Annotated in this window: 46 protein-coding genes and 1 pseudogene (1 of these 47 running past the window's edge); 15 read left to right on the top strand and 32 right to left on the bottom strand. The window is 68.5% G+C overall.

Features of this window, described 5'->3' with window-relative positions; genetic code table 11:
- On the bottom strand, positions 1-697 hold the 5' portion of the coding sequence (locus ACQP2P_RS15745) for a cellulose synthase operon protein YhjQ/BcsQ (RefSeq protein ID WP_433616757.1). The gene continues 383 nt to the left of window position 1, outside the view; only the first 697 of its 1,080 coding nucleotides appear in the window; the start codon lies at positions 695-697; its stop codon lies beyond the left edge, outside the window.
- A gap of 852 nt (positions 698-1,549) precedes the next feature.
- On the opposite strand from ACQP2P_RS15745, the gene ACQP2P_RS15740 reads away from it, so the two are divergent.
- Entirely contained in the window at positions 1,550-2,137 is a 588-nt protein-coding gene (locus ACQP2P_RS15740) for a hypothetical protein (protein ID WP_433616755.1), read from the top strand.
- Positions 2,138-2,370: 233 nt separating this feature from the next.
- On the opposite strand, the gene ACQP2P_RS15735 is transcribed toward ACQP2P_RS15740, so the two are convergent.
- Both ACQP2P_RS15735 and ACQP2P_RS15730 read right to left on the bottom strand, forming a co-directional pair.
- Positions 2,371-3,288: a L,D-transpeptidase gene (locus ACQP2P_RS15735; protein ID WP_433616753.1), complete on the bottom strand. Its 918-nt coding sequence runs from the start codon at positions 3,286-3,288 to the stop codon at positions 2,371-2,373.
- Positions 3,285-5,102, bottom strand: a complete 1,818-nt coding sequence (locus ACQP2P_RS15730; RefSeq protein ID WP_433616751.1) for a S53 family peptidase — start codon at positions 5,100-5,102, stop codon at positions 3,285-3,287. The genes ACQP2P_RS15735 and ACQP2P_RS15730 overlap by 4 nt, the downstream gene beginning before the upstream one ends.
- 504 nt (positions 5,103-5,606) lie before the next feature.
- Here ACQP2P_RS15730 and ACQP2P_RS15725 point away from each other — a divergent pair.
- Positions 5,607-6,326, top strand: a complete 720-nt coding sequence (locus tag ACQP2P_RS15725) for a hypothetical protein (RefSeq protein WP_433616750.1) — start codon at positions 5,607-5,609, stop codon at positions 6,324-6,326.
- A 69-nt stretch (positions 6,327-6,395) separates the two neighbouring features.
- On the opposite strand, the gene ACQP2P_RS15720 is transcribed toward ACQP2P_RS15725, so the two are convergent.
- Positions 6,396-6,686 carry a helix-turn-helix transcriptional regulator gene (locus ACQP2P_RS15720; RefSeq protein ID WP_433616749.1) on the bottom strand — a complete coding sequence of 97 codons (291 nt, stop codon included), beginning with the start codon at positions 6,684-6,686 and terminating at the stop codon, positions 6,396-6,398.
- A gap of 1,151 nt (positions 6,687-7,837) precedes the next feature.
- Positions 7,838-9,118, bottom strand: coding sequence for a DNA primase family protein (locus ACQP2P_RS15715; protein WP_433619145.1), 1,281 nt, complete (start codon positions 9,116-9,118; stop codon positions 7,838-7,840).
- A 420-nt stretch (positions 9,119-9,538) separates the two neighbouring features.
- Between ACQP2P_RS15715 and ACQP2P_RS15710 the strand changes: the two genes are divergently transcribed.
- Positions 9,539-9,775 (top strand): helix-turn-helix transcriptional regulator, encoded by a 237-nt coding sequence (locus ACQP2P_RS15710; RefSeq protein ID WP_433616748.1) that lies wholly within the window; start codon positions 9,539-9,541, stop codon positions 9,773-9,775.
- 252 nt (positions 9,776-10,027) lie between these two features.
- On the opposite strand, the gene ACQP2P_RS15705 is transcribed toward ACQP2P_RS15710, so the two are convergent.
- Positions 10,028-11,263 (bottom strand): tyrosine-type recombinase/integrase, encoded by a 1,236-nt coding sequence (locus ACQP2P_RS15705; RefSeq protein ID WP_433616746.1) that lies wholly within the window; start codon positions 11,261-11,263, stop codon positions 10,028-10,030.
- Positions 11,264-11,598: 335 nt separating this feature from the next.
- Between ACQP2P_RS15705 and ACQP2P_RS15700 the strand changes: the two genes are divergently transcribed.
- A complete protein-coding gene (locus ACQP2P_RS15700; RefSeq protein ID WP_433616744.1) occupies positions 11,599-11,829 on the top strand; it encodes a helix-turn-helix domain-containing protein in 231 nt (76 codons plus the stop codon).
- Here ACQP2P_RS15700 and ACQP2P_RS15695 read toward each other — a convergent pair.
- Positions 11,789-12,331 (bottom strand): hypothetical protein, encoded by a 543-nt coding sequence (locus tag ACQP2P_RS15695; RefSeq protein ID WP_433616743.1) that lies wholly within the window; start codon positions 12,329-12,331, stop codon positions 11,789-11,791. The genes ACQP2P_RS15700 and ACQP2P_RS15695 overlap by 41 nt on opposite strands.
- 1,104 nt (positions 12,332-13,435) lie before the next feature.
- Between ACQP2P_RS15695 and ACQP2P_RS15690 the strand changes: the two genes are divergently transcribed.
- The 4 genes from ACQP2P_RS15690 to ACQP2P_RS15675 all read left to right on the top strand — a co-directional run bounded on the left by ACQP2P_RS15690 (position 13,436) and on the right by ACQP2P_RS15675 (position 15,221).
- Entirely contained in the window at positions 13,436-13,717 is a 282-nt protein-coding gene (locus ACQP2P_RS15690; RefSeq protein WP_433616742.1) for a hypothetical protein, read from the top strand.
- A gap of 106 nt (positions 13,718-13,823) precedes the next feature.
- Entirely contained in the window at positions 13,824-14,201 is a 378-nt protein-coding gene (locus ACQP2P_RS15685) for a hypothetical protein (protein WP_433616740.1), read from the top strand.
- Entirely contained in the window at positions 14,182-14,385 is a 204-nt protein-coding gene (locus tag ACQP2P_RS15680; protein ID WP_433616738.1) for a transposase domain-containing protein, read from the top strand. The genes ACQP2P_RS15685 and ACQP2P_RS15680 overlap by 20 nt, the downstream gene beginning before the upstream one ends.
- Positions 14,385-15,221, top strand: coding sequence for an IS4 family transposase (locus ACQP2P_RS15675; RefSeq protein WP_433616736.1), 837 nt, complete (start codon positions 14,385-14,387; stop codon positions 15,219-15,221). The genes ACQP2P_RS15680 and ACQP2P_RS15675 overlap by 1 nt, the downstream gene beginning before the upstream one ends.
- 237 nt (positions 15,222-15,458) lie before the next feature.
- Here the strand turns inward: ACQP2P_RS15675 and ACQP2P_RS15670 are convergent, their stop codons facing one another.
- The 9 genes from ACQP2P_RS15670 to ACQP2P_RS15630 all read right to left on the bottom strand — a co-directional run bounded on the left by ACQP2P_RS15670 (position 15,459) and on the right by ACQP2P_RS15630 (position 27,358).
- Positions 15,459-16,664, bottom strand: a complete 1,206-nt coding sequence (locus ACQP2P_RS15670) for an MFS transporter (protein ID WP_433616735.1) — start codon at positions 16,662-16,664, stop codon at positions 15,459-15,461.
- The gene (locus ACQP2P_RS15665; RefSeq protein ID WP_433616734.1) at positions 16,657-17,622 is read right to left on the bottom strand and encodes a hypothetical protein; all 966 of its coding nucleotides are present in this window, start codon (positions 17,620-17,622) and stop codon (positions 16,657-16,659) included. Before ACQP2P_RS15665 ends, ACQP2P_RS15670 begins: the two co-directional genes overlap by 8 nt.
- Positions 17,615-18,754 (bottom strand): insulinase family protein, encoded by a 1,140-nt coding sequence (locus tag ACQP2P_RS15660; protein WP_433616733.1) that lies wholly within the window; start codon positions 18,752-18,754, stop codon positions 17,615-17,617. The genes ACQP2P_RS15665 and ACQP2P_RS15660 overlap by 8 nt, the downstream gene beginning before the upstream one ends.
- Positions 18,751-19,494: a SagB/ThcOx family dehydrogenase gene (locus ACQP2P_RS15655; protein ID WP_433616732.1), complete on the bottom strand. Its 744-nt coding sequence runs from the start codon at positions 19,492-19,494 to the stop codon at positions 18,751-18,753. The genes ACQP2P_RS15660 and ACQP2P_RS15655 overlap by 4 nt, the downstream gene beginning before the upstream one ends.
- Before the next feature lie 16 nt (positions 19,495-19,510).
- Positions 19,511-20,809 carry a YcaO-like family protein gene (locus ACQP2P_RS15650; protein ID WP_433616730.1) on the bottom strand — a complete coding sequence of 433 codons (1,299 nt, stop codon included), beginning with the start codon at positions 20,807-20,809 and terminating at the stop codon, positions 19,511-19,513.
- A complete protein-coding gene (locus ACQP2P_RS15645; RefSeq protein WP_433616728.1) occupies positions 20,806-21,663 on the bottom strand; it encodes a TOMM precursor leader peptide-binding protein in 858 nt (285 codons plus the stop codon). Before ACQP2P_RS15645 ends, ACQP2P_RS15650 begins: the two co-directional genes overlap by 4 nt.
- Positions 21,638-22,978, bottom strand: coding sequence for an MmgE/PrpD family protein (locus tag ACQP2P_RS15640; protein WP_433616727.1), 1,341 nt, complete (start codon positions 22,976-22,978; stop codon positions 21,638-21,640). The genes ACQP2P_RS15645 and ACQP2P_RS15640 overlap by 26 nt, the downstream gene beginning before the upstream one ends.
- Positions 22,979-23,066: 88 nt before the next feature.
- Positions 23,067-23,300, bottom strand: coding sequence for a hypothetical protein (locus ACQP2P_RS15635; protein WP_433616725.1), 234 nt, complete (start codon positions 23,298-23,300; stop codon positions 23,067-23,069).
- 212 nt (positions 23,301-23,512) lie between these two features.
- The gene (locus ACQP2P_RS15630; protein ID WP_433616723.1) at positions 23,513-27,358 is read right to left on the bottom strand and encodes an amino acid adenylation domain-containing protein; all 3,846 of its coding nucleotides are present in this window, start codon (positions 27,356-27,358) and stop codon (positions 23,513-23,515) included.
- A gap of 413 nt (positions 27,359-27,771) precedes the next feature.
- On the opposite strand from ACQP2P_RS15630, the gene ACQP2P_RS15625 reads away from it, so the two are divergent.
- The 4 genes from ACQP2P_RS15625 to ACQP2P_RS15610 all read left to right on the top strand — a co-directional run bounded on the left by ACQP2P_RS15625 (position 27,772) and on the right by ACQP2P_RS15610 (position 31,443).
- A complete protein-coding gene (locus ACQP2P_RS15625) occupies positions 27,772-28,926 on the top strand; it encodes a potassium transporter TrkA (RefSeq protein WP_433616722.1) in 1,155 nt (384 codons plus the stop codon).
- Positions 28,868-30,241 carry a DUF6002 family protein gene (locus ACQP2P_RS15620; RefSeq protein ID WP_433616721.1) on the top strand — a complete coding sequence of 458 codons (1,374 nt, stop codon included), beginning with the start codon at positions 28,868-28,870 and terminating at the stop codon, positions 30,239-30,241. The genes ACQP2P_RS15625 and ACQP2P_RS15620 overlap by 59 nt, the downstream gene beginning before the upstream one ends.
- A gap of 132 nt (positions 30,242-30,373) precedes the next feature.
- Positions 30,374-30,877, top strand: coding sequence for a thiamine pyrophosphate-binding protein (locus ACQP2P_RS15615; RefSeq protein WP_433616720.1), 504 nt, complete (start codon positions 30,374-30,376; stop codon positions 30,875-30,877).
- Positions 30,874-31,443: a thiamine pyrophosphate-dependent enzyme gene (locus ACQP2P_RS15610; protein ID WP_433616719.1), complete on the top strand. Its 570-nt coding sequence runs from the start codon at positions 30,874-30,876 to the stop codon at positions 31,441-31,443. Before ACQP2P_RS15615 ends, ACQP2P_RS15610 begins: the two co-directional genes overlap by 4 nt.
- Positions 31,444-31,629: 186 nt before the next feature.
- Here the strand turns inward: ACQP2P_RS15610 and ACQP2P_RS15605 are convergent, their stop codons facing one another.
- Entirely contained in the window at positions 31,630-32,856 is a 1,227-nt protein-coding gene (locus ACQP2P_RS15605; RefSeq protein WP_433616718.1) for an IS256 family transposase, read from the bottom strand.
- 121 nt (positions 32,857-32,977) lie between these two features.
- On the opposite strand from ACQP2P_RS15605, the gene ACQP2P_RS15600 reads away from it, so the two are divergent.
- Entirely contained in the window at positions 32,978-34,102 is a 1,125-nt protein-coding gene (locus ACQP2P_RS15600) for an IS630 family transposase (RefSeq protein WP_433616716.1), read from the top strand.
- A gap of 30 nt (positions 34,103-34,132) precedes the next feature.
- Here ACQP2P_RS15600 and ACQP2P_RS15595 read toward each other — a convergent pair whose 3' ends face one another.
- From ACQP2P_RS15595 to ACQP2P_RS15550, 10 genes are all read right to left on the bottom strand, one after another.
- Positions 34,133-35,224, bottom strand: a complete 1,092-nt coding sequence (locus tag ACQP2P_RS15595) for an IS630 family transposase (RefSeq protein ID WP_433608031.1) — start codon at positions 35,222-35,224, stop codon at positions 34,133-34,135.
- A gap of 47 nt (positions 35,225-35,271) precedes the next feature.
- Complete coding sequence (locus ACQP2P_RS15590) at positions 35,272-35,904, bottom strand: transposase (protein WP_433616714.1); 633 nt, start codon at positions 35,902-35,904, stop codon at positions 35,272-35,274.
- Positions 35,867-36,223, bottom strand: a complete 357-nt coding sequence (locus ACQP2P_RS15585; protein WP_433616712.1) for an IS5 family transposase — start codon at positions 36,221-36,223, stop codon at positions 35,867-35,869. The genes ACQP2P_RS15590 and ACQP2P_RS15585 overlap by 38 nt, the downstream gene beginning before the upstream one ends.
- Positions 36,224-36,504: 281 nt before the next feature.
- Positions 36,505-38,850 carry a TIR domain-containing protein gene (locus ACQP2P_RS15580; RefSeq protein ID WP_433616710.1) on the bottom strand — a complete coding sequence of 782 codons (2,346 nt, stop codon included), beginning with the start codon at positions 38,848-38,850 and terminating at the stop codon, positions 36,505-36,507.
- The gene (locus ACQP2P_RS15575; RefSeq protein WP_433616709.1) at positions 38,843-39,928 is read right to left on the bottom strand and encodes a hypothetical protein; all 1,086 of its coding nucleotides are present in this window, start codon (positions 39,926-39,928) and stop codon (positions 38,843-38,845) included. Before ACQP2P_RS15575 ends, ACQP2P_RS15580 begins: the two co-directional genes overlap by 8 nt.
- Positions 39,929-40,469: 541 nt before the next feature.
- On the bottom strand, positions 40,470-43,394 hold the full coding sequence (locus ACQP2P_RS15570; RefSeq protein ID WP_433616707.1) for a TIR domain-containing protein: 2,925 nt from the start codon (positions 43,392-43,394) through the stop codon (positions 40,470-40,472).
- Positions 43,395-43,558: 164 nt separating this feature from the next.
- Positions 43,559-44,629, bottom strand: a complete 1,071-nt coding sequence (locus ACQP2P_RS15565) for a hypothetical protein (protein WP_433616706.1) — start codon at positions 44,627-44,629, stop codon at positions 43,559-43,561.
- 60 nt (positions 44,630-44,689) lie between these two features.
- Complete coding sequence (locus tag ACQP2P_RS15560; protein WP_433616705.1) at positions 44,690-45,259, bottom strand: DNA-binding response regulator; 570 nt, start codon at positions 45,257-45,259, stop codon at positions 44,690-44,692.
- 1,123 nt (positions 45,260-46,382) lie between these two features.
- A complete protein-coding gene (locus ACQP2P_RS15555) occupies positions 46,383-47,075 on the bottom strand; it encodes a hypothetical protein (protein ID WP_433616703.1) in 693 nt (230 codons plus the stop codon).
- The gene (locus tag ACQP2P_RS15550; protein ID WP_433616702.1) at positions 47,072-48,607 is read right to left on the bottom strand and encodes an SCO6880 family protein; all 1,536 of its coding nucleotides are present in this window, start codon (positions 48,605-48,607) and stop codon (positions 47,072-47,074) included. The genes ACQP2P_RS15555 and ACQP2P_RS15550 overlap by 4 nt, the downstream gene beginning before the upstream one ends.
- Positions 48,608-49,204: 597 nt before the next feature.
- Between ACQP2P_RS15550 and ACQP2P_RS15545 the strand changes: the two are divergent.
- Positions 49,205-50,684: pseudogene (locus ACQP2P_RS15545) on the top strand (IS1634 family transposase); the annotation flags it as partial.
- A gap of 462 nt (positions 50,685-51,146) precedes the next feature.
- On the opposite strand, the gene ACQP2P_RS15540 reads toward ACQP2P_RS15545, so the two are convergent.
- From ACQP2P_RS15540 to ACQP2P_RS15530, 3 genes are read right to left on the bottom strand one after another with little or no spacing between them, the layout of a single operon-like run.
- Positions 51,147-51,611, bottom strand: a complete 465-nt coding sequence (locus tag ACQP2P_RS15540; RefSeq protein ID WP_433616700.1) for a MarR family transcriptional regulator — start codon at positions 51,609-51,611, stop codon at positions 51,147-51,149.
- Positions 51,608-52,609, bottom strand: a complete 1,002-nt coding sequence (locus tag ACQP2P_RS15535) for a LeuA family protein (protein WP_433616699.1) — start codon at positions 52,607-52,609, stop codon at positions 51,608-51,610. The genes ACQP2P_RS15540 and ACQP2P_RS15535 overlap by 4 nt, the downstream gene beginning before the upstream one ends.
- Positions 52,609-53,754, bottom strand: a complete 1,146-nt coding sequence (locus tag ACQP2P_RS15530) for a mandelate racemase/muconate lactonizing enzyme family protein (RefSeq protein ID WP_433616697.1) — start codon at positions 53,752-53,754, stop codon at positions 52,609-52,611. Before ACQP2P_RS15530 ends, ACQP2P_RS15535 begins: the two co-directional genes overlap by 1 nt.
- Before the next feature lie 29 nt (positions 53,755-53,783).
- Here ACQP2P_RS15530 and ACQP2P_RS15525 point away from each other — a divergent pair, with 29 nt between their 5' ends.
- Positions 53,784-54,914, top strand: a complete 1,131-nt coding sequence (locus ACQP2P_RS15525) for a hypothetical protein (RefSeq protein WP_433616695.1) — start codon at positions 53,784-53,786, stop codon at positions 54,912-54,914.
- Positions 54,915-54,981: 67 nt separating this feature from the next.
- Here ACQP2P_RS15525 and ACQP2P_RS15520 read toward each other — a convergent pair whose 3' ends face one another.
- Positions 54,982-56,256 (bottom strand): condensation domain-containing protein, encoded by a 1,275-nt coding sequence (locus ACQP2P_RS15520; protein WP_433616693.1) that lies wholly within the window; start codon positions 56,254-56,256, stop codon positions 54,982-54,984.
- A gap of 56 nt (positions 56,257-56,312) precedes the next feature.
- The gene (locus ACQP2P_RS15515) at positions 56,313-57,476 is read right to left on the bottom strand and encodes an MFS transporter (protein ID WP_433616692.1); all 1,164 of its coding nucleotides are present in this window, start codon (positions 57,474-57,476) and stop codon (positions 56,313-56,315) included.
- Positions 57,477-57,671 lie beyond the last annotated feature (195 nt).

Raw genomic sequence — 57,671 nt, 5'->3', positions numbered from 1 at the left:
GGGCCACGAGGATCGGCACGGTCACGTCCCGCAGGGACTGCCATGCCGGCCGGGTGTCGGCTACCGGCAGGTCCAGCAGTGCGACGGCGAAGTGCTGGTGCAGCCGATCCACGGCGGTTCGGGTCTCGCGCAGCACCGGCGGGCGTCGCTGCGCGGTGCGCTGCGGCTCGGCGACCAGCGAATGCAACCCGGCCGGAGTGCGCCGCGTCCAGCCGAGCACCGTGTCCAGGTCGATGTGCACCTGCGGCCGGGTTTGCCCGTCGCTGGCGTCGGCGGCGTCGAGGCCGGCAACGGCATCCCAGACGGTGCCGTCGCCGTCAGCGACGCGTTCGGTCAGACCGCCCCAGCTGCGTGCGGTCGCGTCGACCGCGAGGACGAGACCGGGAACAGCGCAGGCCAGAACACCGCCGAGCGCTGCGGTGATGGTGGACCGGCCGACCCCGCCGTCGGCGGAGGAGACACCGATCAGCGCGCCGCCCACCGGGAGGTGTGCCGCCGCCTGCCACAGTCGTTCCACGATGGCGCCGCCGCCGAACTCGCGGGGCACCACCCGTGCGCTGCCATCAGCTGGCGGGACGGCGGTCGTGCGCCGCCCCGCTAGCACGGTGCCCGGATGCCGTCGGGCATCGGCGCCGGACGGCGCGGGGTGCGCGCCGGGCTTGGCGGCTGCGCGGGCGTGGGCAACGACATCAGGCACCGGTTCCTCCTTCTCGGGCAGCAGGTCTTGGGGCGGCCAACGTCCTCGGGGGCGGTCCCCGCCCGGGATGCCGCAGTCTCGGCAGGGTTCGTGGGGTGGGGCCGCGGCGATCGGGGTGAGTGCTCGCCGCGGCCGCACGGTGGGCGCAGACCTGCCCGGGGCGGTGGAAACAGGTCGCGCCGGTCAGCCGCCCCCGCGAGCCGCCGGGGAAGCACGGCCCGCAGAGCAGCGCCGCTCCGCCGAACCTCGGCGTGGAGCGGTTGCCACGACGCACGCAGGCGTGCGCCGCCGTGTCGTGATGGCCGCTCGGCCGCGAACCCCCGTAACAGCCGTACGGCTGCTGCGCCACGGACGAACGCACCACGATCACGGTTCGACCCTGCCCGCCACGGTCGGCCATCGGAACGGGCCAACCGGTGCCGCCTGGTGCCAACGTCCACAAGGGACGGTCCTCCGGTCGGGCGGCGCGCGAAGGCCGGAAGGGAGGCATGGAAACGGCGCGCACGGCGGACGGTGCGCGGCTCGTGCAGCGGTTTACCTGCGCCGCCGCGGTGGTGCGTGCTCGCGTACGCAAGCGGGCGTTGGCCCGGTCATGTCCTGCGCCGGCGAGATTCGACCGATCGGCCTCGGCGCGGCGCGGTCGCCCTCGCCGGGGTCCTGGCCGGGCTGCGGCGTCACGCAACATCACCGGGCGGTACGTGTCGCGGCGGCCGAGCCAGTGGCTCGGCCGCCGCCGTGTCGAAGGGGAACGGTCGCGGTTACCCGGTGACGGGCGCGTGGGTCTGGCCCGGGGTCGGCACCGGCGCCGCCGAGGTCGGAGCTGCACCGCCCGGCGGAGCGACCGTCGGGTTCGTGGTCGGGCTGCTGGTGGTGGGCGGCGTGGTGCTCGGACCGGTACTGGGGCCACCGGTCGTCGGGCTCACCGTGGGCGACGTCGTGGGTGACGTGGTCGGGCTGCTGCTCGGCGGCGACGAACTCGGCTTGCCGGTGGTCGCGGACGGCGTGGGGTTGCCACCGGGAGCGGCGCAGGTCGCGACCGCGAGGTTGATGGTGGCCGCTTCGGTGCCGGCGCCGGCCTTGATGGTGACCTGCATCGCGATGATGGTCACCGACCCGTCACCGTTGCGGATCTTGACGCCGTGCGCGACTGTGCCCTTCTTACCGAGCGGGCCGGCGGCGGTGCCGCTGACGCTGGACGTGGTCTGGCCGTTGGTGCAGGACGCCGACGCCGAGGATGCCGAGACGAGGCCGTCGAAGGCGGAGAAGCCGGTGACGGTGGCGCTGGCCTTGCCGCCGCCGGCCTGCACGGTGGCGGCGCTCAGGGTGATGGTGCCGTCGGAGGAGCGTGCACCGCCGCTGGCGCTGTGCGTGGTGCCGTCGGTGGAAGACACCGACGGCTTGGCGCCGATCGGTGCGGCGCCGCTGGCCGAGATGCCGTAGGCGGCGTCGTGGTAGGTGGCGGCCGCGCCGGCGGAGGTTGCCCACATGGCGAACCCCAGCGTTCCTCCGGCGACGGTGACGCCGAGCGCGGCAAGACGTCGAACGGTTCTGGTCTGCACGAGCAGTTGCTCCTGTCGATGATGGGTGTCGCGGAAACCGGACCGGTCGGCCGGTCGAGGTGGTCGACGCAGGGCCGACCCTTGCGCTGATGCAGCCCGCGTCGCCCCGCGCAGTCACGGGTCGATGCGGACGAGGGTGCCGAGCGGAACCTGGGTCAGGGCGTTCAGCGCCGCGGTGGGCACGCGGAGGCAGCCGTTGCTGACGGCGTGGCCGTACACGGTGTGGTCCGGCCAGGTGTGTAGGGCCGTTGTTGCTGGTCCGCCGTGGTAGCTGGCCAGTACGGCACTGTGTGTGCCCAGGGCCAGGATCACCGGGGAGAAGGTCTGGGTCGGGTCCGTGATCTGGGCGAGGAGAAACGTCCGCCCGGTCGGTGTCGGTGTTGCCGCAGCGCCGACCGCGACACTCCACCGGCCGATCTCCGCTCCGTCCCGGACCAGGGTCAGCGTCCTGGTGTGGACGCTGGCCCGGATCTCGTACGGGGTGCGGGCCGCGTCGACCGCGGTGGCGTCGAGCCAGCCGCTCGCGCCGTTGGGCTGGCTGGGGAGCAGGACCCGGACCCAGCCTGGTTGCCGGTCAATGACCGGCAACCAGGTGCTGCTGGCCGCTTGGACGGTGGGCAGCCGCGCGATCGGGTTTCCGCCTGGCTGGTCGAAGACCGCGATCGGTGCGCGGTTGTGCACGACGGCACCGTCGGTGCCGGCGGTGCGGTCGGTGTCCAGCGGTGCGGCCGGGATGATGGTGTCGGTCGTCGCCTCGGGCAGTTGCGCGAGGACGACCGGCGCGATGTGTGGCACCGCGGTCGGCTGGACGACCGGCCCGATGGCGTCCTCGAGGACCTCGCTGCGCGCGGGCTGCGGCGGAGTCGTCAAGGTGCTCGCCGGTGGGCGTTGCGCATGGGTGGCCAGCACCATCGCGGCGGTGAGCAGGCCGGCCACGACAGCGACGACGGCGGTCGTGGGCCATACCGAGTGTTTGGCCCGGCGCCTCGCGGTGTCGGGACGACCGTTGGGGTCGCTGTCGTGGCGGGTCATGAGACCAGGGCGGTCAGGTAGTTCGGGCCGGGCGTGCCGAGGCCGGTGACGTGGTCGTAGCCGGGCCCGGTGCGCAGGCTCTGCGGCCCGCCGTCGAGGTCGATGAGGTAGTCCCCGGCCGGCAGGCTGTCGTTGATCGCCGGGGTCCAGATACCGGCGTCGACGTGCCCGACGTCGGTGATGGCGCCGGTGCCGGCCCGGGCATAGAGGATCGGTGCGGCCAGGCCGATGACGGTGCCGTTGCCGGCGCGGCTCTGCGCGACCGCGGCGAGGGACGCCACGATCGGCGCGGCCAGGGAGGTGCCGCCGATCGGGCTGGTGCGGTACTGCCCGCCGGAGCTCCACCCGATCAGGAAGCCGGTGTAGGGGTCGGCGAGGGCGGCCACGTCCGGGACGGACCGGCGGGTGCCGGGGAGGCCGGCCTGCCACGACGGTTTGTCGAAGTAGCTCGACGTGCCGCCGCCGGCGCCGCCGATGAACGGCGGGCTGAGCCGCTGCCAGGTGCTGCCCTGCAGCCGGCTCGCGGCCGACTCCCAGCCGGTCTGGATGATCGGCTTGTTGTTCGCACCGATGCCGGTGGAGGTACCGCCGACCGCGGTCACCCACGGGCTCGCCGCCGGGAACAGCACGCTGGGGCCGTTGGCGCCTTCGACGGCGCTGTTGTCGCCGGTATCCCTGGACGCGGCATAGACGCCCACGCCGAGGATCGCGGCGCGGGCCAGGATGGCGTTGACGGCCTGCAGGTAGCTCGGGTCGTTCGGTTCACCGGCGATGCCCCACGAGGCGGAGATGATCGTCGTGTCGATGCTGCTGTCGGCGATCACCTTGGCGACCGTCTCGTCCAGTTGGGTGCAGTCGGGCGCGGCCGCGTAGACGATCTTCGCGTCGGGGGCGATGGTGTGCGCCGCCTGCACGTCCAGGGCCTCCTCGACGTTCCACAGCGGCACGTCGCAGCCCTGCACGGTCGTCGGCGGCGCGTAGGACTTGACCACGAACCGGTCGGCCGGCAGTGCCGGGATGCCGTTGGCCGCGAACGTCCGGTTGGCGTCGGCCAGGGTCGAGGCCTGGTGGTAGGCGCCGACGATGACGATGGTCTGCCCGGCGCCACGGTCGCCACCGCCCAGTCCGTAGAGACTGCGCAGCTGGGTGCCGTTGTAGCCGCAGATCGGGTTCGACTGCCGACCGGCCTGATACTTTTGCGGCACCGAGCCCTTGTTCCACTCGCCGAAGAACGTCGAGCAGTACTGGCCGTCGGCGAGCGGCTTGACGTTGGCCGCCGGGCGCACCGACAGCGGCTGCGCGACCCGCTGCGTCAGACCGGTCACGGCCTGCACGTCGGGGGCCACCTTCGCCGGCAGCCGCGCCGGACCTGATGCGGTCAGGGCCCGGACGCCGTGCCGGGTCTGCGTGGACAGCTGGACGCCGAATGCGGCCCGGGCCGCGCGGGCGGTGCCGGTCAGGGTGAGTCGGGTCCCGGTGTCGTCGAGACCCTGGACGTTGAACCCGGCCCGGCTGGCCCAGGCGGTGACGCGGGCGACCCGGGCCCGGTCGGCGCCAAGCTGCTCACGCAGCTGCTGGCGGGTGAGGTGTTTGCCGTAGGTGGCGGTGCCGGGTGACGTGACGGCCGCGGCGTACGCCTGAACTGCGGAAGGATCCGCGGCGGCCAACGTCAGGGTGACTGTGACCTGCTGGTCGGCGGCGAGAGCACCGCCGCCACCTGGCGGGATGGGTGTGCCGTGCGCGGGGCCGGCAGCGACCAGCAGCGTGGCGAGCGCGCTGCCGGTGATGGCCAGCACGATGCGTGCAAGGCGCATGAGGGGTTGTTCTCCTAACTGGCTTACGCCACAGAGATCGACGACACCGTCATCGGGTTGTCGGCGGCAGGACGCAGAGGGGCTGATACGGTGACGCGAAGGTCACCGATGCGCCGGCCCGACCGATGCCGCGACGGTGGTCATGGACGACCAGCTCGTGGCTGTGCACCAGACCTCCGGCCGACCGCTGGGCAGGTGTCCGCCAAGGACGGCGGAGCCGCAGCAGGTTCCGGACGTCGGTCCGCGACCGAGGTCCGGAACCGTGATGTGTCAGCCACATTCGTCTCGCTGCGCGCTGCCCATGACCGGCGGCGTGGGTGCGAGATGCATGCGGCGTGGTCTGGTTGAGCTGGTCACGCCAATGACATTGGTCGTTCGCTCAGGCGAGCGGAACGTGCCAAGGGGTGCCAAGCGGGGCAGTGACGGGTACGCACGGCAGCACCGAACCGCGACGATGAACCTGCCGCACCGCGCGCGGCGGACAGCACGAGGGGGCCACGGTACGTGAGGTCTGGTCAGCATTGGCATGAAGCGCTCGGCCGAAGCACCCTGCCGGCAGAACTCGAACGCCTGCTCACCGACCTTGGTCACGCAGCCAACGAAGCGGCTGCGGCGCTGCTGACGGCCGCCGCCGGCGAGCACGCGGCCGACTATCGGCTGCATCAGCGGCAATTCGGCTGCGGCGTACAGGCCGGGCCAACTGAACTGCATGTGTACCAGCAGTTGGCCGGCGCAGCCGCCGCGCACGCGGACCGGTTGACGGTGCTGTACACCCGCGTGGCGTTGCAGTACGCCGTCCAGGCCGACGCGGCGATTGCGTTCCGCTCACGGCCACGGCAGGGCAATGTTGCTGCGCTAAAGCCCGTGCCGACGGTCGAGCAGTTCCTGACGGACCCCACCGCGTACCTCACCGACATCCGGGATGCCAGCTCACCGCAGGATCAGCTGCCACGAGCGGCATACCAGGCAGTCCTCGATGCTGTCGAGCAGTACCGGACTGGGCGCGACCGCCTCGACGGGTACGACGATCCCGAGGCCAAACACGTCGAAGAGCCGCCCAGCGACCCCGACGCTCCGGGCAACCTCTTCACGGAGCCCGGTGCGGTGTACGACATCGAACGTCCGACGGATCTAGCTGTGGCGTTGCATGCCTACGCCGCAGACCTCATCCATCTGGTGCGCGCGCCCGGCGAGGGCCTACACGGCGTCCGGGCTCCGATGTGAGCGGTTCCGCGCACCCGGCGGCGCTGCACACCCATCTGCGCTACTCGCCGATACGTCGCCGCCTACCGGCTATCTGAAGTACGGGTTCGGTAGCAGACCCAGGTCAGCAACCGTCACGTGCAACGCCATCGCCAACAGGTGCCGGCTGTACGGATCCGGAGTGTGTCGACCGGTCTCCCAGCGTGAGATCTGTCGACGATCCACACCGGTCCCGCGGTAGTTCGCGGCGATCAAACGCATATGGCCGACCAGGTCAGACTGGGAGTAGTTCAAAAGATTTCGGTAGTGGAAAATCCGCTCACCAGGTGTCATCCGGGCGACGTCATCCGCCGTTGGCAGCCGGTCCGGCAGCTCACTCACCCCGCACCCCCGCGCGCCTGCTCGACCGCGGACACAACCCGACACCAGAGATCCTGGTCCTTGCCGCCGACTTCCCGGCACGTCGCCGGCCTCAGGATTGCCCGGTCTTTACCTGCCTCGCGCAGCACCGGTCTGCACCCCTCCCCGTTTGGTGGACACGGAACACCCGGCCGCCCATCACGTGGATCTCGCTGTCCCCATCGGCGCGAGCCTAAGTCGGCAAGCGCACGGCACCGGTGATTGATCCAGTTCTGGGAGCATCGCGATGCCCCGAACCATCGCGTCCTGTTGACCTCGTAGCTGTGGCAACGGGTGCGGACAGTGATCACCCGCCCACGAGTCGCCTGCTCCCGGCAGCGTAACCACGACGAGCCAACTAGCGTCAAGATCAATGACGAACGATCGGCGGAGTGAAGCACGCCGTCGCACCAATCCCCAGAAGCAAGGATCGATGCCCACCTTTTAAAGTGCAGGGCACAAATGCGCAGCGGCACAACGACTAGCAGGGACAACGCGCCGACCCGGCATGCGCGCTCGCCGAGCACCAAGCTATACCGCCGTCACAGGCATGCACATCGGACATCAACCAACACGAAAACGTTCCGGCGCGCACCAACCCGGCACCGCAGAGCAGCAGCCGTCCCGCAGCGACCTTGATCAACCAACAGCCAAGTGCGGCACGAGCGGTGACGGGTGACGGATTCATTCGGCAGACGGGGTTAGCGTGCCGCGCGCGCGTGACGCGCGCGGGGCGCCACGCCTCCCTGCAACTCAGTCGCGAGCCCAAATATTACGATCATCACAATAGGGTCTCACTTGTTGACCGAAATGCCGATGCGAGGTATCGCGCGAGGAAGCGAAACCCAAAAGTCGCCAACATCTGTCACCTGTCACCGGCTGGAGCCGCACCGGCCGGCCGACCGGCTGCAAAGGTTAGCCCCGGCTCCATCGCATGACGATCACCTAGCCGCGCCACACGCGCAGGTGCCCCCTGGGCGCCGAACCCAACGGCCGTGCCCCGCTCACCCGTAGTACACAAGGCCCACACAGTGCACGACGACACGTTCCCGATCATGGCGCCTGGCTGCTCCGCCGTTGACAGCCCACAACTGGCCGACAGGATGCGGCAGCCGCAGCAGAAGAATCGGACGTTAGACGCTCCCGCGGCGGTCGTCGCTGTTCTCATCGTCGTCTTCAGCCAGCAGCAGACTGACGCCGACATAGTGCCTCGTACCGCCCGTGCCTCGGCCAGTGTGGACACCTTGCTGTTCCAGATCCTGCGTCAGGCGCTTCGCCGTGACCGGCGCGTCGCCGGTCTGCTGACACCACCGCTCGTACGCCCGCCGGAACCGGGTCGTCGCGACGCGGACCAGTGGCTGGTCGGCCGCGAGATGGCAGCATTCGGCAACGAATCGCGCCACGCTGTCTTCGTCACGGGCGTATGCCGCAGTGGCCGCCCGCACCGCCGGCGGCTCCGGTAGCCCGTTGCGGTGGTAGTCGACCGCGCCGCGAATGATCCACGCCAGGACCGCTGGGGCTTCCTCGGCCAGTCGCTCGCCGAGCCTTCGGTCCTGCCGGTCCTCGGGCAGCGTGCGGCTGAAGGGGATCAGCCGGACCCGGCGCCAGAAAGCCAGGCCGCCGGTCCGAACCTCAGGCCGGTGATTGCCGAGCAGCCATAGGGTGTGCGACGGCGCGAAACTAAACCAGTTCCCACGCATGTACCGGGCCGGAATGGAGTCCCGGCCGGTCAGCTGCTTCACCCGGCCCTCGGAGAACCGCGCACCCTCGTTCAGCTCAGAACACACAACCAGTCGGGCGCCGTGCAGCTGAGCCAGCTCCGTCGGGTGATCGGCGAACTGCCGCTGCATGAGCAGCTCCGACGACGCCGCGATCGCATAGCCGAAGCCGCCAACCCCAAGCGCATGCATCGACGCCTCCAGCAGCGTCGACTTGCCGTTCGCGCCGGCGCCGAGCGCGAACGGGAGGATCTGCTCGAGGACCGCGCCCAGTGCGGAGATGCCAAGAAGGCGCTGCACGTAGGTGCGCAGCACATCATCCTCGCCGAAAGTGTCTGCGAGAAAGCGCTCCCACACCTCGGCACGTCGCTCGAAGTCCGGCGCCACAGCGCTGGATCGGGTATGCAGGCGCTGAGGATCCGCAGCGCGGAGTTCACCGGTCTGCAGGTCGACGATGCCCCCCGGCGTGTTCAGCTCATAGGGGTGTGTGTCGAGCTGGCCGAGCTCTACGACCAGGCGGGGATCTGATCGTGCGAGCCGCGCCACCCCGGAGACACCACCCGCGGACAGAGCTCCTTGTCGAAAACGCCGCCACTTGGACGATGTCGGCAGTTCCCGCGCCAACGCCCGAATCAGCTCCCGGTGCCGTTCAGCCTCGTCCCAAACCCATCGGTGCCCCTTCCAACGCAGCCACATGCCGCGCTGTGGACAGAACCGCAGCTCATGTCCATGGGTGTGCGCTACCGCCTGCGCCAGGCCGTCTTCCGTCGCGCCCCAGGCGTGCGGCGGTCGCGCAGCTCCACCTTGTTCGCTCACCTGCAGCCACCCCGCTCAGGTAGGCCAGCGAACACAAAGCCGAATACGGGTACGAACGAGCGCACCACCGCCATTTAGCTCAGGTCCGCCGACAGAATGCACATGGCGACACGTCCACTATTTGCAGCCGCGGCCCGCCCAACTTCGCGATTCTGGGCGCAAAACGCTGACCCGGTGCAGGTGCCATCCCGTACCACCCGGGGTCAACAGGCAGCAACAAGATCCGTCATGTAGCACCGGCCAGCAGCTTGCTCGTACATTGAATTGAGCATCCGTAGGCCAAGGGAGAGGGAGGGAACCGTGGCCGAAAGTCTCAGATTTTACACGTACAAGGAAGCGGCGGCTCTACTCGGCATTTCCGAGTCCAAGCTCCGTAAGGACGTCGCGAATGGTCTTATCTCGTGCCACCGCAGTGCCGGCGGCCGGTTGGTGCGGTTTACCGAAGATGACCTCCGTACCGCGTTCAAACCGGTCCCGGCGACGTCGGCCGTCCGAGCAATAGGCAGGAGGCGGAGTCCTCGGCGGCGGCCACGCTAGGCGGATTCGGACGCCTGGCCTCTGCGCCCCGGCGCGCCTAGACGAGGGCCACCCCTCGACGGATCTTCGAAGCGTTTGCCCGCGCATCGCGGGGATGCCAGGCGAAGGCAACTAGCGCGACCTTAACGACGATGCTCGGCAGAACCGCTTGTAACAGCCGCGGGCGCAATTTCGCCGTGCGGGTCGACAGCACTCCGGGGCTCGCGCTACGGCACGAACCCCGGCCTAGAGACAATAAGGTTGTTTTATATCCTATGCGTCCAATTTCGGCGCGACCGCCACAAGAGGTGACACCGCCGCCTTCACCGCGGCGAAGTGACGCGTCGTTTGCTTCACGTAGAATTTGTACGTCGTGGTGACATGTTTGTGCCCGGCAATGTTGCGAAGTGCCTCGAGATCAATTCCCTCTGAAGCAAGCCACGTCAGTAGCGACGCCCGCAACCCATGAGGCGTAATGTGCTTCGGGAGACCCATCATCTGGGCCAATTTGAGGATCTTTTCCCACTTCTTGTAGAAGTTGTGATATAGCCAGAACGGGCTTCCGCTGGGCGGCGAGAACAGAAAATCGTTCGGCCGCCGTCCGCTGGCACGGCGGACGAGCATTGACATGACAGGGTCAGTAGTCGGAATTTGACGGAACCCGTCCTCGGTCTTGGGCATCGCTTCGATAATCCAGACGTTGTCGATCCGCCGCGCTACCTGCAGAACATACAAAGAATTCTGTCGCTTGTTCAACGCCCGAACACACAGAGCCGCGATCTCACCCCACCGCATGCCGGTCGAGAGCTTGGTGACCACGAGGTCCCCGATCTCCGGGTCGATCGTGTACGCGGCCGCGATCAGTATCTCGGCTTCCTCGGTATCGCTGACCACCTGCCGGTTGTATGGGATCGCCTTCGGCACGGGGACTCCCTTGAGAGGGTTATAGCCGCGTAGCGGCCTCTCACCGTCGTCGCCAGGCAGGCAGGCCTTCTCGAAGGCCGGGTAGACGGTGTCCCCGCGGATGTTCTTGATGGTCTTGACTGAGAGGCCCTTACGCTGGAGTTCCTTCTGCCAGCGTTTGCAGTCACCAACGGTGATCGCATCAACGGGAAGTGAGCCAAGAGTCGGGAACACGTGCTCTTCCAACCGTTCAAGATACTTTCGTCGCGTCTCCGGATTCACAGTGACCAGGTCCGCAACGTAATCCCGCGCCCATTGCTCGAAGGTTGGCATCGCAGTCTCCGGTGGGACAGCGCTGGACACATGCACTGAATCCGCGCTGGGCTGGGCGAGGTCGGCAAGGTGGGCGAACCCAAATTTGGTCAAAACGTCGGGATCTGGCCTGACGTTGCCGTGCGCATCCACCAGCGACTTGAACTTTTTGGCATCCCTTAGGTTGTCGAAGGTCTCGTAATCCGGCTCACCACCACGTCGTCCGCCCGTTAGCCACTTGACTCGATAGGTGGGCGGGCTCGATTTGTGCTGTCGTGTCTCGATGCTGGCCATCGCTCGTAGGACCTCCCTGGCGGAGCGACCACGCCCGCCTAGATCCAGGTCACCATCACAAAGCGTGGTTGCCCACGTGCCACCTGGTGCCACTCCAGTGATCTTGGGATGGCGCGGTGTTCCCACGGTGGGCCCAAATAGGGGTTCCTGGACTAGACGACCATGGCCGCCGACCTGTGTAGAAGCAGGTCGGCGGCCATGCGCCATTGGTGGAGTTGAGGGGACTCGAACCCCTCAACCGATATGAAACGACATCGATATGGACAAAATACAGTTTCGATTGGAGGCCCGCCGACCCGTTACTCTGTGCAACGACACACAGAAGGGAGAAGCGCGTGGAAGTGAACGGCGAGATCTTCTATACGTACTCGGAGGCCGCCGCGCGGCTGGAGGTGTCCGAGTCGTCGTTGCACAAGTGGGTGGCCAGCGGCCGGATTCGTCACCACGTTCTCGGTGGCCGCCTGATCCGATTCACCGAGGAGGATCTGGAGTCGGCCTTTCGGGTGGTTGAGCCGGCCACGGAGGTCAGTTCGACTCGTCGGCGCGGCTGGCGCCGCCCTCGGTGATCAAGGTGGCTGGCGGAACGATCGGGTCGAACCACTGCTCGGGGCGGTCGATGGTCGCCCGGTAGCTGCGATGGAGCATGGCGATGTGGTTGGGCGCGTAGCACAACGCGTCGTGGTCGCCGAGCGGGCTGGAGTACGGCAGGCGGTGCCAGAGGAAGTCGGCTGGGTGCGCGGGGATGTGGTGGCTGGGATGGTCAGGGTCCGAGCGGGCGCCATAGATCTCGTCGCGAGCACGGTCGATGGCCAGGTGGTGGACCAGGTAGTCGACGACACACTCGGCCACGAGGCCGCCGCCGACCTCCAGGGTTCTGATCAGGTGCTTACCCCGGGCGGCCAGCCTGCGGCGCCACCTTGCACCCTGCCGCCAGGATGCCGGCGGGAAGGCGTCCAATGCCCGCCATTCAATCCTGTGGTCGGCACCGACCGGCATATCGCCGCGGTCATCGGTGTCGAGCGCTACCCCGTCGGCGACCAGGCAGAGGCCGGTGTAGAGCGCCGACACGGTCCGGGGCGTCAAGTCTCCGACAGCCCCCGCAACGCCGTACAAAGCAGCGAAGTCCGGGCGTGAACCCGGCGGCCCAACCGGCCCCTCTCCAAGACCACTCCCCGGCCTCCTTGCAACCGTCGACATGATGTCCTCCCCCGTGCTGATCGTCCAGCACTACTGCGGCGTTCGCTGCGGATGCATGCGCGCTACCAGCCGCTTCGGTGTCCAGCGTTGCTCCATGACCAGCCGATGAGGAAGGTGCCATGACGTTCCAGCACGTGCCTCACCCCTGCCCGACCGGCGGCAGGTAACCGAGGCCTGCCGGTCAACTGCCACCGTCACCAGGGGAGCAGCGGTCGCCGGCGGGGCTGGCAGCGGGGTCAGCGTCGGCGCCGACGCGCTCACCGTGCTCATCGCCGATGGCCTGTGCCGCCTGTGCCTCCTGGTGAGCCGACGGTGGCCTTCGCAAGCTGATCGGTATTTCCAACGCGTGGTCCTACGGCGGCACGCTGGCCGTCTGCGACGGGCCGGCCTGCCCGTTCGGGGTTGCTGTGTATCTGGCGATCCCGGGCTTCGCCGAACATGGAGCGGCACCCTCGCTGCCTTCGGGACGGCCGTTGACGTCGGCGGTGCGTGCGTTACCACGGCGCTCGCCCTGCTCGCCGCGCCGACCGTGCAGGCAGACGGAACCTGGACCGGTCTGCCGCCTGAATCCCTGTATGGGTACCAGATCTGCGGACGTGTCGGAGGGCGGAACCGGATCCTCGGCTGGCTGGTGACATACCTCTTTGCGGTCAGAACCGCTCAGGGCGCGGTTGGTGAGGTGGTCGGGATCGGCCCGTGCGGCGGCTCGGCCCCGATGGGTGCAGAGCCGCCGCCGTTTGGCAGTGGTTCCGTCAGACGCCGTCGAACTTGTTCAGGGTGTTTCATCAGGTTGGTGGCGGTGGCTGCACAGTCCGCCTGGGACGGGTTCGACGCCCGCAATGCGGTGAGCAGAGCGTCGATCTGGTGAGCTGATGCCGTTTGGCGGCGTCGCGGGGTTTGAGGCCGGCCTCGGCGTCGTCCCAGGCGACCTCGAGATCCTTGACCCGGGTTTTCGCGGCCGCGAGGTCGTTCGTGGTGACCTTGGTGGTCGTCGCCGCCGCGCAGGTGGTAGGCGCCGGACGCGAGTTCGGGCCGTTCGTGTCGGCGGCGATCGTCGCGGCGGTCTTCGGTGTCGCGCTCGGACTGGCCTGGGTCCTGCATCGCACGGTCGAACAACCGCTGGTGCGTCGGTTCGGCCGGCGCCGGCTCACCGATGAGGATCGCGAGCGGTGTCACGAGGGAGAGCCGGCGACGTCCGCCGGGACCGGTACGCGCGCCGAGACGACCCGGCAGAGACCTCCCACAGCCGTCGATTGACGTCACATGCCTGAGGGCGGACGCGGCGCCGCGCGGTGCGTTAATTTAGGCGACTGGCCTGGTCTTTCCCGTCGCGGTTGTCGCATCCTCATGTTCATAACCGTGGATGCTGGAGACGGTCATGGGCGCGCATGCGGTGACGGTCAACGACGTGCTCGACGGACATGTTGCACTCGATATCCAGTGTCTGGATCACATCTATCTCAACGCCTACGTCATGAAGCTGCAGACCAGCGCACAGGTGGTGGCCTTCCTGCCCGCTCACCTTGGCTACCCGTTCCCGTCGCCGGCGTTGTTCAACCAGATCGGGCAGCGGCTCCGCCGAGCGGTCGTCTCCTACGCTGCGGCCAATGACATCCTTTGGATCAAGTTCGGTAAGGACGATGACAAGCTCGCGACCATGAGCCGCACCTGCGCCGTCAGGCCGCCACCGGCTGTTCTTCAACGAGTCCTACGACGAGGTGATGCGCCGGTTGGTCGGTAACCTGCACAAGCTCGGCTCGTGGGTCGATGACTGGCAGGTACCGACCGCCTTGGCGATCACCCAGGCCCGCCAGCGGCTGGGTGCCGAGCCGATGAAGGCGTTGTTCGAACGGGCGGCGGTGCCCCGGCGGTGCCCCTGGCCTCGGCCGGCACGAAGGGTGCCTGGCTGGCCGGTTGGCGGCTGATGGCCATCGACGCGACCAGCTTCGACGTGGCCGATACCGAGGCCAACACGGCGCGGTTTGGGCGGATGGGGTCCGGGCCCAAGGCGTCGGCCTATCCGAAGCTGCACGTCGCGGCGTTGGCCGAGTGCGGCAGCCACGCGATCACCGCCGCGGTCCTGGGCTCGTGCCGTACCGGGGAACGCACCCTGGTCGCCGGCCTGACGGCCGGGGTCGGCCCGGGCATGCTGGTGCTGGCCGACGCCGGCCTGTTCTCCTGCGAGCTGTTCGACCGGTTCGCCGCGACCCGCGCTGAGCTGGCCTGGCGGGTCGGCGCTTCGGTGTCGATCGGGCATGTCCGGTGGCTGCCCGACGGCTCCTACCAGGCGTTGATCTACGCCCCCGGCCTCAGCGCCGGGCGCCGGGCGCGGTTGGTCGAACAGGCCAAGGCCGGCCATGACGTTTCCGCCGAGCTGGTCCGGCTGGTGCGGGTGGTCGAGTACACCGTCCCCGACCGCAACCCCGACGGCGAACTGATCGTCGTGGTCACCACGGTGACCAACCCCCACGACCTGCCGGCCCTTGCGCTGGCCGAGGCGTATCACCAGCGCTGGGAGGAAGAATCCGCGCTGGACGAGATCAAAACGGACCTGCGCGGCCGCGGCGAGGTGCTGCGCTCGAAAACCCCCGACCTGGTCGAACAACAGATGTGGGGGCTGCTGCTGGCCCACTACGCCATCCGCGCCCTGCTACTGCAGGCCGCCGACCCCGCCGGCTACGACCCTGACCGCATGTCCTTCATCAAAGGGCTGCGCATCGTGCGCCGCCAGGTCACCGACCAGGCGGCCATTACCCCCTGAGCACCTCAACACCGCCCACACCGAGGCGGTCGCCGAGATCCGCCAACGGCCCAACCCGCCCCGCCGCGACCGCACCTGCCCCCGCGTCATCAAACGCGCCCGACACAACTCTTACCGCGTCAAACGCCCCGACGACCGGATAACCCGCCACCCCGGACCAGCCACACCACTCCTGGCCTGCCCCAACGGACTAACTTAACGGTATTGGGGTCAAGACCCGACCCACAACTGACCAATTCAACAATCCAGATCGGTCGTTAATTTGACATCCCCAGATGGCGCGCGCCAGAGCGGGGCGGGGGTCAGCGCGAGGAAGCCCAACGCGATGCCGGCGTAGACCCAGCGTGTCGAGGTAGCCGCGATGACCGCCCCGGCCAGCAGCGGGCCGACCGCCAATCCCAGTTGGGTGACGGTGTGGTTGAGGCCGAGCAGCATGCCGTGGCCGTCCTCCGGCGCGCCCTCCAGCAAGAACAGCACGACGAGTGTGCCCGCCTCGCAGGAGATCAGCGCGTGGGTCGCCAGGCTGGCGAGCAGCAACGGCGGTGACGACGACACGAACACCGCGGTGCCGATCGCCAGTGCCGAGCCGACCGTCACCAGAGGCAGGATGCTGCGCCAGCCGTACCGGTCGGCGGCCATGCCCCAGAAGGTGCCCGCCGCGACTGCCGTGCCGCCGCTGACGGTGAAGATGATGCCCACCCACATCGCTCGCGAGTCGGTGGTCAGGTCCGGGTCGTGCTGCAGGGTCACGGGAACGACGACCTGGATCGCTCCAGCGAAGACCGCGAGCGCCGCCACGAGGCCGAAGCCCTGATAACGATGCCGCTCGTGGACGACCCCCCGGAACTGGGTCAGCAGGCCGGTGCGCCGTCGCGCGGCGCGGTCGGGGGTGTCCGCGGTGAGCGTCGCGGCCAATCCCGTCGCGAGGAGGGTAAGCAGGGCAGCGGCCGCGAAAGCCGCGCGGAAGTCGAGGGTAGCGGCGAGCACGCCGCCGAGCCCGGGGCCCAGCAGCGCGCCGGTCGAGCGGGCCACCGAGAGGGAGGCCAACGACTTGCCTGCGGCTCCGAGGGTGCGTACGCCGTACGTCATGGCGGCCGGCACTAGCCCCGCGACGCAGCCGTGCACAATGCGTACCGCGAGGATCTCGATCGGTGCGTGGGCCACGATGAGCAGGAGCTGGGTGAAGGTGGTCGCGGCGGCTGCGCGGATCATCATCCGACGCGCACCGTAACGGTCGCTCAGCGATCCCCAGACCGGCGCGAAGATCGCACCAGCGGCGAAGGACGCGGCGATGACCGGTCCCGTCCACACGGTGGCCTGCCGGTCGCCGGCGTGGTCGGCCAGATAGAGCGGCAGCAGTGGGAGCACGACGAAGAACGCGACCGACGACGCCAGCACGATGGTGAAGAGACGGGCGGTGGGCAGCCGTACGAAATCAGTCATGACCGCTGATCCAGGCGATGGACTTCCACAACGTGATCCGGTCTCCGTCCGGGAGAGCATATCTCAGAACTTCCCGTATGTGGCCGACGAGTTCCGCGAGCGGGGTGTCGCGGTTGCCGGTCAGCAGGCGCCAGTCGAGCAGGGCCGTGGCGCGGTCGCGGCTGGTCCCGGCAAGCCGCTGCGGGATGAGGGCGAGGCAGCGGCGGCGGCAGAGATGCCAGTGATCGTCGTCGGCCGGCCCCTCGGCGAGCACCGAGTCCAGCGCGTCGAGCCGCTGGGCCCGGGTGTGTTGCGCTCCGGGGATCACGACCTCGATGCGGGTCGCCGGTCCATGCGGCACGAGTCGGCTGGATGGGGCATAGCACATCCCAAGCTTATGGCGAAGACGGCGTGCCAGTGCGCTGAGATGCGACTCACCCAGCCAATGATGGAACAGTACGTACGGGATCGGATCGGCCCCAGCCGGGCTGCTGACGGCGTCGGCGAGCTGCGGTGGGCTGTTCGGCGGCGCCATCTCAGCTGAACACGACGCGGCGAACAGTAGGTCGCCGACAGCGTCTCGCCAGCTAGCGAGCGGTCCGCCCGCCGCGACCACGCCGACCGCGTCGCTGGGCCGGAGTCCTCCGGTCAGCGCGCAGCAGATCCGTGCGGTCGAGCTTCGCAGCCCGAGGTCCAGCCATTGGGCGACCTCGCCGAGCAGGCAGCACCGCCCCGTGCCACCGCTGGACGGCGGACGACCGGGCAGGCCGTCGAGCGCGAGGCGAAGGCCGCTCACATCAGCTCGCACCTTCAGCGACGGTGCGTCGTCCGCCGCCGTCCAGGACCACGCCGCGCCGGGTGCGGCCGGCGTTCCCGGCACGACGAGCCGGATGCTCGTCGTACGGTCGACGCCGGCGGTAACGACGCTCAGCCCGCCGGTGTGCACGGCGCTGTCGAGGCCCAAGACGAGATCAGGCATGGACGGGCACCAGTGCCATGGTGGACATCAGTTCACGGGCGGTCGCGAGCTCCGCGGACCAGTCGGCACGAGTGTCGACTCGCGGGTCGCGTGAGGCCGTCACTGCGGCTCGAACAGCACCGGTACGCGCCGCGGCAGGGCCGTTCCGCACCGCGGTGAGCCCATGCAGGAGCCGGTCCAGCTCAAGCCGAACCGCGCCCCTGGCGGCGAGGGAGCGAGTGCCCGGACCGATGACGACCGTGATCGGATCGGCGATCTCCAGCGGATTGCCGTATTCGCCCACGTGACCGTAGGCGATCGCACCGGTGGCGGCCTCGGCCCGCAGGAACGCTTCGACCGCAAGGACAGTCGTCAACGGCAGCGCCGAAGGCAGCACACCGGCGAAGGCAGGGGGGCCGCGGTGACCGTGCTCCGTGTCGGTCAGCAGCGCGAGCGAGGGCGAACACGGGCGGCGACGTACCGCTTCGGCGGGCCGCAGAGTGGGTGATCGCGACACGGGCACCGCCGCGACAGCGTCAGCGAGCGTGGCGAGTACAGCATCGGGGGACGGGCCGCCGCGGTGGTCCCAGGCCACCGCAACCGTGAGTCGGTCGGCCGTATACATCTTGCGGAATTGCCGCACTCGGCGCGCCAAGGCGGGCCCCTCCGGCGCTGTCGCCCATCCGTCGTGCCCGAGGGCGTAGCCCTCCCAGAGGCACCGGCCGACGTGTGCCCACGGGTAGAAGCTCTCCGGCCGGTCACCGGTCTTCTCCCGGATTTCCTCCCGCACCACGTCGCGCTGGATCGACACCCACGCGTCGGTGTGGTTGCCACGCAGCCACTCGGCGGCCAGGCCGAGAAGCGGTGGCAGGTCGAGTCCGTAGCCGTCGGCATGGACGACTGTCAGGTCCCGACGGGTGTACCCGTTGACCGTCCCGCCCTCTGCCAGCACCTCGTCCTCGAGGTCCGCCGAGCGTGCGGACGCCCGGAAGGTGAGGTGCTCGCGCAGGTGAGCCAGCCCACCCTGGTCGGGCCACGTCTCGTCGCGGTAACCAAGGCTCCAGGACACCGCCACCGAGGCCGCCGCGCCGGGGACGTTGGTGAGCGTGATCGTGGCACCGGAGGGTAGCCGGTGGGCCTGCCAGGACGTCACGGCAACACGACCGCGTAGAGGAGATGTTCGTCGGTGTACTCCAGTTCGAGGTAGACGTCGCCGACATAATCGCTGAAGCCACCGACCGGGGTGGCCGCCAATCCGAGCGCGGCGCTAGTGAGCAGGATGTTCTGCGCGAGGTGGCCGGCTTCGAGCAGCGCGAAGCGGTAGGCGCGTTCGCCGTACTTCATCGCGCTGCGGTTGAACGCCGCCGTCATCAGGACGGTCGCGCGAGCGCCGGTGATCCAGTCAAAGCCGAAGATGTGCTGGAAGACCGGCTCGTCTTCCGCCGACCGGGAGAGCACCCGCAGGTCGTCCTCGACGATGTTGTAGTGGTAGAGGCCGTCGGCGATGTCGGCGACGTGATGGAAGCGGAGATATATCTCCACCGGGAATCGGGCACCGCCGGACGGATAGGCGCGCCGGGCCCCCACGTCGGAAGGCGCCAGGTCATGGCGGACGCCAACCGAGGCCGCGAGTACGGCGACGGTGTTCGCGGCAGTCACCGCGGTCGTGCCCGGATCCCGGGCGCTGCGGCGCGCGGCGAGCGCATCGGCCAGATCCATCGGGGGCAGCGCGGTGCGTTCCGACAGTTCGACCCGCTCGGCGCGGGGATAGCGCTTGTAGAATACCTGGGTCCATTCAGCCGGCCAGTCCGCCGGTGACGACCAGTTCTCCGGGCGGAGGTTGAGGCCCGGCATCGAGCTGACGGCGTGGAACTCGTCGTACGCGGCGCGCATCTGACGGCCTCCTGTTCTACAGAAACGGATGAGGGTGTGCCGGACGGGCCCAGCCGCTGTCGGCCGTGCCAGCGGCGACACACTCCAGCTCTTCGTTGAGGTACATGGGTTGCAGCCTGGGCGCGACCACCTTCACGGTGCGCACGCCCGCCGCGGTGAGCTCGGGCGAACCCAGGTCGACGTACGCCACGGGACCTGCCGCCTCGATTGAGCGCAGCAGATCCACCGGGTCGTACTCCACGGAACCGTCGGCAGCGCCCGCCGGGGTCCACGGCAGATAATCGATGTGGCCGGTCGTCTCGTCCTGTTGCCAGTAGAAGGCGCGATCCTCCAGGCAGCGGATGCCGTCGGCGGCGATGCCGGCAGTGTAGCAATCGGCGGGGCCAGGCAGCCGTGCGCGCAGCGCGCGGCGATAGACGACCGCCTCCATCAACGCGCCGAGCACCGCCTCGCGCAGAGTCAGCCGGGCGCAGCTGCCGGTCGTGAACCGCGGGCGACCGCCGGTGCGGTCGGTGACCAGGACCGCGACGACGTGGGCGGCGAACGGCGAGCCGATCCGGACGGCTTGGACCCCGAGCTGGTGCCGCCGCAGAGCTGCCAACTCACGGTCCAGAACCAGCGGCGCCGGGTCGATCGCCTCGGCCGGCAGCGCCCCGTAGTGCAGGCGCATGACGCCGTCCCGCTCGACGGCCTCCAGCATCCCGCGCACGATGGCCGCGCCTCGGTGCAGGCCAGCCGCCGCACCGGTGGTGAGCGGATCGCGCAGCAACGGCTCCTCCGGCGTCTCGCGGAACGGCACGAATACGAACTGCGCCGGTACGAGCAGAGGCTCCCCGTCGCTGCGCCGACCCTCGACCCAGTCACGGATGCGGTCACGTTCGGCAGTTGTACGCCGGTCGTCGCGGGCGGCCGTGTCGTAGGACAGGAACTCGGCCACGGACAGGCACGACTCGCCCCGGCTGATCAGCTCGGTCTCACTGGCGCGGACATGCCGTGACGCGTCCGGCAAGGCCAGGTTGTAGCGCTCGAAGGCCTCGAACATCGCACCGACGCGCGCTGCCGCGAGATCGAAGCCCCGGCCGCCGTTGGCCACGGTTCGGACGTACCCGCCAGGGCTCAGCAGCCTGGTCGGCCCAATCTCGGCACGCCACATCGGCCACTTGGGCTCGTCGTGGAAGTAGTCCTGCTCCTCGGCGAAGACCGTCACGATGCCGTACGTTTGGTCGACCAGCGGCAGGAAGCGGTGCAGTAGCCGACGTGCGTCCGGCTCGCCCCGGCCGTGAGTCGCGTCAATGACGCTCGATAGGGGGTTCATGGCCGCCGCCCCAACCGCCGCACGGCGAGCCGGCAGTCGTCGCAGGCCGGTGACTGCAACACCGCCGACCGAGCGATGGTGAGGGCACGGGTCTCGAACGACAGGACGTGACCAAGCGTCCGCGGGGCCATCGGGCTCGACCCGTAAGCCTTCACCTCGGCGGCGACGGCCGCGACCGCGAACGATTCGTGATATTCGCGTCCGACGGGCGCCGGGCCAGTTACCCCGACCGGCTCACGGAACGCCGCTGGTATGCCGGTGTTGCTGTAGCGGCGGTCGGTAGCGCAGCGGAAACAGGACGTCATGCCGGCCAGCGACAAGGGACCCAGGACGACCTGATGGTCGAGCAGCCGGACCGGCAGCCAGGGCCGCCCCGCGACGGCCATGCGGTGGTTGATATCGAGGAGCCCGGCGTCGTCGCCGCGGAAGTCCAGCACGACGGTCAGCTGCCGACCCGACGAGACGGGGTCCTCCTCGGACGTCAGCCATTTGCCGAGGGTGCCGCGGGCAAGCCCGTCCGCGATGCCGCCCGGGTCGTCGTTGAGCGTGGTGAGCTTTACGGGAACGGCCGCGTCGGCCACCGTCGCGTCCTCGGTGACGAACACCCCCGCGTCGGTCAGCTGTTCGACGAACGCGGCGGCGTCCTCCGTCTCGGGCAACTCCGCCGATACCGCCGCCGTCAGCTCGTCGGTAGAGCACCGGTTGCCGTCGCCGGGCGGTATGCGCTCCCGCAGCCCGGCGAGCGCCTCCGCGGCGATGCCGTGCACGACAAAGCCGGTCTGCCGGTCGGCGAGCAGGATGCTGACCGTCCCGTCTTCGTCGAGGAATCTAAGACTTTCGTTCCACTTGTACACGGCTCCTCCTGGCCAGGTTGCGTTGGAGCACGTCCCAGTCGTGACCGCTACGGCTCGGCAGTGCCCGGCAGAAGTCGACGATCTGCGACGCGTCAGGAACGAATGGTGCGAACTTCCCGGTGATCGCCGACCATGAGGGATCGGGCCGCACCCCGCCGAAGACCAGCTCGTGGTCGGTCTCCCGGCCGTCGCGGCCGAGCACCGTCAAGGCCCCAGACAATGTGTCAGCAAAGGTGCTCAGTTCCCCGTCGACGGTGCCGACAGCGAGGGCGCGGGCGAGGGCGCGGACGTCCGGCCGGTTGATCTCCGTCTGGGTGAACGCCGCCGGCGACAGACCCTCCAGCCAGGCGTACGCGACCAGGTAGGGAAGGCTGAACCGAGCCTGTGGCACGGTGTCCGGCAGCGGGAAGCGGCTGGCGTGCCGGATGTAGGCGGGCACAGCGATCCGGACAGGACGCGTTCCACGGGTGGCGGTGGCGCGGAGCCGTTCGATCTGCGACAGGGTCTGGTCGAAGTAGGCGCAGGCCGGATAGTGCTTGATGTGGCTCGGCAGCAGCTCAGCGGCGGGCGCGGCGCCGAACACCTGCGGATGGTCACCGAGCCAGGTGGGATTCTCCCGGTACGCGGTCAGTTCGCGCAGCGCGGTCAGCCAGCTCGCGGGTTCGGCGGACAGGGATGGCGCGAATTGCCCAGCCTGCCAGCCGACCCGGGCCGCGTTGGCCACCTGGAACGGCTTGAGATCGCTGCCGAAGCCGTGCAGCGTGCCGGCGAGCGAGGTGCCGGCCAGCGACATCGCTCGGTCGATCGCCTCCGGAGTACGGGAGATCCACCATGCGGTCGCCGCGGCTGCGGCCAGCCCGCCGAACAAGGTGGTCGCGTGCCGTCCGGTCGGCGCGAGGGAATCCCCGAATCGCGCACCGAGCACGCACATGACCTCATGCGCCACGAGATAGATCTGCAATGCGTCGGCCGGATCACCACCGTGCGTCTCCATCAAGCAGGTTGCGAGCGGCCACAGCACGGCCGCGGGGTGACCGGCCGACACATAATGCACCGGATCCCAGTCGTCGAGGTGCGCGTGCAGCACGTTGAGCATCAGCGCGTCGCCGGGGGCCGACCGGGCAGGGAGTCCCCAGACCGGGTGCGAGCCGGCCGGAGGCTGCGGCTGCTGCTGGCGGCGCGCCGCGACGATTGCACAGCCCAACACGTCGGCTAGCACCATCGCGGCGTCCTCGGTGGCCTTGTCCGACTGCGGGAGCTTCTCGGCACCGTCACAGACGGCGGCCGGCAGGTCCTCGGGCTTAATGCTCGTCATGGCGGGTCCTGGTCGGTTCGGAGGTTCGGCATTTAGGTCCCGGACCTGTCCCGTGGAGCGGCGGTCCGCTCCACGGGACAGACATGCATTAGATGCGGCCGTTGTCCGAGGACGGGTTGACCATCGCGTGGCCGTTGTCCGAGGACGGGTTGACCATCGCGTGGCCGTTGTCCGAGGACGGGTTGACCATCGCGTGGCCGTTGTCCGAGGACGGGTTGACCATCGCGTGGCCGTTGTCCGAGGACGGGTTGACCATCGCGTGGCCGTTGTCCGAGGACGTTCGAGGCGCTCCGACGCCAAACGGCGTGAGCTTGATGGCCATGTTGCACTCCTTTCGCAGTCGGGGGCCCTGACTGATCCGCCGTCATTGTTGCCCCCGCGAAACAACTGACGACATATCTACATTAATCAATCTAAACACCAATAGTCAAGAGGTGCTACGAGATTAGTAGAGCTATTCTGACGACCGATTTTTGGGGTACACGGAATTGTGCGCCACACGTGCTGTGGCACACGGCGGATGAAATCGCCGGGTCAGCTCAACTGCGCGTGTACTAGCACTCTCACCTGGCGCTCTAGCTCGGCAGGTACCGCCGCCGCTTCAGCGAGGAGGACATCGGCAGCGGCCGCTCCGAGCTCGGCGCGCAATTCTTCCGCGTGGGCGAGAATTTTCTCGTAAACGGCTAGCTGACGACCCTTCCAGTCGGGCGTCTCAGTAATTGAAAGCGTTTGAAATCCAGCTTCGGACAGTAATTCTCGATAATCCAGGTAATCCGGTTGCCACGATGTGAAAACGAATGGTGCCGCGACCTTGAGGACCCGGGCGATCTCGCGGAATGCCGCCGGTTTGTCGAGCACCATCCACAACGCGTCGACCGACATTGCCGCGTCGCAGGAGCGCGCGGGCAGTCCGGTCGCCGTCATCGAGGTTGCCACATAGGTCGCGTCACCAACGCCGAACAGCCGGGCGCGTTCCCGGGCGTTGCGCACCGCCTCCTCGGAGATGTCCACACCGGTGAGGGCCGTGCCGAGCTCCCGTGCCACCCACAGACCTGGCCCGCCGCGGCCGGAGCCGAGATCAAGTAGGTGGGCCGGGGCAGCCGATCCCAGCAGGCCGGCGAACCTCCGCAGGTCGGACAGGGTCACGAAGCTCATCGGATCGATGTCCGCGGAGTAGTCGTCGCCGTAGACCTCCCGCCAGATGCTTTGCAACGTCGTGCCGGACCCGCCGCGGGCGTACACGGGCCGGTAGCGCTCCTCGTCGTTGCTCCACGCACCGCTTCCGCCTCCGGCCGCACCGGCCAGGTCGGCGACCGCCCGGTCCAATCCGGCCACGAGATCGTCGCGGAGTTGCTCGATGGTCGCGCGATGGTAGAGGTCGGTGCGGTACTCCAAGTAGCCCCGCAGACCCCGGTCACCGCGGGCAAGCCAGATGGACAGGTCAAATTTGGCCACTCCCGGGTCGAAGTGAACCGGCTCGGTGACGGCCCCGGGCAGTCTGATCGCGTCTACCGGGTCGTTCTGCAGCACCAGCGACGTACGGTACAGCCGGTTGGTGCCACGCAGCGGAGCCAGCTCGTCGGCGACGATCCCGTGCGGCACGTCCTGGTGGGACAACGCTGCGAGGGTGCTCCGCCGCACCCGGCGGAGCAGCTCCGGGAAATCCGCTGTGGCGGCATCGTCAACATTGAGGACCACGGTGTTCGCCAGCAGGCCGATCACATTCTCGAACGCGGGGTGGGTACGGCCGGCGGCCACCGTTCCGATCGCCCCGCAAGGTTGATCCGCGCGCTGGGCCAGCAGGCGATAGAGCGTCGCGGCGAGCACCATGAACAGGGTTGCGCCCGACCGCTGACCAGCACGTGCCACGGCGTCGGTCAGCGTGGCGTCGATCTCCAACTCGACCAGCGCTCCGCCCGGCCCCGCGTCCTCCGGCGTGCGGTCCGGCGGCAGCGCCAGTGGCACCGAGTCGCGCAGCGTGTCTCGCCAGTAGGCCCTCTCCTCGTCAAGATCACCCGCTTCGAGGCGCCGCGCCTGCCAGGCCGCGTAATCGAAGAAGTCGAACTTCACCGGGTCCTCGGTGACGTCGCCGCCGCGGTAGATACGGCCGATCTCATCGCACAGCAGACCGTAGGACCAGCCATCGACGGCCGCGTGGTGCACGTTGAGCACCAGCAGGTGCCGGTCGGCGGCCTCGCGCACGAGGAGTGCCCGGATCGGGCTGTCGGCGGTCACGTCGATCGGGCACCGCTGAGCCTTGCCCAGGACCTTCTCGACCTCGTCACGGGACGCGCCGGTGAGATCCACGACGCCGAACGGCACCGACGCGTCCGGCAAGATGCGGGCACGCACGCCGTCGGGCGTATCGACCAGGCGCATCCGCAGCACGTCGTGCCGTGCGGCCAGCGTGGTCAACGCTGCGTGCAGCCGCGCCGGGTCGAGGTCGCCATGGAACCGGCAGGCCAGCGGCACCAGGAAAGCCAGCGGATCGCGTGCCGACCAACGCTGAATGTCTCGCAGGGCCAGCGGCACCTCTCGCAGTGCGCCGCGGCCGGCCGCCCGCTCCGGCTGGATCGATGAGCGCCGCCGCAGGTTGGGCGCATAGTCAGCGGCCACCGGGTGGTCGAAGATTTCGCGGATGTCCGCCTCCCAGCCGCTGTTCTTGCGGATCTGGTTTATGGCGCGCATCGCCAACAGCGAGTTGCCGCCCAGCTCGAAGAAGTCATCGAGACGGCCAACCTCCGGCACACCGAGGACCGTCTTCCAGGCATCGCAGACCACACGCTCACGGTCGCCGATCGGCGGGCCACCCCTGCCGACGAGCTGTGTCTCCACCGGGAGGGCGGCCAGCCCAAGGTAGTCGATCTTGCCTTGCGCTGTGCGTGGCAGCCGGTCGATCGCCACGATCACGTCGGGTATGAGGTAGCCCGGCAGCCGCTCACGCAATGCCGAGCGCAGCCCTGCGGCGTCCGCCGCGGTAGCGGCATCAGCGGCAGAGTAGTACGCCACCAGCCGGGTGCCGACGCCGCCCGCGGCGCCGACGACGGCGACCTCGCGGACAGGCGCGGCAGCGTGGATCGCGGCCTCGACCTCGCCCGGTTCTACGCGGTTGCCTCGGATCTTGAGCTGCCGGTCGGCGCGGCCCAGATATTCGAGCTCGCCACCGGGCAGCCAGCGGCCACGGTCCCCGGTGCGGTACATCCGGGGCCCGGCCTGCCCACACTCCCCCGCCGTGCGCGCTGCCCCGGCGAATGGATCGGGCACGAATCGCGCGTTCGTCTGAACCGGGTCGAGATAGCCGCGGGCCAGGCCCGCTCCGCCGATCACGATCTCGCCGACCTCACCGGGAGCGACCGGGGCCCCATTGTCGTCCAGCAGATACACCCGGGTACCGGGTAGAGGCGTACCGATTATGCTGCGTCCCCTGTCGGCGTCCGGATCGACCGGATGCCAGGTGGTGACGAGCGTGCACTCGGTGGGTCCGTAGTGGTTGACGAGCCGCCCGAAGTGCCGCAAGTCGGCGCCCTGAGCCAGTAACGGCGTGATGCTCTCCCCACTGACATAGGCGGCCTTGAGGTGTAACTCGTCGAGGCGGCCATCGGACCGGGCGGCTTCGAGCAGTTCGGCGGCGAACGACGGCACGATGCCCAAGATCTGGGTAACACCGGTGGCGGCGATCACGTCGAGCAGATGCCGGGGATCGCGGGCCCGGCCAGGCTCCGGCAAGGCCACCCGGGCGCCGGCCATGAGCGGGAGGAAGATCTCGCGCAACGAAGGGTCGAACCCGATGGCGCTGATCTGCAGCGCCACGTCGCGCGCGTCCAGATCAATGTAGGTGCGCCGGGCCTCAGCGAGCTGGTGGGCCAGTGCGCGATGCTCGACCATCACACCCTTGGGCGCACCGGTCGAGCCTGAGGTGAACATGATGTAGGCGAGGTCGTCGGCGGCCGGCTCATCCCAGCTGTCCGCCGGCAGTCCTCCGAGTCCCAGCTCCCGGTCGAGAAACGTCGCCGGGCGGGCGAAATGCCGGCCCAGCCGACTGTCGGTGAGGACATGCCGGGCGTCGGCCGACCGGATCATCGCCTCGAGCCGAGCCGGCGGCTGCGCCGGATCCAATGGTAGATAGACGCACCCTGCCTGCCAGATACCGAGGACTGCGGCCACCAGATCGGAGGATCGCTCGAGATGTACGCCGACTACACTCTGAGCTTGTAGTGATGCGCTGCGGAGCATACCGGCGATCCGCGCGGCACGACCAAGCAGTTCCGCGTACGTGACCCGGCTGTCGCCCGATATCAACGCTGTCGCGGACGGCGTTTCACGTCCCTGGCTCTCGATTAGATGATGCAAATAGGTACCGGTAGCGATCGGCAGCGTCATCAGCGAAGCCCCTATGCCTATACGTGTGGCATCGAATTCGGGTGTCGTGATTGGGCCCCGCGAACAAATGTCGGACTGGGCCTGAAGAATTGCGCGATGCGGCCGATTCCGTGCAGCAGCGCGGGCACCCGATTTGCCGAGTCTAGGCGAAGTTACCTGTGGACTGTCAAGTCGATCAATGAAGAAATTTTCGGCTTGGGCGTCCGCCTCTTGGGTTGCAGGGCCATGGCGATCGGGCCTAGCATCGAGTACGACCGAGTCGCACATCAATCCTTTATCCAACGGGGGACGCCGAACATGCCCATCAATTCGTTGGCTGAACTGCGCTTTTCCCGTACGTTCGCTCGAAACGATCTTAGATCTACAACCGACTATTCAATATTCCGCTGTGGACGCGCTGCCCTCTTGGCCGTATGATCGCGCCCGGGTCCCAACGGCCGCTGCGGCTGGTGGTGATCGGCAGTGGCGCCTTGGCGCGGGTGGTGTGCTACACGCTCGCCGGTGTCTGCACCGAGCCGATGACGATCCTGATTCTGGGACGTGCCCCTCAACGGCTCGCGGACTTGTGCTTCGTCGCGCAAGCCAGGGCCACCGCCTCCGGCGTTCCCGTCTCGTTCACCGGCATGGCCACCGACATCACCGACCCGGCCTCGATCGCCCCAGCCCTGCGTGGGACCGCCGAAGGCGTGGTTCTGGTCTGCGCCTCGGAGCAGTCGCCTTGGGAGGCGGGCCACCAGCCATCGGCTTGGACGGCCTTCGTCCGCCGCGCCGGTTATGGCGTGACGTTACCGCTACAGGCCACCGTGGCGCTCGCGGCAGCCCGGGCGCTGCAGATCGCGAAGGTGCCGATGACTCTGGTCAATGCGTGCCTGCCGGATGCGGTCAACCCCGCCTTGGCCGCACTCGGCTTGCCCCTCTTGTGCGGGGTGGGTAACGTCGCGACGCTGACGGCGTCTCTGCGGGCCGCCCTGGCCACAGCGGCCGACGGCCACACGCTGCGCGTGGTGGCACACCACGCGCACTTGCACACGCCGGAGCAAGACGCCGACGAATTGCGCGCCTGGCTGGACGACACTGAGGTTCAAGACGTCACGACTTTGCTACGTCCGCAGCGCGACACTGATCGTGGTGAACTGAACCAGGTCACGGGGCACGTCGCCGCGCTCTTCCTGCTCGACCTAATCCGCGGAGCGGGCTTCGCAGCGAACGTCCCCGGCCCGCTCGGGCTAGCCGGCGGCTACCCGGTACGGATCACCGGCGATCGGGTCGAGCTCGACCTGCCCGCAGCCCTGCCGCTAGCCACGGCAGTGGACAGCAATCGCCAGGCCGGCCTGCGCGACGGCATCGACATCCACGACGGCCGGGCCGACTTCGGCCCAGCCGCCGCGTCCCTCCTGCACCGCCACCGGTCACCGCTCGCTGGCGGCTTCGCCCTGTCCGAACTGCCGAGCGCCCGGCGTGAGCTGCTCACCTTGCGCGACGCCCTGCGCCGGCAGCCCGAGGTAAAGGATGACCATCATGACCATGTCAGCCACGACGCTGGACCAGCGCCGGTCCACAAGTCGTAACGTCCTGCTTGACCACTACGACGAACTCCCCGAGATCATCCGTGCCGCCGGCGCTAATCCCGCACCAGTCACCGAACCTGAGGCGTTCTCGCCCGGATTCCAGTTCCCGCAGCTCGACGCAGCGACCCGCCGCTTCCTCGAGGTCGCTGAGGTTGCCTGGACACCGCTGCCCGACTATCGGGATCGGCAGGTGCGGCTGCTCGACCTGATGCGCAACCCTGGCACGAACACCACGAAAACCCTGGCGTCCCTGCTGATCGTTGCACGGGCGGTCGAATTCATCCGGCGCACGGGAGAATCGATAGTGATCTTCTCTCCGACATCCGCGAACAAGGGCACGGCACTGCGCGACGCGGTCTGGCGGGCGATCGACGCCGGGCTCGTCACCGCCGAGCAACTCCGCGTGGTGATCCTCGCCCCCCGGTCCTGCCTGGACAAACAGCGCCGCAGCCCGCTCTCCGACGACGAGCGGCTGCGGGCGCTCAACCCACTGCTTATCCTCGACGGAGACGAGCCGGAGCAGGTCAAGGTGCTGGGCCGCAAGTTCGTCGCGGCGCACGCCAGCGAGTTCCGCCGCCGCCATGGCGCCCATCTGTGGTTCTCGCTCGAGCTGACCAACTATCTGATCGCCGACGCGACGCGGGCGTTCTTCGAGCAGGAGATCTCGCCCAGTACCGGCAGGCGCCTACACGCACATGCCGTCTCCAGCGCCTTCGGACTGCTCGGGTACAACCTGGGCCGCGATGTCCTCGAGTCACGCGGAGCCGCGAGCGTGGCCGATCGGCCGGGCTTCCTGCTGGTCCAGCACCTGGGCACCCCCGACATGGTCCTCAACCTGCGGTTCGGCAGCTTTGACCGGCGCAACATGCCGACCTACCGGCTCGAGCACGGCCTCCATCGGCAGGACTCCGACCCGCACTTCCCGTGGGTCACCCATGACCCGAACGAGATTCTCGACCCGACCTTCTACACGCATCGGCCGCCCACATCGCCGGCGATGAACGACCTGATCGCTCAGCACGGCGGTACCGGGATCGTGGTCTCGCTACACGAGTGCCTCGAGCGTCTTCCGCTGCTGCGCACCTGGCTGCCGCAACTGCCAGCCGACCCGCGCACCCTTCGCGAATGGTCGCTGGTAATGGCGTTGACCGGCCTGCTGAACGCCGTCGACCGCGACTTGATCGACGACCGTGACGAGTTGGTCGTACACGGCTCGGGCACATATTCACCCGCCGACTTCGCCACCCTCGAACCTGGCCGAACGGTTCAGGTGACGAATGTCGAGGATATGGAGAAGTCGCTGCTCATCGAGTGACCTGCCACCCTCCGCGGAATCCCGAAAAATCCGGCGCACTATTTACATGCGCCCTTTCGTGTTACTGCGAGATTTACTCCGGCGGCCACCCAAATACCGTTATGGGAATTGTATTCAGACTGAGGAGATCACATGCCAGTCCTCGACTGTGCGTCGACTCTGTCCGGCGCACTGGCGGAACAGGGTTTCGCACCATTCTTCGGCACGCCGTGCGGCATCCTAGCGCCACTCTACGATCGGCTAGAGGCGTCCGCAGACCTGTGGACGGTCTCCCGTGAGGACAATGCCGTGGGCATCGCCGCCGGGAGCGCGCTGTCCGGGAAGCACCCCGTCGTCCTCATGCAGAATTCGGGTCTCGGTCAGTCGGTGAACGCCCTCGCTTCACTCGTCGTGCCCTACCGGATCCCGATGCTGCTGGTCGTCAGCATGCGCGGGACGCCGCCCGACACCACCACGGAGAACCTGGTCATGGGCCGCCTCACCAAACTACTGCTCACCGAGGCCGGGGTCCCGGTCGCACACCTGGACCCGGCCAGCCTGCCCGCTCAGGCGGCCTGGGCCCATGATCTCGTCGTCCGACACCGCCAGCCGGCCGCCCTGCTCGTGCCTCCGTCACTCTTCGGGTGGCAGGCATGAATAAGACGCAAGCCATCCGCGCGGCCATCGAGGCCGCAGCCAGCGAACCGATGATCTTCACCACCGGATACTCGTGCCGCATCGCCAGAAGCATCGCTGACCGGCCGAGCCATTTTTACATGACCGGCAGCATGGGGCTGGCCGCCGCGCTTGGCACTGGCATCGCCATGGCGGGCCGGCGTGTCGTGGTCGTGGACGGCGACGGCGCGCTAGCCATGAACCCCGGCTGCCTGCTCACCGCCGGGGCCGCACCGCATCTCCCTCTCTTCCATCTGCTCCTCGACGATGGCCTCTACGAGTCCACCGGAGGCCAGGCAGTCCCGTCGCGGCGCGTCAACTACACCGCACTGGCCCGCGCCGCTGGCTACGGCGACGTCTGGCACGTCGACGACCTGGACAAGCTCACCGAGATGCTGCAGAGCGAGATCCCTCGTTGCACGAGCCCCACGTTCGTCCACTGCGAGCTCACGGATCGCGATGAGTCCGGCCCCCCGCCGAGGATCGACGCCGAACTCGTCGACCATCAGCAGCGCTTCAGTCAGTACCTCGCCTCGACCGCTCGGTAGAACCCCACCGCCTGTCACGATGGATCGAAGCATGAGCGCACGAGCGATCAGCTCCCGACGCGAGGATCCGCTGACACGGCGTACGGGACACGAGTGTGCAGCGACGGGCGACACCACCTGGTTACGGCGTCGTCTCGTCGGCGTCGGGACTGTCAAATTTTCGGTGTAACTGGATCTTGTTGAGGGCTACTTGCGGCCTGCGGACAGGCGGCCTTCGAAGGTGATGTCGAAGGCGTTGAGGGCGGCTTTCCAGCGCGTGATCCAGCGACGGCGGCCGGTGCCGGTCGGGTCGAGGGCCATCACAGCGAGGTAGACGCATTTGAGTGCGGCTTGCTCGTTGGGGAAGTGCCCGCGGGCCCGCACGGCCCGGCGGATGCGGGCGTTGACGCTCTCGATGGCGTTGGTGGAGCAGATGACTTTGCGGATCTCGGTGTCGTAGGCCAGGAACGGCACGAACTCGGCCCAGGCGTTCTCCCACAGTTTCACGATCGCCGGGTACTTGCTGCCCCAGGTCTCGGCGAACTCGAGGAACCGTTCGGTCGCAGCGGCCTCGGTCGGTGCGGTGTAGACCGGGCGCAGCGCTTTGGCGATGGCCTCCCAGTGCTGGCGGGAGGCATAGCGGAACGAGTTGCGTAGTAGGTGCACCACGCAGGTTTGCACCACGGTACGGGGCCAGACCTCGCCGATCGCGTCAGGCAGCCCTTTGAGCCCGTCGCAGACCGCCATGAGCACGTCGTCGACGCCGCGGTTCTTGAGCTCGGTGCACACGGCGAACCAGAACTTGGCGCCTTCCCCGCCGTCACCGGCCCACAAGCCGAGGATGTCGCGGGTGCCCTCGGCGGTAACGGCGAGGGCGACATAGATGGGCCGGTTGGCGACCTTCCCGTCTCGGATCTTCACGTTGATCGCGTCCAAGAAGACCACCGGATACACCGCGTCCAAGGGCCGGTTCTGCCACTCGGCCATCCCGTCCATCACCTTGTCAGTAATCGTGGAGATCGTCTGCCGGGACACCTCGGCGCCATACACCTCGGCCAGATGCGCGCTGATCTCGCCGGTGGTCAGGCCCTTGGCCGACAGCGACAGCACCATGTCCTCGACACCGCTCAGCCGGCGCTGCCGCTTCTTGACGATCTGCGGCTCGAAGCTGCCGTCACGATCCCGCGGCACGGTGATCTCGACCCGGCCGACGTCGGTCAGGACCGTCTTGGCCCGGCCGCCGTTGCGGGAGTTGCCGCCGTTCTTGCCGGCCGGATCGTGTTTCTCATAGCCCAGGTGGTCGGTGATCTCGCCGTCCAGCGCGGCCTCGATGACCCGCTTGGTCAGCTGCTGCAGCAGCCCGCCTTCGCCGGTCAGCTGCAAGCCGGCCGCACGGGCCTGCTCGACCAGCCGGCCCACCAACTCGGCATCCACGCCCTCCGGCGTGACCGCCGGATCCTTCTTCCTAGTGCTCTGACCACGAACGTTCACGGTGTTGGATGACACGCCGCTCGACCTCTGGGCTGGGCGGCGTGTGTGGTCTCAGGCTGTGGCGGTGGCAGAACCCGTGCGTGTGCGGCGGCTGTCTGACCAGGAGGGTCAGCAGCTGCTCCGGATAACCAGACGTGGGACCGGCTCAGCGATCCGATTGCGGCGGGCGATGGTCGTGCTCGCGTCGGCTGGCGGGAACAGCGTGCCGGTGATCGCGAGGCTGGTCCAGGCCGATGAGGACTCGGTCCGGCAGGTCATTCACCGGTTCAACGAGATGGGCATGGCCAGCCTCAACCCTCGGTGGGCGGGTGGCCGTCCCCGCCTGATCAGTGAAGACGACGAAGCGTTCATCGTCGCGACGGCCAACACCCGACCCGAAGCCCTCGGCCAGCCGTTCACCCGGTGGAGCCTGCGCAAACTCGCCGACTACCTCGCCCACAACCACGGCCAGCGCCGGGTCAAGGTCGGCCGGGAACGACTCCGGCAGCTGCTGCGCAAGCACGACATCACCTTCCAGCGGACCAAGACGTGGAAGGAGTCCAACGACCCCGCCAAAGAGGCCAAGCTCGCCCGGATCGAGCAGGTCATGACCAGGTTCCCGGACCGGGTCTTCGCGTTCGACGAGTTCGGACCGCTCACGATCCGCCCGCACGGCGGCGCGACCTGGGCGCCGACCGGGCACCCCGGCCGGCTCCCGGCGAACTACCACAAGCTGCACGGGGTGCGGCAGTTCCACGGCTGCTACAGCGTCGGCGACGACACCCTCTGGGGCGTCGTGCACCGGCGCAAGTCCGCAGCGAACACCCTGGCCGCACTCCAGTCGATCCGCCGCGCCAGACCGGACGGCGCACCGATCTACATCATCCTGGACAACCTGTCCGCCCACCGCGGTCTGAAGATCCGCCAGTGGGCGGCCCGTAACCGGGTCGAGCTGTGTTTCACCCCGACGTATTCGTCCTGGGCAAACCCCATCGAAGCGCACTTCGGGCCGCTACGAACGTTCACCGTCGCCGGGTCGAACCGCGCGAACCACCCCGCCTCGACGAAGGCCATCCACGCCTACCTGCGCTGGCGCAACGCCAACGCCCGCCACCCCGACGTCCTCGCCGCCCAACGCCGTGAACGCGCCCGCATCCGTTCCGAACGCCAACGCAGATGGGGCCAGCCCACCAGGCGAACGGCGGCCTGACCGACACCGTGAACGTTCGTGGTCAGAGCACTAGTGTCCTGCGTCAGAAATTCGCCTACAAAATCGGGCGAGTGACTCCAGGATCTCCTCGGCGGTCTTGGTCCAGATGAATGGGCGTGGGTTGCTGTTCCAGTCAGCGATCCACGCCCGGATGTCCGCTTCCAGGGCTTGGACGCTCTTGTGGACGCCGCGGCGGATCTTCTGCTCGCTGAGGAACCCGAACCAGCGTTCGACCTGGTTGATCCAGGACGAGCCGGTCGGGGTGAAGTGCATGTGGAAGCGGGGGTGCCGGGCCAGCCAGGCCCGGATGGCCGGGGTCTTATGGGTGCCGTAGTTGTCGCAGATCAGATGCACATCCAGTTCCGCCGGCACGGTCTTGTCGATCGCGACCAGGAACTTCTGGAACTCGGCGGCACGGTGCTGGCGGTGCAGCTGGCTGATCACAGTGCCGTCAGCCACGTTGAACGCGGCGAACAGGCTGGTGATCCCGTTACGGGCGTAGTCGTGGGTACGCCGCTCGGGCATGCCCGGCATCATCGGCAGCACCGGCTGCGAACGGTCCAACGCTTGGATCTGGGACTTCTCGTCAACGCAGAGCACCACCGCCCGTTCCGGTGGGTTGTGATAGAGCCCGACCACGTCAACGACCTTCTCGATGAACAGCGGGTCGGTCGACAGTTTGAACGTGTCCGCCCGGTGCGGTTTCAGCCCGAAGTCCCGCCAGATCCGTCCGATCGTGGACTTCGACAGCCCCGACCGCTGCGCCATCGACGTGCGCGACCAGTGGGTAGCGTTGCGCGGCGTCTGTTCCAGGGTGGCCACCACCACCTCCTCCACCCGGTCCAGGCTGATCGACGGCGGCCGGCCCGGCCGCTGCTCGTCGATCAGCCCGTCCAGACGCTCGGCCAGGAACCGCCGCCGCCACTTGCCCACAGTGGACAGATGCACACCCAAAGCCGTGGCCACATCAGTGTTCGACGTGCCCTCGGCGCACGCCAGAATGATCTTCGCCCGCATCGCCAGGACCTGCGCCGACTTCGCCCGCCGCGACCAGCGGACCAACGTCGCGCGCTCCTCGTCGGACAACACCAGCGGCGGGGTGGGACGCCCGGTCCTCGGCATCCCATCACCCTACACCTATTTATAAGGCGAACTTGTGGCGCGGCACACTAGCCACCGCGGCAGTATCCACGGCGGCCTCGCTCGTCACGGTCATCAGGTGCGTCTCCTTGATCGGGAGTTACACCGAATTTCTTACAGACCCTGACCTGGAACCCCAGGTCACGGCCGACGGCGAGACGTCGCACAGGTCGTAGACCACGAGCCCCATCCTGACGGCGACGACAACCTCTCTCGCGCTCACACCTGCACCGGTGCCCGTTCGATGCGGTTGCGGTCCTTGTATCGGGTGGCATTGAAGGTCGGGGACCGTCCACCCTTCGATCCTTACGGGCGCGGCTGGCTTGCACATCTGATCGTTCCGGGATGGTGTGTGGGATGCCCCGGGCGCCCAGTGAGCGCCGGTTGGCCTTGGAGCCGTAGGCCCTGTCCGCGGTCAGATGCTCCAACCGCTTGCGGGGCCGGCCGTGGCCGCCGGGGCGGGGAACCTGCACCGCATCCAGCAACGCCACCAGTTCCTTCGTATTGGCACTCTGCCCCGCAGTGACACACCGGACCAGTGCCCGGCCCCACCCGTCGCCGAGCAGATGGACCTTGGTGGTCAGGCCGCCCCGGGATCGTCCGATGCCTTGCGCGGCACGTGATTCATCTGCGCTGAGCCCCCTTTGCGGCCCCTGCTGCATGCTGGTGCGCCCGCACGATCGTGGCATCGACCTGGGCTCGCCAGTCCAGATCGCCCGCAGCGTCCGCGTCGGCCTGCAACCGCTGCTCGATCCGCGCCCACGTCCCGTCGGACTCCCACCGAGCGAACCGGTCGTAACAGGTCTGCCACGGCCCATACCGCTCTGGGACCTCGCGCCACTTCGCGCCGTTGTCGATCCGCCAGAGAATGCCGTTGATCACCTGCCGGTGATCCCGCCACCGACCGCCGCGCTGCGCAGCCATGCTCGGCAACAAAGGCACCAACCGAGCCCACTCCGCATCAGATAGATCAACCGCCATGGCGGAACACCCTACCCATCGCCATGATCCGTCAGACAGGCCCTGGGATATTTGCCAAAGGAACTCCAGGGGCAGATCCGCGAGGGCTGTCATATGTGGACCCGCCGCGACCCTTCGGGGTACAGGAGTGCGGCGATGCCGAGGTGAACCGCACGGCGCAGCAGATCCGTAGCCAGCGCTGCGGCCGGGCCGGAATCGTCTTGCGCCGGCGGCTGCGAAGGTCGAGGTTCCTCATCCGACACTTTCTCGGCCGGGCGGAGTGACCGATCCGCGACGCCGCTCTACCCGGCTCCATCGTTCGGGGCGGCGGGCTGGACCGCCGTGATGAGCTGACGAATCGCCTTCGCCCAGTCTGCGGTGAAGTCGATGTACTGAATGTGGCTCAACCGCTGACGTGCGTCGATGTCAAGGTCTGGCAGGTCGCAATGCTCCAGCATCACCGGTACGAACCAGCGGTGGTTGAACGGCAGGTACTGCATCTCGTCGACCGCCTGCCGGAGCTCGGCGTTCATGTAGGTGCGGCCGGCCGAGGTGTAGTGCGGGGAAAAGCATGCGACGAAGTACGCGCCGTTGCGGATGGCGGCGCGGATCTCCTTGCGCCAGTCGGCGGCCGGACGGATGTCGTTGCGGTCGATCCAGACGGCGATGCCGGCGTGCTGCAGCTCGGCGGCGATGCGGTCGACGACGGCCGCATCCTCGCGCATGTACGACATGAATACCTTGCTCGCCGTCATGGGTCTCCTCCGTGATGGCTCCGGACGCAGTGCGACGACGGGCTCACGTCGAGGCCGGCGGGGCCGGCGCGACGCGGCGAGAAACGCCTGCAGCGGAAGCCGGGACAGTAGTTGTCGGCACTCGTCGCGCACGCTCGCCGCATCGAAGAGCTCCTCGGGCGTCCCGCCGATCTCAGTGCGCTCGGGGAGGTGCGTGCAGGCCTCGAATCCGTTGAGGCACAGCGTGATCGTTAGCGTCGGGGTGATCGCCGGCCAGCGGCTTGACGGCGGGCGCTGCCGGGTCCAGCGCACTGCAGCCATCGCGAGCTGGGCCACGCCCTCGTAGTCGCCGTGGCTCAGGAGCCGTGTGCTCTGCTCGGCCAGCCGATCCCAGGTTGCCGGGGCCGGCATCGCGTGGGCTAGGGCGTCCGCCGCGGCGGCCACCTCGGCCGGGGTCGCGGCGGCGATCAGGCGGCGGACCGCCGGTGGCACCGGGCCAGGGTGGTGGTCCGCGACCGCTACGGGCTCGGGCGGCCGCGGTGCGGCTGTGGACCACAGCCGGCGTCCGGCCTCGATGGCATGCTGGACGTTGCGCGGCTCCGGCCGGCGGCGGGCCAGCTCATGCAGGCGCCCCAGGACGGCCCCGGTGGCCGCGCGGTCGATCTCCTGGCTGCTCATCGCATACTGCGCGAACTCCTGCGCCATGGTCGTGAGCGGCATCGTGCCGTGACTCCAGGCGTGCTCGATCGCGTCGAGCATCGGCAGCCATCGCTCCAAGCGGTCTGCGCCCGCTACGGCCGGGCGGGGCACGGCTCCGGCGGCCATCAGCCGATCGGCCGGCTCGACCCGAGCGCGTCCCATCTTGGCCGGCGCGTGACACCAGCGGGGGCTGTGATGCCGGCGCGACGCGTGTGGCGTCGCGAACCGAGCCGGCAGTACCGGCTGGATCGTGCCCTCGTCCAGGTCCACCTCGGCCGCGACGTACACACCGCCGCGTTGCACCTGGTCGTAGCCGACCGCACCGACCGGCGCGGTGACCAGCGCCCGCTCGTCCAATGACACGGTGAGCTCCCGCATGCGCAGCGGAAGCCCGGAGGCCGACTCGAGCCGGCACCGGCCGGTCAGGTCGCCGGTGGCGAGGTCGTAGTCGTAGGCGGTCACGTTGCCGGACGCGGGATCCTCCACCATGACGATCATCATGTTGATGCCGGCGCGCGGGTTGAACGCCACCGCCGTCGACCGGACGGGCAGCGTGACCGTGAAACCGTCCGCGACGCGGATCAGTAGATTGGTCCCGATCTGGGAGCACAGGTGGATGTACTGGCCGTCCGGGCTGTAGGCGATCTCCGGCAGGTCCAGGCGATCCTCGGCCGGGAAGCCTGCGATCAGTCGGCGCTGCCCGACCCCGAGATCATATTCCCAGAGCAGGTACTTGGCAGCGCCGGGACCGTAGGCGCCCGGAGCGGGCCGCTCGTCGGTCACGCAGATCCGGGCGCCGTCCGGCGAGAAGGCGATCGATCCGGCCGAGTACAGCGGCATGGTCATCTGCGGCTGGTGGGCATCGAACGGCTGCAGGTAGAGCTGCCAGTACCGCCACGGCTCGGTCGGATACGGCACACCGTCCTCGAAGGTCAGGTGCATGGCATGGTCCTGCACCCAGCTCGTGCCCTCGGGCGAGCCGAACGTCTCGGCGAGCGGCCGCCGGCAGTACGCCCACAGGGCCGCCCCGGGATGCACCACCGCCATCCGATCCGCGTAGTCGCGATGCGTCAGCGGACGGCCGTCCTGGTCCACCACGGCGTATGGGCTCAGGTGTCCTCGCTCGTCGGCGACGTCGAAGAACACGCGGAGGGACTCGTAGTCGCTGATCGACTCGTCGGTCAGCACCGACTCGCCGAAGCAGAACTCAGTCAAAGAGCAACCCGATCTCCTGCTGCCCGATCGCCCTGGCGCCGAACTCGGACACGAACTGCGGCCGGATCATGGCGGCGCGGCGGGCCAGGGTGTTGATGTTGTCGACCATGCACTGGATCGAGGGAAGGAACTCCCGGGACAGTGCCTCGGCGAAGAAGATCTCCTGGATGACGGCGCACCGCGGGTTGGCCGGCCTGGTCGGTCGCGCGAGGTAGGCCCGGCCGTTCCACAGCTCGGCGTTCACCTCGGAAAGGGCCAGCGCCACCTCGCCGATGGCCGGCACGCCGGCCGCGATCCCGGCCGTCGCGCGGACGTGCAGCACCGGCTCCGCCAGCACCCCGAGCAGTACCGGGGTCTCGTCGAGCGCCAGCGCCCAGGCGCGATGCGGCAAGACCTCTTCTATGGCGCGGTACTTGCCGGCATAGGCCTGACCCAGCGTCCACTCCACGGTCGCTACCGTCTCATCGAAGCCGCCGGCTGTTGGCGGCCGCGCTGTGGTTGTCGCAGCTGGCCCGGCGCCGGAAGCGCCGAAGAAATGGCGCAGACGGTCCGCGCGGGCGACCCCTGGCGCACTGATGGCATCGATGACGACATCGGCGCGCAGCAGGCCCTCCCCGATCCGACCGTCGCCGCCGAGCGAAACGGGCTGCGACCCCTGCTGCCGCGCCACGGCGAGCGCGAGCCGCACCAGCCGGGGCGCGAACTCCCGTTGGAAGGACGGCACGGTGGGTGGCATGTCCGAGATCGCCCGCAGTACGCGCCGGACCGTCTCGGCGGCCTGCTCGTCAGTGATCAGAGGCTGTCCGAGGTAGGTGTAGGCAAGCCCTCGGGTCAGGTACTCGGCCACGTTGAGCAGCTGCGCCGCGACCGGCTGTTGTTCGAACAGTCGCATGCCGTTGGTCCAGCCGAGCCGGCCCTCCTCCACGCCCTGCAGTTGCGAGGTCCATTCCGCACGGATGCGCGCGTCATCGGACCAGTCCTCCTCCGGCCGCGCCGCCGCCCGCGGTAGTTCGGGAGGAGTCACCCCGTTGGCGGAGACGGGCAGACGGTTCGATCTGCTGCTGTGGAAGATGGGCATCGAAGTTCAGCAACCTTACGACGAAGAATGTGAGACCAATTTGTACCCGTGCCTGCCTGCCTGTCCTATCAGCCGATTGGGCCGGAGGCGGCGAGGTCCGGCGCGCGGACTTGAACCTTCGTACCCGCGGTTCCGGCAACGGCGCTTACCGCGGGAAATATCCGGCCGGGTATCGACGTCAACCAGGCAACACATCTCGATCTTGGCTCGGATGTGGTCGGCTTCGGTGTGGTCGAGGTCTTCGAGGCGGACGAGGGCCAGTCGCCGGTTCCGAGGGGCGGACTCCCGGTCGTTGGCGATTGGCGTTGCCAACGGTGTTGAGCGTCGTGGTCTAACCCGGACAGCCGGAACTCCTTCGCTGTCCCGCGGGGCGGACGAGATCGCCCCTGCCAAGCCTCCGACTGGCGCTCGGCCTCCGACATCCAGGGTGGTATCGACGACACTGAAATCTGCGACCCATCATGCAACGCCCCTAGGCAAGCCTGGACTTATCGGCGCATATTTGGATGCCGTGGTCGGTAACGAGGTCTGACCGGACACATCAGGGACGCCGGCCGCGAGCAGCCGCGTAGACGTCGCGAAGCAGTTCCTCGTCACCTCCGCGACAGAGCTCAGCGAGTAGTTGCACAGCGAGGCGCTTGATGCCAGGCGCGGAGGCCCGCGTTCGTGCGCCAACGTATGCCTGCACCGCCGGGCGCAGCCGCTCCGGTTCGCCGCACAGCACAAGGCCGGCCAATGCGACACCATTGATGTCGAACGGCAGGTAGCAGGCTCTATCGCGGTTAATCAACTCGCCGGCGATTGCATGGGTCCGCAGGAACGCTTCCTTGGCCCGGGCCCGCTGATCGCACCGCCACGCGATGATGCCGTCCAGTGCCCAGGTCTCCAGGGCATGGCTGCTTCGTCCGTACCGGGCGGCGGCTTTCACCGCGGCCGCGGCAAGTTCGACTCGGTTCTGACTGAGATGGATTCGGGCGATTGTTCCATTGGCTGCGTGTACCAGTTCCGGCGTGGCCGTCTCCTCGCCGATCGTGGCGGCGCGCCGCGCTCGCTCGAGCGCCTGCTCCGGAGCGCGCAGGTCGAGGTGAGCCAATGCTTGGATGTCCAGACATTTGCCCACGAGGATGTCGTCGGCCCGCGCTTGCGCTTCGGTGGCGGCCAACTCGGCGGCGTCGAGAGCTTCGGCCGCATCGCCTCGAAACAGGTCGATGACAGCGCGGTTCAACAGAAGCTGAGCCCTGATTGCAACCCCTTCGTCCCTCAAACACCTGGCAACCGCCGATGCGGACTCGATGTGCCGCCTGGCTTCGTCGAGGTCGCCGGTGTCGACGTGGCAGAGCGCCAACCCGGAGTGCACCTCGGCGACCGTCAACTGGTCGCCGAGGTCCATCGCACGCTCCAGTACGCCCTGGTACACGGCGCTCGCCTTCCGTACGCGGCCGGCGTCGTAATGGGCGCCCCCGAGCATGACATCAAGACTCATCTCGACATCGGGGTCCGGCGCCCGCTTGTTGTAATATCGGGCTCGTTGGATGGCCTTGAGCTGCCCCTCGTAGTTACTTTGCTGCCGCCGCGCGTCCGCCACGTACGAGAGATTGCTGATCACTTCGCGCGGGCTGTCAAGTTTGCCGCCGAGGTATCCGCGCCACCGGCTCAGGGCGTCGCTCTGGCCGCGGCCGGCGAGGTAGGCGTCGTCGAGACCGTTCATGAGTTCGAGCGCCCGGTGATACTCCCCCGCATGGATGCGCATGTCGATCTCGCTGAGGTGCGGGGCAAGATCCTCCACCCGTCGTACGCTGGTCCGGCTTGCCTGATCGGCGAAGATGTCAGCGGCCCGACCGAACTCGGCGACCTGGGTCGCGCGAGGTATCCATTCCCGGACGTGCTCCACTTCGGACGGCGGCAGATAGAAGCGACCGTCGTGAGTGCGGATCAATCGACGGGCCGCCAGCCGGTCGAGAGCAGCGCTGATGTCGTCCTGAGGCAAGGTAGCCAGCATCCGGCCGATGACGTCCGCGGTGACCGGTCGGCCGAGCACGGCGATGGTCTGCATGATGCTCGTGTCGACCATTGACTGGCGCTGCGCCAGACGCCCGAGCAGATGCAGTGGGAGGCTTTGGGCTGAAACGTCGGCCAGGGCCTTCAGCAGATGGGTGAGCGAATGCGTCGCGGTGTCGCCCAGCGACGCGTAGATCAGCTCTAGCGTTCTTGGCCGGCCGTCAGTCGCCTTATGCAGGGCCGCCACCTCGGCCGCCGCCATCTCGCCGAGAAGCCGGGCTCCTTCGGGTTCCAGGCCGCGCAGAAAGGTCTCGATCTCGTCGACCGGCAGGCCGTCGCGCAGATGCACCACGTCATTCGCCCTGTACCCGCGAATGTTCCACTCAGGCCGCCTCGAGCTGACGAGCAGCAGTTGAACGCCGTGGTCCGTGCGGTCTGCGAGGTCTTTGACCAGCCTGGCCAGCGTTCCATCAGCAATCCTGCCGCTAACGTCGAGGAGCTCTTCCGCGTTGTCCACGACCAGCAGCACGCGGATGCGGTCCAGCTCCCCGAGCACGGCATCGAGCTTCTCAAGGACGGTGAGGCGCTCGGAGTTCAACCGTTCACTAAGGCGGCTGCGGGTACCGGCGTCTGGATGCGTGGCGGCGAGGTGCTGCACGATCGCGAAGGCGCTGACCGGAGCGTAGCTGCGCGTCGACAGGTAGCCGAACGCGTCGAACCGCGTCGGCGGGTCCCCGTCGGTGAGGCGTTTCAGCACCTGTGATATCAGTGCTGTTTTACCGATGCCGTCGTCGCCGACCAACTCGATCAAACGACGGTCGGGTCGACTGAGTCTTCCCAGCAGTTCATCGGTCACCTCGCTGCGGTCGCGGAACTGGCTCGGAATGAGGTCCGGGGGCCGGCTGACCACTCGAACGTGCGCGGAAGTCACGGGCGCCGGCGTGGTGCTGGCCCGATCCCCCGAGCGCAGACGCCTCACGAGTTGGTCGGCGATCTCGCGGACCGCTCGACGTACCTTCGGGGAGGACTCGTCTTCGGTGCGAAGGTCGCGGATGTCGAACCACTGCCGTGTGGCCAGGATCTGGGCGATCTGATCCTGCTCCCGCCGGGCCTTCTCGTGGATCTCGTCCGCACTCACGTAGTAGAGGGGCAAGATTCGATCATTGTGGCCACGAGCCTGTTCCAGCTGATGGAACGTCGTGAACTCGTCTCGACAGTTGCTGCTGGCGAGATATCTCGGCGTGATGACCGGGATGAGAAAGGTTGATGCAGCGAGGGCGTGCTCGATGCTCGACGCCCACTCGTCGCCCCAGTTGATGTCCGCCTTGTCCTGGAAAATGTAGAACTCGAGCCGGCTCTGCTGCTTGACTTCTTCCCGCACCAGCCGCAGGAACCGAGTGATGAACTCGCCGTCGTGACGGTCGTCTTTTCGGGAGTAGCTGAGAAACGCCCCAAGCGTGTCCGGCATCGTAATTTCCTCCCGACGGACGTCCACCGATGGCAGTACGCTGCCGGATTATGGCGCACTCTTACGCGGAGTGGCATCCTCCTTGCTGTCAGCACTGTTGCCGAGCGTCACGGTGCTGCCACGCACCTCCGCGGAGACTGTTTGCAAACGCCTTCGACGGAGGCTCAGCTCAGGGGCCAGCCGCCGGGCGGTGGTAGCACCGGTGTCTTCACGACGTCCTGTGCTCGGAGTTTGCGGTACACGACCTCGGAGGTGAAGCCACCGATAAAGCCCACGATCACGGCGAAGAGAACCAGGCGCCGCGAGCCGTCCTCGCTCAACATCGCCGGGCTCGTCGAGAGCTGAGCCGCCAGGAACAGCAGGAACGCGATCGTGCCGGCGGCGGACCCGAGCGCCGCCGCACGCAGCCACTGAACCGCACCGTCGTAGATGTTCCGAACCACGGCACCCCAGGTCGAGGCGAGCACCGGCGCGACGAACAGGATCGAGAGCGTCGGCCACGCGCCGTTCGGGAGGGTAAACGCGATCGGGACGGACGCGAGCGTCGCGAGCAACAGCAGGACCGCGGCGATCGCTCCGACCACAGCACGTCGACGGACCGCACGGTCGGCGCGGCTGTTCGCGGCTTCTCGATCCTGGCGCCGCTCGTGCTGCGTCAGCAGCGAGCCGACGACCTCGGCGGCCGACGCCGCGGTTCTCCAAGGTTGCGACAGGACGGCAACCTCGTCCTCGGTGGCCAGGCCAGGTTCACTGCCGAGCCTGCGCCACACCTTCTCGGCGCCACCGCCGAATGTCGCGAGCGGCGCCACGGCAATGCGACGACTCAACGCGATCAGCCCAGCTATGAACGTCGACCGCTCCCCGCCGAGCAATACGACCCCATCGACCGCCAGCAATGAGCGGTAGTACGCAACCTCCCAGTCGGGGCTAGGGTCCGGAGCGACCGCGAACAGGTCCGGATGCTGTTCCAGTTCACGGAATCCGATGTCACCGCCGAACCGGCCACGAACGATGACCGATCGCGGACGAGCCCGGCCCGATTGGACATACCCACGAACGACCGCATGCTCGATGAAGCGCGGATCACTGGAGTAGACCGTCAGACGACAGCCACGCTCGGCCAGCTCGGCCCCGAGCTCGGCAGCGGCGATGAGGGCCGCCTGGTGCTCGCGAACCGGGGGTTCGTACCTGCGGGCGGCGTTCGCGCTGCCGAGGACGGCAATGACCGGCTGCATGCGTCTCCTGAGTGTTGGCATTGACAACCGCGCTCAGTGTATGAGGTCCGCTGCTGTGCGTCATCGTAGCCAGCCGGCATCGCGGGCCCGCAGGAGAGCCTCAGTGCGATTGGAGACTCCCAGCCTGGTGTAGAGATCCCGCAGCAGTCGGAACATCATTCGTTCCGAGTACCCGACGTGAGTCGCCAACTGGGCGATCGTCATCCCACCAGCCAAGTGCGCCAGCCATTCCCGTTCGGCCAGCGACGGAGTGCCCGGATCCTGGCCGGTCACTGGCAGGGTTGTCAGGGCCCTGACGACCGCCACTGGCAGGATGCTGCGCCCCTCGACTGCGGCGATAGATGCCTCCCGCACCATCTGTGGGCTCGCGTCACGCGGCAGGATCGCGGCAGCTCCGGCCCGCAGCGCTCGCAGCGCGTTCTCGGTACTCATGTCGTCGAGGACCGCGATCACCAGAGCACCGTCCGCAGCTCGGTGGACATGCTCCAGCAGCGTCCAGTCGCTGGCGTGACAGATGGAGAGCAACACGAGCTTTCGCTGCTCGTCCCGAACCCAGGCCAGGACGTCGTCCGGCGTCTCCGCATCGATACCGGCATCGCGGAGTACCCCCAGGACCCCTTTGCGGAACATCGGCAACGGGTCACAGACGGCGATCCTGACGAGCGTGTGCAGCGTTCCTCCAGTGACTGGTATCCCGCGCCGATGATTGCGGACCCCGTTGGCCGACGCCAGCACTGCACAGGCGCGGCGGTTTCCTGACCGCAGATTGCGTCATGGAACCGCTACGCAACGTGCACGTACCGTTAATGCTCGGCGCATCACCGGCGACGGCGGTAGGGGTAAAGGCGATGTTTCTCAGGAAAGGTCAGCGACCCACGAAGAAGATTCCGGCCAACCCGCCGACGACGGAAACACCAAGAAAGAAGCGCAAGCGGAAGCCGAAGACGTCCTGACGTCGATCTTTCCTGATGCCTAGGTCAAATGCGGACGAGGAACAGACTCATCGCGGCACGTGCGAATGATGGATCATGATTGGCGGCGCAACGCCGGCCTCATTTGCCCGACCGCCGCCAGGCCTGAAGGCGATTGAGGAGTAGGCTCTGACCTCGTAGGATGTTCGCATGAACCCCTGCTTTTCGCAGGGGTGCGAAGCGTGGGGGTTCAAGTCCCCCCTTCGACACAAAAACCCAGCACACATGCTGTATCTGAGGGCCGCGCGTTCGAGTGCAATCGAGCACGCGGCTTCGGCGTCTCCGCCGCATGTTCCTGACCGTCGCGACGTGGCACGGGTCGGTTGGTTGCGATGAGCGCCGGTCCGATCCCCGCCGTCGTCCCCTCCGTCATGCCGCAGTCGCGTTCCCCGATCACGACCGGCTCGATGCGCCCGCGCGGACCACTCCCCCTCGCCCGGCTCACCCAGCGCCCAGCCGGCACGCTGCGGTTCGGGCTGGCGACCGTCGACACGAACGGGCGGGTCGCGGACGCCGGCCTGATAGGGGCGCTCGGCTGGACGGACGCCACCCGACTGCACCTGCAGACGTACACGGGCCTGATCGTGGTCGCCGCGGACGAGCACGGCATCTTCCGGCTCAGCAGCCTCGGCCACGTCGGCTGCCGGCGGCGGCACGGCACTGGTGCCGACTCGGCGCCGGCGACCGGGTGCTGCTGGCCGCCGACCCGGTCAACAGCCTGCTCATCGTGCACCCACCGGCGGTGCTCGAGGAACTCGTCGTCGGGCTGCATGCCACGCGCTTCACGGACGGTGCCGCGTGACGGCCGCGCCCATGTCCGGTCGTGACGCCGATCTGGACGCCGCGCGGCTGCTGCTGTCCCGGCTCGGGGTGTCGCCGGAGGAACTGCTGCAGTCGCGTATGACGATGCCGCGGCCCGGTCCGATCCGCAGCGGGGTGATCCCACACAGTTTCGCCAGCTCGGCGTACTCCGAGCGGATGTCGGTGACGTAGAACCGCTGCCCGAACGGCACCCCTCTGAAGGCGAGGGTCTTGAGCAGCGAGGACTTCGCGGTGCCGATCCGGCCGGTGACGACCATGTTCGGGGCGCTGAGCAGTTTCGCCCGGTAGAGCTCGTGCAGGCTGAACGTGAACCCGGAGCGGGAGTAGACCTCGGTGCCGATGAGGGGGCCGTCGACGGGCAGGCCGCCGTCGGTGACGAACGGGAACACCGAGCACAGCTGCGCCGAGGTGGTGACCAGGGGCGGTAGCCGCAGCAGCGATCCGGGCCGCCCGGCCGCAGGTCCGTACCCGCCGCGGCGCCCGACCGGCGGCGGGCCGGTCAGCTTGGCCTCTTGCGCGGCGAGCGTCTCCTGTTCCCGGCGCAGGGCGGCGAGGGCGCGGGCGGCGTCCCGGCTGCGGGCCCCGTCGGCGATGAGGTCGCGCAGCGACCCCTCCCGGCGCACCCGTGGGCTTTCCTGCTGCTGGCGGGTCATGCGGACCACCCGCGCAGCGGCTTCAGTCCTCGGCCGAGTGGCAGCGCACCGGCGACGAAGGCTTGGTCCTGCTCGCCGTACAGGGTGACGGCTTCGCAGCCGGCGCGGGACAGCACGCGTTTCGCGGCCCGGGTGTGCCGGTCGAGCTCGTCGGGGGTGTCGGCGGTGACGGTGATCAGCAGCTGGTAGCGGTAGCGGACGTGACCGGCGGCCTGTTCCCGGTCGATCTGGAGCACCGCCTTGGCCTCTTCGTCCTCCCGCGCGGTGCGCACGAGCCGCAGTTTGCGTTTGGTGACCTCGTCGCCGGCGGCGGCGACCTGGTCGCGGCGGGCGGCGAGTTGCGCGAGGGCGGCGGGGACGGGCTGGGCGGTGAGGGTGACGGTCCGCCGGCCGCTGCCGCGGGTGTAGAGCGGGGTGAGCCAGGTCCCGCCTACCGGCTGTCGGGGCATCTGCGCCACCCATAGCGTGGGGGACAGTCCGGAGTCGTGCCGGTAGGTGTCCCAGCCGACGGTCTCCGCGGCGAGCGGCCCGGCGAGCCGCGGTTCGACGCCAGGCGCAACGCCCGGCTCGGTGGGAGTGCCGGCGTGGCCGGTGGTGGTGCCGCCCCGCAGGTCGACGGCCTCCTGATCGGCCGGGTCCCATTGGGTGCGGCGCACTGCCGCGTACCGGCGAGGGCTGAGCCAGCCGTGGGTGCTCACCCCGGCCTCGGCGGCGGTGGCGGCGAGCCCGGCGAGGCGTTCCAGGATCACCACGCCGATCGCGGTGTCGGTGCCGCCGGCCGCGTCGATCTCCCCGGACATCCTGGCGATGTCGAACACGACAACGAGGAACGTGTCGTGCCGCTGCCCGCTCGGTGCCGCGGCCGCGGTCAGTTCGGCGAGGGACCGGTAGGCGGTGCTGCTCGTCTCGACGGCCCGGGTGGCGAGGTAGCGCTGGGCGTGGTTGCCGGTGTCGGGCACGGTGCGGGTCGACAGCGACCACCGCACCAGCCCGGAGTCGGCGTATTCAGAGCCCAGGATGTTCAGCGCCTGAGCCCAGTCGGTGAGGCGACGGGTCTGGTCGTCCGGATCGGCGAGGACGAAGTTGCCGCCGGTGCACGCCAGGGCCGCGGTGACGGTCTTCTCCGTCCGGTGGTGCAGCAGCCCGACCTGGGTCACACCGTCGGCGGCGACGGCGGTCAGCCATCGGTACCCGGCTGCCGCGCCGGGCAGGTCGAGCAGGTCACCGCCGTTCGCGGCGAAGATCCCGCCGCGGTAGCGGTCCTGCCGGGTCGCCTTCTGCACCAGGGCACCGGCGATGACCGGCAGCCACTCAGTGACCCTGCGGCCTTTCAGCCGCAGCAGCGCCAGGACGATGAGCAGCACCGCCGCGCCGAACATGGCGATGGCCGCCCATTTGTGCCCGGCGGCGAGCAGGTTGATGCCGATCATGGCGCAGATCAGGCCGACGACGACGCCGCCGATCTGCGACCAGGTGAACCCGAGCACCGCACCGCGGGTGCTGCGGGGCGGAAACGTGAACCTCGCTGACATCGATCCCCCGTCGTCTCAAGGCCGTACCGAAACTGCTGTCGTGGATCGCCGGGAGGCGCCGCGGGCCCGGGGCCCGCGGGCGCGCGGCGCGCGGCCGTCGACCGAACGCCCGCGACTCGACGGCGGCTACAACGCGACCACCGCGAGTTCCTCCGCTGAACCGGCCGCCGCGCCGCCGCCTCCGCCGGACGGGCCCGCGCTGGGGCCGCCACCGCCGGACGGGGCGCCGCCGCCGGGGCCAGGCTCAGGAGGATCGGGTGGTGGGTCTTCACCGTTGGATTGACCTGGGTCACCGCCGGTGTCCGGTCCACCGGCAGGGCCAAGCCCGACCGAGTCCGGGCCGCCCGGCAGTCCGCCTGAGCCGGCGGCGCTGTCGCCACCCGCCTGGGTGGCCGCAACGCTCTGATCGCCGTCAGCCTGGTTGGCGCCGGAAGGTCCGCCGTCGGTCCGATCTGCCGCCGCGGGGTCGACACCCGTCGGGTCGGCGCCGTTGCCGCTCGCTGACGCGGCCATGGCGTCCGGGCGCAGCGGCACGGCGCCGCTGTCTCCGGTCTGCCCAGGCGCAGTGAGCTCGCCGGAGCCGAGGTCATGCCGGGCGCTGCGGGCCTGGAAGTGATCGACGCCCGCACGACCGGGTCGGTGTGGCTGCTGGAGCAGTTGTGGCAGCGCTTGGACGTCGCCACCGCCGTGCGCACGGCCACCGACGCGCGGCGGTTCACCACGAACATGGAACGGGTCCTGTTCGCCCTGGTCGCCAACCGCGCGGTCGCGCCGATGAGCAAGCTGTCCGCTGCCGAGTGGGTGCGTGAGGACGCCGCGATGCCAGGACTGTCCACGATGGACGATGACCACGCCTACCGGGCGATGGACCTCCTCGTCGACGCCGACAGAACCGGCCGCGTTCAGGAAGCGGTGTTCTTCGCCGTGGCCAACCTCTTGAACCTCGAGGTCGACCTGCTGTTCTTCGACACCACCTCCACCTACTTCGAACGCGACGAAGAAGACGACGGCGACGACGCGTTCCGCCGCTACGGGCACTCCAAAGACCACCGCGCCGACCTGCCGCAGATCGTCATCGGTCTCGCGGTTACGAAGGAAGGCATCCCGGTGCGCTGCTGGTGCTGGCCCGGCAACAGCAACGACCAGGCCGTCCTGGCCGAGGTCCGCGACGACATGCGCGACTGGAAACTCGGCCGGGTCATCACCGTCGTAGACCGCGGGTTCACCTCTGCGGACAACCTCACCTACCTGCGCCGCGCCGGCGGACACTACATCGCCGGAATGCGCATGCGCGACGGCAACCCCCTCGTCGAGCAGGTCCTCGCCCGACAGGCAAGGCCGCTACCAACACGTCCGGGACAACCTGCGGGTCAAGGAGATCCGCCTCGAGGCCACCGACATCCGGTTCGTCATCTGCCACAACCCCGAACAAGCCCAACGAGACCAGGCCCAACGCGACGAGGCACTGACCCGCATCACCGCCGAACTGGCCCGCATCGCCGAACAACGCGCCCGCGACGCCCAACGCCCACGCGGCGACAAGACCCGGATGCGCAACGAGGCCGCGCACGTGCGCGCCGAGTGCGCCCTGCGCGACCACCCGACCCTGGGCCGGTGGCTGACCCAACAGGCCAACGGACGGCTCCGCGTCAACACCAGCAAGGTCAAGGCCGAGGCCCGCCTGGACGGCAAGTACCTCATCGCCACCTCCGACCCACACATCAGCGCCGAAGACGTCGCGCTGGGCTACAAGAACCTCCTCGAAGCCGAATGCGGCTTCCGCGACCTCACGACCCAGCTGCTGCTCCGCCCGGTCTTCCACCGCCTCGAACACCGCATCCGCGCCGACGTCCTCATCTGCTGGCTGGCGCTGCTGCTCACCCGGGTCGCCGAACGCGGCACCGGCCAAACCTGGCGAAACATCAACCGGCAACTCGGACGAATCACCCAGGTGACCCTCGCCGGCCCAGCCGGCACCGTCACCCAGACCACCCCACTCCACCCCGACCAGAAAGCCATCTACCAGGCACTTTCCATCCAACCACCAGCCCGGGTCACCACCTTCAACCCCAGCTGAACACGACCGGAGCGGGTCGGGACGGCGTAGACACACGCCACGTCCCGGCCCTACCGGCATTTCCGCTCATCAAGGTCGACGAGTACGCGGCGGCGGGAATCCCGCGATACTGGACTGTCGCGCGCGACTCGGCCCACACCGTGACGCTGTACGGACTCGGCCCGGCCGGCACCTATGAGCGATCGGCGCAGATGCCACTGGGCTGGCTGCTGCAAACGTCGCCCGGAGATCACCTGCCCAACGAGTGACCTGCAGCTTGACCACTTGACCCGCACCAGCGCGGTGGCACCTATCGCAGGTCGGGAACGATCCGGCGTGGTAGCCACACCGTGACCACCGTTTCGGTCGCCCCAGGTTGTCGCCGGAGTGGACGGCGTACCCGGCAAGGGTTTCGGAGCAGCAGGCCCCCTGTCCGCATGATCCCCGTCGATGCAGCCTCGCAAACCCCCCGCGGTCGGCCGTTCAGCGGCTGGTCGGCGCCGACTCCAGCCCCTCGGAGATCAGCTCACTGATCTGCTTGAGTTGCACGAGCTGCTCCGCGGTCAACTGGTCGAACAGATGGGTGCGCATCGTCCTGATGTGCCCCGGCGAGGCCGCGGCCACTGCCGCGGCGCCCTCGTCGGTCAGCTCGGCGACCTGTCCACGCTTGTCGTCGTCGCAGTCACGCCGCCGCACCCAGCCGCAGGCATCTAGCCTGCTCACCGCGTGCGAAAGCCGGCTGCGCGAGGACCGCGTCCGGCGGGCGAGCTCGTGCATGCGCAGTGCTCGCCCCTCGGACTCGGACAGCACGGTGAGAATCTCAAAATACCCGTGCGGCATCCCGGCATCGTGCTGCAGGGCACGGTCGATGCGATCGATGAGCAGGGTCGCCGCCGCGTAGAACGCCTGCCAGGTGGCCTGCTCGTCCTCGTCGAGCCAGCGGGTCATGTCGGGCCGGAACCGGTCTCGTCGGCCCCCACCGCGCTGGCGGCGCGCGATCCGGCGAGGGCGGCCGAGCGCCCGAACGCCTCCGGTGGGTGCCAGTGATAGCTGCCCGGTTCCCGGTCGACGGCGATCCGGTGCAGACGGGCCGTGTGCGTGAAGCTGTGCCGGCCGACGACCGGGCGCCGAAGACCCGGGTCGTCGCTGGCGACGTTCGCCACGGTACGGCTCAGGCCGAACAGCGCATCGCCCGACACCCCGCACGATGATCCCAGGAACAGCAGGTTCGCGGCGAGGATGCAGGTGTCCGTGATGCCGCACCGCTCCCCGAGGCCGTTGACCGAGGCCGAGACGTGTGTCGCTCCGGCCGACACCGCCTCGAGCGCGTTGGCCGTAGCGAGCCCCCGATCGTCGTGGAAGTGCACTTCGAGCTCGATGCCGGGCAAATCGCGGTGCAGCAGGGAGACGACCTCCCGCACGCCGGCCGGGTCGCAGATGCCTACCGAATCGGCGTAACAGATGCGATTCGCCCCGGCGTCGATGGCGACCTTGTAAGCCTTCAGCAGATCCGGATATGCCGTCCGGGAAGCGTCCTCCACCGTGTAGCGAACCGACAACCCGAGCGATCGGGCAAACGCGACCGCGTCACCGATCATGCCGATGATCTCGCCGGCATCGCGCCGCAGACGGTGCCGCTGGCTGTAGTCATTGACACCGATGAATATGCCGACCCACGATGCGCCGGCGTCGGCGACGGAGCGGATGTCCCCCTCGTTGGCTCGAGCGTGGCCCATGACGGAGTCGAAGAGGCCGGTGGCCGCGACCGCCGCACATCGCTCCCGCTCGTCCCGGCCGGCGTACGGATGTCCGACTTCCAGATTCCTGATACCCGCCTCGCGCAATGCGTGTGCGATGCGCAGCGAGTCATCGGTGTCGAACCTGGTACCCGGCGACTGGCTCCCCTCGCGCAGGGTGCAGTCGATGATGACGACGTCGGGAGCCATCAGCGCTCCACGTCAGTGACGACGACCCGATCCACGGTGTACCGCCGAAGCTTCTCCTCGTTCACCACGACCCCCAGGCCCGGGTAGTCGTTGTGCACGGACACTGTTCCCTCCTTGAACGAATAGCAGGCGTCATCGACGATGTCGTCGACGAACCGCTCGCTCGGACTGCCGTAGCCCGTGGTGGTCAGCAATGGCACGCTCGCGGCGAAGTGGTGCAGGGCCGCCGTTCCGATGCCGAAGGGATGCATGCTCCCGGTGCTCACCTGCAGGCCCGCACATTCCGCGGCATGCTGCAACCGGCGAGACGCGAGGACGCCCCCGGACTTGAAGGGCTTCAGGCAGATCACGTCGGCCGCCCGGTGCGCGATGACCTGGCGCAGATCGATGTCGGAGAAGACGCTCTCGTCGGCGATGATCGGCGTCATTACCCGGGCCCGGACCTCGGCCAGCCCGGCAACGTCGGAGCCCGGAGTCGGCTGCTCGATCGCGAGAACACCCAGGTCCTCGATCGCTCGAATCATCCTGACCGCCGAATCGACCTGATAAGCGCCGTTCGGATCCATTTCGAGCTCATACTCGTCACCGAGGGCAGTGCGCACCGCGCGGAAGCACGCCACATCCGCGGCCGGGACGCCCGAGCCCTTCAACGTCAGGCGCTGATAGCCCTGATCGCGCAGCTCCCGGGCCCGATCGGCCACCCGTTCCGGCTCGGCCAGCGGCAGGCTCCGGCTGACGCTGTAAGCGCCGCGCATATGCCCGCCGAGCAGCACGCCCACGGAAACGCCAAGCAATTTGCCCTGCAGATCGAGCAGGGCATGGTCAATGGCGGCCTTGGCGAAAAGGTGGCCGCGAATGGTGTGCTCGGCAGCCGCCAGGACAACCGCCGGCTCCAGCGGGTTCCGGCCGAGCAGCACGGGGGCGAGATAGTGGTGCAGCACCGCCAGAATGGTTTCCGGCGCATCGCCCTGGCTGGGATACCGGCGGGAAATGATACCGGTCTCACCCCAGCCGACGGTGCCGTCCGACGTCACTACCTTGATGACGACGTGCCGACCGGTCGGGGTCACATTTGTCGAGGTGTGGTACGGAATCCGGTACGGAATCTGCACTACACTGATCTCAACGCTCTCGATGGCTGTCAACTTCGATTCCCCTCGACTGGAGGTCTGCATTGCTCTCCACCGGCCAGGCTTCGCGATACGCCGACCCGCCGCACGAAATCGTGGCCTCGATCGCCGTGATGTCGCATCCACAGCGTTCCACCTATGCACAGAGAGTCGTGGGCGCATTGGGCGGCGCCAACGTCGCGATCGCCGGGCTCAACGCGGGAAAACCCTCTGCGGAAAACGCCTACGACTGCGCGATCGAAGCCTGGCGCAGCGTTGCCCCGGGGGCCACGCACCATGTCGTGCTGCAGGACGACGTCATGCCGTGCCCGGATTTCATGCAAATACTCGGGGAAATCCTCGCCGCGGATCCGGACCGCTGCTTCTGCCTGTTTTCGGAATGGGCGTCGTTGACCGGGCAGTCGACCCGTCTCGCCGCGTTCCTCGGACATCGCTGGGCGCCGGTGGTCGATGCGTTCGTCCCGGCCCCGGCGGTGCTGCTTCCGGCGCAATACGCTCCGCGATTCGCCGACTTTCTGGCCGACCGGTTCGGCGCGGGCGAGACGCGCGACGCATTCCTGCTCTCGCAGTTCCTCACCGCCTGCGGCGTGACGCCCTACGTGGTAACCCCGAACCTGGTCGAACACGACACGCCTGTGCTGCCCAGCCTGCTGCCGAACGGCAAGGTCCGAGGCCCCCGCAGATCGGCGTGCTTCGCCGGCGACCTCGCGCCCCGGGACCGCCTGACGACGCCGGGCACCACTCTGAGCTCGGTGCCCGAACTGCCGTACCACTCCCGCGACGACCTGGTCGCCTACGTCCTGACCGCCACCGGGGCGCGGGGCGAATGGACCCGGCGTCCGGCATTCGCCTGGCTCGCTGAGCGCGGCTGGACCGCGGAGAGGCTCGCGGCCGCTCGACCGTCGGAGGCGACCGACCCGCGTTCGGTCCTCGGCCCCGATCTGCGGTACGAATTCTGGCTGGGCGCCCTGGCCACCGGTCTGATCATGCGGGATCAGGCCGGCGACAGCTTCGACGTCGAGTCCCGGCTCGCGCATCCAGCAGCGGCGCTGGCGCTGCGGACCATGGCGACCGGACCGCTGCGACGCGTACTGACGGAGACCGCCCTGCAGGCCAACGCCGAGGACCTCGCCCTGGTGCTCGGCGACGGCATCCGGCGCGCCTTCCAGGAATGATCGTGGCGCGCTCGCCCGGTCCGGGCCGCCTCGACCGAGGCGGGCGCGCATGTCGTCCGGGTACACGTCAGCCCAGTCGGCTCGCCGCGGCTCCGATGACGTCCTGCAACGCCAGCAGATCCTGTCGCATGCTCTGCGCGGTCGAGCCGGTTCGGCATTCCTGCAGGCGAAGCAGCAGGTAGTCCCCCGCGCTGACCTTGAGGAAGGTCGGCACCCCGTTGTTGCGGCCCCCCTCGCTCACCGTGCAACGCCAGGGCTCGGAGCCGCCCGGCCGGAACGGCGCCACACCCGGCAGCGCCACCGGCGGAACCGGGATGAAGTTGAAGAAGCAGTCCATCCCGCCGTCCACAGCGTCGACCTCGTGCTCCTCCAGCTCGGCGGCGAGCTCGTCGACGTCGTAGCTGGCGTTGCTGTAGGCAAGCAACGCGGCCCGGTGTACGGCGCCGACGGTCTCGGAGAAGGAGCGGCCGGGATCCCGCGTAAATACCACGGGGGTGAGTTGATCCATGGGACAGACGAGCTCGCGCCAACGCCGGCTGGACCGATTGCCGGCGAGCAGCCCGATGCGGAAGGTCGTGCGTCCCGACCGTTGCGCGGTCACCTCGCCGAACGCGGCCAGCACGACCGAGTGCACCGACGTCTTCGTCGCCTCGGCGAGCATGCGCGCGGACTCGAGGGCCGGCACCGACTCGAGCGACACCCAGCGCCGCACGGGCGCCGCGTCGCCCGGCCGGACATCCGCGTCGACGCTGGTCTTGATCGCCGTGCCCCAGTGCCGCATCGCCGCCTCGTGCCGCTTGGTCCATGCCACCGACCGCTGCACCTCCGCGAGGTCCGAGGGGCGCGGGGCGTCAGCGGCCGGCGCGGCGCCGGCCAGGATCGCAGCGAAGTCATTCCGGAGGGTCCGCATGGACCAGGCGTCCGCAATCAGGTGATGACAACAGATGCGCAGGTACCGCGGGACACCGTCATGCGTGACAGTGCACGCGCGCCAGGCCGGCTCGCGCTCGATGTCGAAGGGCCGGGCGAAGCCCTCCGGTGCGGCGGGCGGCTCGTCCGGGCCGGCGGCGGAGAACAGCGCCATGACCTCGTGCGGCACGATAGCGTCGGCCTCGGCGCGCTGCCGCGGTTCGTCCTCGTGATCGAGCTCGAAGCGCAGCCGCAGCGCCTCGTGGCGGCGAGCGAGCAGCGCCAGCGCCCGCTCCACCTGCTCGATCGTCACACCGTCCGGCAGATCCCAAACCTTGTTGAGGAAGAGCACACCGTGCTGCTCCACCGGAAACGGTTCGATCGATCGCCAAACGGACAATTGGCTGTACGTCAGAAATGATGTCGCCGTCACCCCGTCGACCTCCCCCGTCTGTTGCGCTGTTGCCGCCGCCGGCACCTCCCGGCCGGTCAGCCGTTGTGAGCGAGCCGCCGAACTGTCGAGTTGGTCAGGAGCACAGCGATCACGACCGCCATGACGCCGGCCGCCACCATCAGCACCGGCTGGGTGCCGAACGCATCGGCCGCCGGGCCGACCGTGACCTGACCGACGGGTATCGCGACCAGCGAGCCCGCCGCGTCGTAGGACATGACCCGGGCCAGCTTCTCCTCGGCAACGTGCTCCTGCAGGCTGGTCTCCCAAGCGACGGCGAACATCGCCAGGCCGGATCCGGCCGCGAATCCGGCCGCCATCAGCAGGCCCAGCGGCAGCGCCAGGCCCATGGCGAAGGGCAGGAGACAGGCCGAGGACACCGCGGCGGCGCCCACCCGCAGCAGATGCTTCGTGCGCAGCCGCAGCACGACGATGGTCCCCACCGCCATGCCGGCCGTCTGGGCGGCGACGACCAGGCCCCAGAACCGCCGGCCGAAGGTCTCGTCGGCCACCACGGGACCCAGCACCTGGATGGCGCCGGCCCAGGCGGCGTTGAAGATGAAGAACACCAGCACGCCGATCCAGATCCAGTTCTGGGCGAGGAACTCGTAGAAACCGACCCGCAGATCGTGCAGCAGCGACCGGCGCTCCGGCGGGCGTTTGGTCTGGCCCGAGCGCCCGAGCCGCATGAAACAGGCGCCGCTGAGCACGAAGGTGGCGGCGTCGATGGCGAGCGCCGTGCCGGGACCGAAGTACGCGACGATCAGCGATCCGACCGAGGCGCCGAGGATGATGGTCAGCTGCGAGGCGAGGCGCTTGATGGCGTTGGCTTGCTTGAGCAGTTCTCTCGGGACCGTCTCCGAGGTCAATGCCGACGATGCCGGCTGCAGCAGGGCGCTGGCCAGACCGTTGATCGCCGACAGCGAGATGAGCAACGGCATGTTCGCCACGCCGGAGAGAACGGTGGTCGCCACCACGGCCTGGCTGGTCGCCGCGACCAGGCTGGACAGCACCATGACGGCGAACCGCGGAAGCCGATCGGCCACCACCCCGCCGACGAGCACGAACAGAACATTGGCCAGCGATCGAGCCCCGACCACCAGGCCGAGTTTGGCCGCCGAATGGGTGATGTCCAGCACCGCAAATGCCAGCGCAATAGGTGCGAGCGCATTTCCGAACGTGCTGATGACGCGACCGGCCACGAAAATCCGGAACGTCGCGTAGCGAAGGGGGCCGAGGTCACGTCTCGTGGCTGCGACTAGCACAGAACCTCACCACCAGACAAGAGCCATCGATCAATGTCAAACCCGCGCCGCCCACAATCCGTAAAGCAACGACGTGTTCACAGTACCGATCAACGAATGACACCATGACCCGGTGCGCAGTGACCTGCATCA

It is taken from the genome of Dactylosporangium sp. CA-139114, assembly GCF_050955725.1.
Classification (GTDB): domain Bacteria; phylum Actinomycetota; class Actinomycetes; order Mycobacteriales; family Micromonosporaceae; genus Dactylosporangium.
Note: the sequence above shows the minus strand (reverse complement) of the source record. Positions and strands in the feature narration are given on the sequence as shown.

Excerpts from the sequence above, each read along its gene's own strand:
- ACQP2P_RS15735 (WP_433616753.1), bottom strand. The coding sequence starts at position 3,288 with ATGACCCGCCACGACAGCGACCCCAACGGTCGTCCCGACACCGCGAGG.
- ACQP2P_RS15730 (WP_433616751.1), bottom strand. The coding sequence starts at position 5,102 with ATGCGCCTTGCACGCATCGTGCTGGCCATCACCGGCAGCGCGCTCGCC.
- ACQP2P_RS15715 (WP_433619145.1), bottom strand. The coding sequence starts at position 9,118 with ATGTGGCTGCGTTGGAAGGGGCACCGATGGGTTTGGGACGAGGCTGAA.
- ACQP2P_RS15705 (WP_433616746.1), bottom strand. The coding sequence starts at position 11,263 with ATGGCCAGCATCGAGACACGACAGCACAAATCGAGCCCGCCCACCTAT.
- ACQP2P_RS15685 (WP_433616740.1), top strand. The coding sequence starts at position 13,824 with ATGCTGGAGACGGTCATGGGCGCGCATGCGGTGACGGTCAACGACGTG.
- ACQP2P_RS15680 (WP_433616738.1), top strand. The coding sequence starts at position 14,182 with ATGCGCCGGTTGGTCGGTAACCTGCACAAGCTCGGCTCGTGGGTCGAT.
- ACQP2P_RS15675 (WP_433616736.1), top strand. The coding sequence starts at position 14,385 with ATGGCCATCGACGCGACCAGCTTCGACGTGGCCGATACCGAGGCCAAC.
- ACQP2P_RS15670 (WP_433616735.1), bottom strand. The coding sequence starts at position 16,664 with ATGACTGATTTCGTACGGCTGCCCACCGCCCGTCTCTTCACCATCGTG.
- ACQP2P_RS15665 (WP_433616734.1), bottom strand. The coding sequence starts at position 17,622 with ATGCCTGATCTCGTCTTGGGCCTCGACAGCGCCGTGCACACCGGCGGG.
- ACQP2P_RS15655 (WP_433616732.1), bottom strand. The coding sequence starts at position 19,494 with ATGCGCGCCGCGTACGACGAGTTCCACGCCGTCAGCTCGATGCCGGGC.
- ACQP2P_RS15650 (WP_433616730.1), bottom strand. The coding sequence starts at position 20,809 with ATGAACCCCCTATCGAGCGTCATTGACGCGACTCACGGCCGGGGCGAG.
- ACQP2P_RS15640 (WP_433616727.1), bottom strand. The coding sequence starts at position 22,978 with ATGACGAGCATTAAGCCCGAGGACCTGCCGGCCGCCGTCTGTGACGGT.
- ACQP2P_RS15635 (WP_433616725.1), bottom strand. The coding sequence starts at position 23,300 with ATGGCCATCAAGCTCACGCCGTTTGGCGTCGGAGCGCCTCGAACGTCC.
- ACQP2P_RS15630 (WP_433616723.1), bottom strand. The coding sequence starts at position 27,358 with ATGACGCTGCCGATCGCTACCGGTACCTATTTGCATCATCTAATCGAG.
- ACQP2P_RS15625 (WP_433616722.1), top strand. The coding sequence starts at position 27,772 with ATGATCGCGCCCGGGTCCCAACGGCCGCTGCGGCTGGTGGTGATCGGC.
- ACQP2P_RS15620 (WP_433616721.1), top strand. The coding sequence starts at position 28,868 with ATGACCATCATGACCATGTCAGCCACGACGCTGGACCAGCGCCGGTCC.
- ACQP2P_RS15615 (WP_433616720.1), top strand. The coding sequence starts at position 30,374 with ATGCCAGTCCTCGACTGTGCGTCGACTCTGTCCGGCGCACTGGCGGAA.
- ACQP2P_RS15610 (WP_433616719.1), top strand. The coding sequence starts at position 30,874 with ATGAATAAGACGCAAGCCATCCGCGCGGCCATCGAGGCCGCAGCCAGC.
- ACQP2P_RS15595 (WP_433608031.1), bottom strand. The coding sequence starts at position 35,224 with ATGCCGAGGACCGGGCGTCCCACCCCGCCGCTGGTGTTGTCCGACGAG.
- ACQP2P_RS15590 (WP_433616714.1), bottom strand. The coding sequence starts at position 35,904 with ATGCAGCAGGGGCCGCAAAGGGGGCTCAGCGCAGATGAATCACGTGCC.
- ACQP2P_RS15585 (WP_433616712.1), bottom strand. The coding sequence starts at position 36,223 with ATGGCGGTTGATCTATCTGATGCGGAGTGGGCTCGGTTGGTGCCTTTG.
- ACQP2P_RS15575 (WP_433616709.1), bottom strand. The coding sequence starts at position 39,928 with ATGCCCATCTTCCACAGCAGCAGATCGAACCGTCTGCCCGTCTCCGCC.
- ACQP2P_RS15570 (WP_433616707.1), bottom strand. The coding sequence starts at position 43,394 with ATGCCGGACACGCTTGGGGCGTTTCTCAGCTACTCCCGAAAAGACGAC.
- ACQP2P_RS15565 (WP_433616706.1), bottom strand. The coding sequence starts at position 44,629 with ATGCAGCCGGTCATTGCCGTCCTCGGCAGCGCGAACGCCGCCCGCAGG.
- ACQP2P_RS15560 (WP_433616705.1), bottom strand. The coding sequence starts at position 45,259 with ATGTTCCGCAAAGGGGTCCTGGGGGTACTCCGCGATGCCGGTATCGAT.
- ACQP2P_RS15555 (WP_433616703.1), bottom strand. The coding sequence starts at position 47,075 with ATGACCCGCCAGCAGCAGGAAAGCCCACGGGTGCGCCGGGAGGGGTCG.
- ACQP2P_RS15550 (WP_433616702.1), bottom strand. The coding sequence starts at position 48,607 with ATGTCAGCGAGGTTCACGTTTCCGCCCCGCAGCACCCGCGGTGCGGTG.
- ACQP2P_RS15540 (WP_433616700.1), bottom strand. The coding sequence starts at position 51,611 with ATGACCCGCTGGCTCGACGAGGACGAGCAGGCCACCTGGCAGGCGTTC.
- ACQP2P_RS15535 (WP_433616699.1), bottom strand. The coding sequence starts at position 52,609 with ATGGCTCCCGACGTCGTCATCATCGACTGCACCCTGCGCGAGGGGAGC.